52 protein-coding genes (2 of these 52 running past the window's edge) are annotated in these 56,711 nt (G+C 71.6%); 34 read left to right on the top strand and 18 right to left on the bottom strand.

Going from position 1 to position 56,711, the window contains the following annotated elements:
- The 9 genes from ACFZAX_RS02700 to ACFZAX_RS02660 form a co-directional block, all read left to right on the top strand.
- On the top strand, window positions 1-1,359 hold the final stretch of the coding sequence (locus ACFZAX_RS02700; RefSeq protein WP_390958358.1) for a HAMP domain-containing protein. The gene continues 4,068 nt to the left of window position 1, outside the view; 1,359 of the gene's 5,427 nt are visible here — the last part of the coding sequence; its start codon lies off the left edge, out of view; it ends in the stop codon at window positions 1,357-1,359.
- 372 nt (window positions 1,360-1,731) lie between these two features.
- A complete protein-coding gene (locus ACFZAX_RS02695; RefSeq protein WP_327178314.1) occupies window positions 1,732-2,406 on the top strand; it encodes a response regulator in 675 nt (224 codons plus the stop codon).
- A 246-nt stretch (window positions 2,407-2,652) separates the two neighbouring features.
- On the top strand, window positions 2,653-5,454 hold the full coding sequence (locus tag ACFZAX_RS02690; RefSeq protein WP_390958355.1) for a DNA translocase FtsK: 2,802 nt from the start codon (window positions 2,653-2,655) through the stop codon (window positions 5,452-5,454).
- Window positions 5,455-5,705: 251 nt separating this feature from the next.
- Window positions 5,706-6,509 (top strand): RodZ domain-containing protein, encoded by an 804-nt coding sequence (locus ACFZAX_RS02685; RefSeq protein ID WP_390958353.1) that lies wholly within the window; start codon window positions 5,706-5,708, stop codon window positions 6,507-6,509.
- Window positions 6,510-6,750: 241 nt separating this feature from the next.
- Window positions 6,751-8,232, top strand: a complete 1,482-nt coding sequence (gene rimO / locus ACFZAX_RS02680) for a 30S ribosomal protein S12 methylthiotransferase RimO (RefSeq protein ID WP_390958351.1) — start codon at window positions 6,751-6,753, stop codon at window positions 8,230-8,232.
- Window positions 8,229-9,137, top strand: a complete 909-nt coding sequence (gene pgsA, locus ACFZAX_RS02675; protein ID WP_390958349.1) for a CDP-diacylglycerol--glycerol-3-phosphate 3-phosphatidyltransferase — start codon at window positions 8,229-8,231, stop codon at window positions 9,135-9,137. Before rimO ends, pgsA begins: the two co-directional genes overlap by 4 nt.
- Window positions 9,134-9,643 (top strand): nicotinamide-nucleotide amidohydrolase family protein, encoded by a 510-nt coding sequence (locus ACFZAX_RS02670; RefSeq protein ID WP_390958346.1) that lies wholly within the window; start codon window positions 9,134-9,136, stop codon window positions 9,641-9,643. The genes pgsA and ACFZAX_RS02670 overlap by 4 nt, the downstream gene beginning before the upstream one ends.
- Before the next feature lie 109 nt (window positions 9,644-9,752).
- Window positions 9,753-10,136, top strand: coding sequence for a helix-turn-helix domain-containing protein (locus ACFZAX_RS02665; protein WP_390958344.1), 384 nt, complete (start codon window positions 9,753-9,755; stop codon window positions 10,134-10,136).
- 297 nt (window positions 10,137-10,433) lie between these two features.
- The gene (locus ACFZAX_RS02660; protein ID WP_390958343.1) at window positions 10,434-10,904 is read left to right on the top strand and encodes a ferritin-like domain-containing protein; all 471 of its coding nucleotides are present in this window, start codon (window positions 10,434-10,436) and stop codon (window positions 10,902-10,904) included.
- Window positions 10,905-11,162: 258 nt separating this feature from the next.
- Here the strand turns inward: ACFZAX_RS02660 and ACFZAX_RS02655 are convergent, their stop codons facing one another.
- From ACFZAX_RS02655 to ACFZAX_RS02645, 3 genes are all read right to left on the bottom strand, one after another.
- A complete protein-coding gene (locus tag ACFZAX_RS02655; protein ID WP_390958341.1) occupies window positions 11,163-11,924 on the bottom strand; it encodes a GNAT family N-acetyltransferase in 762 nt (253 codons plus the stop codon).
- Window positions 11,925-12,559: 635 nt separating this feature from the next.
- Window positions 12,560-13,363 (bottom strand): DNA-formamidopyrimidine glycosylase family protein, encoded by an 804-nt coding sequence (locus tag ACFZAX_RS02650; RefSeq protein ID WP_390958339.1) that lies wholly within the window; start codon window positions 13,361-13,363, stop codon window positions 12,560-12,562.
- Between the two features lie 120 nt (window positions 13,364-13,483).
- Window positions 13,484-18,160, bottom strand: a complete 4,677-nt coding sequence (locus tag ACFZAX_RS02645; protein WP_390958338.1) for a DEAD/DEAH box helicase — start codon at window positions 18,158-18,160, stop codon at window positions 13,484-13,486.
- Between the two features lie 68 nt (window positions 18,161-18,228).
- On the opposite strand from ACFZAX_RS02645, the gene ACFZAX_RS02640 reads away from it, so the two are divergent.
- From ACFZAX_RS02640 to ACFZAX_RS02630, 3 genes are read left to right on the top strand one after another with little or no spacing between them, the layout of a single operon-like run.
- Window positions 18,229-19,104, top strand: coding sequence for an AraC family ligand binding domain-containing protein (locus ACFZAX_RS02640; protein WP_390958336.1), 876 nt, complete (start codon window positions 18,229-18,231; stop codon window positions 19,102-19,104).
- A gap of 10 nt (window positions 19,105-19,114) precedes the next feature.
- A complete protein-coding gene (locus tag ACFZAX_RS02635) occupies window positions 19,115-20,071 on the top strand; it encodes an AzlC family ABC transporter permease (protein WP_390958334.1) in 957 nt (318 codons plus the stop codon).
- A complete protein-coding gene (locus ACFZAX_RS02630) occupies window positions 20,068-20,376 on the top strand; it encodes an AzlD domain-containing protein (protein ID WP_390958332.1) in 309 nt (102 codons plus the stop codon). Before ACFZAX_RS02635 ends, ACFZAX_RS02630 begins: the two co-directional genes overlap by 4 nt.
- Window positions 20,377-20,389: 13 nt before the next feature.
- On the opposite strand, the gene ACFZAX_RS02625 is transcribed toward ACFZAX_RS02630, so the two are convergent.
- Window positions 20,390-21,304, bottom strand: coding sequence for a hypothetical protein (locus ACFZAX_RS02625; RefSeq protein WP_390958331.1), 915 nt, complete (start codon window positions 21,302-21,304; stop codon window positions 20,390-20,392).
- A 77-nt stretch (window positions 21,305-21,381) separates the two neighbouring features.
- Between ACFZAX_RS02625 and ACFZAX_RS02620 the strand changes: the two genes are divergently transcribed.
- The gene (locus ACFZAX_RS02620; protein WP_390958329.1) at window positions 21,382-21,576 is read left to right on the top strand and encodes a DUF3046 domain-containing protein; all 195 of its coding nucleotides are present in this window, start codon (window positions 21,382-21,384) and stop codon (window positions 21,574-21,576) included.
- Between the two features lie 212 nt (window positions 21,577-21,788).
- On the top strand, window positions 21,789-23,075 hold the full coding sequence (locus ACFZAX_RS02615; protein ID WP_390958411.1) for an AI-2E family transporter: 1,287 nt from the start codon (window positions 21,789-21,791) through the stop codon (window positions 23,073-23,075).
- Between the two features lie 31 nt (window positions 23,076-23,106).
- On the opposite strand, the gene ACFZAX_RS02610 is transcribed toward ACFZAX_RS02615, so the two are convergent.
- Together ACFZAX_RS02610 and ACFZAX_RS02605 are read right to left on the bottom strand one after the other, a co-directional pair.
- On the bottom strand, window positions 23,107-23,781 hold the full coding sequence (locus ACFZAX_RS02610; RefSeq protein WP_390958327.1) for a DUF4232 domain-containing protein: 675 nt from the start codon (window positions 23,779-23,781) through the stop codon (window positions 23,107-23,109).
- A gap of 204 nt (window positions 23,782-23,985) precedes the next feature.
- Window positions 23,986-24,612: an SMI1/KNR4 family protein gene (locus ACFZAX_RS02605; RefSeq protein WP_390958325.1), complete on the bottom strand. Its 627-nt coding sequence runs from the start codon at window positions 24,610-24,612 to the stop codon at window positions 23,986-23,988.
- 264 nt (window positions 24,613-24,876) lie between these two features.
- Between ACFZAX_RS02605 and recA the strand changes: the two genes are divergently transcribed.
- Window positions 24,877-26,016, top strand: a complete 1,140-nt coding sequence (gene recA / locus ACFZAX_RS02600) for a recombinase RecA (protein WP_390958323.1) — start codon at window positions 24,877-24,879, stop codon at window positions 26,014-26,016.
- 13 nt (window positions 26,017-26,029) lie between these two features.
- Complete coding sequence (gene recX, locus ACFZAX_RS02595; protein WP_390958321.1) at window positions 26,030-26,791, top strand: recombination regulator RecX; 762 nt, start codon at window positions 26,030-26,032, stop codon at window positions 26,789-26,791.
- 279 nt (window positions 26,792-27,070) lie between these two features.
- Here recX and ACFZAX_RS02590 read toward each other — a convergent pair whose 3' ends face one another.
- From ACFZAX_RS02590 to ACFZAX_RS02545, 10 genes are all read right to left on the bottom strand, one after another.
- A complete protein-coding gene (locus ACFZAX_RS02590; RefSeq protein WP_390958320.1) occupies window positions 27,071-27,787 on the bottom strand; it encodes a hypothetical protein in 717 nt (238 codons plus the stop codon).
- Between the two features lie 230 nt (window positions 27,788-28,017).
- Window positions 28,018-28,524, bottom strand: coding sequence for a hypothetical protein (locus tag ACFZAX_RS02585; RefSeq protein ID WP_390958410.1), 507 nt, complete (start codon window positions 28,522-28,524; stop codon window positions 28,018-28,020).
- A 131-nt stretch (window positions 28,525-28,655) separates the two neighbouring features.
- Window positions 28,656-29,090 (bottom strand): rhodanese-like domain-containing protein, encoded by a 435-nt coding sequence (locus ACFZAX_RS02580; protein WP_390958318.1) that lies wholly within the window; start codon window positions 29,088-29,090, stop codon window positions 28,656-28,658.
- Complete coding sequence (locus ACFZAX_RS02575; RefSeq protein ID WP_390958317.1) at window positions 29,087-29,725, bottom strand: cysteine dioxygenase; 639 nt, start codon at window positions 29,723-29,725, stop codon at window positions 29,087-29,089. The genes ACFZAX_RS02580 and ACFZAX_RS02575 overlap by 4 nt, the downstream gene beginning before the upstream one ends.
- Window positions 29,726-29,799: 74 nt before the next feature.
- Window positions 29,800-29,889, bottom strand: a complete 90-nt coding sequence (locus tag ACFZAX_RS02570; RefSeq protein ID WP_328719044.1) for a putative leader peptide — start codon at window positions 29,887-29,889, stop codon at window positions 29,800-29,802.
- Window positions 29,890-29,921: 32 nt separating this feature from the next.
- The gene (locus ACFZAX_RS02565) at window positions 29,922-31,583 is read right to left on the bottom strand and encodes an FAD-dependent monooxygenase (RefSeq protein ID WP_390958314.1); all 1,662 of its coding nucleotides are present in this window, start codon (window positions 31,581-31,583) and stop codon (window positions 29,922-29,924) included.
- 170 nt (window positions 31,584-31,753) lie between these two features.
- Window positions 31,754-32,752 carry an ABC transporter permease subunit gene (locus ACFZAX_RS02560; protein ID WP_390958311.1) on the bottom strand — a complete coding sequence of 333 codons (999 nt, stop codon included), beginning with the start codon at window positions 32,750-32,752 and terminating at the stop codon, window positions 31,754-31,756.
- On the bottom strand, window positions 32,749-33,396 hold the full coding sequence (locus ACFZAX_RS02555; RefSeq protein ID WP_390958309.1) for an ABC transporter permease subunit: 648 nt from the start codon (window positions 33,394-33,396) through the stop codon (window positions 32,749-32,751). The genes ACFZAX_RS02560 and ACFZAX_RS02555 overlap by 4 nt, the downstream gene beginning before the upstream one ends.
- A gap of 117 nt (window positions 33,397-33,513) precedes the next feature.
- Window positions 33,514-34,437, bottom strand: a complete 924-nt coding sequence (locus ACFZAX_RS02550) for a transporter substrate-binding domain-containing protein (RefSeq protein ID WP_390958307.1) — start codon at window positions 34,435-34,437, stop codon at window positions 33,514-33,516.
- A gap of 32 nt (window positions 34,438-34,469) precedes the next feature.
- Window positions 34,470-35,255, bottom strand: a complete 786-nt coding sequence (locus ACFZAX_RS02545) for an ATP-binding cassette domain-containing protein (protein WP_390958305.1) — start codon at window positions 35,253-35,255, stop codon at window positions 34,470-34,472.
- A gap of 415 nt (window positions 35,256-35,670) precedes the next feature.
- Here ACFZAX_RS02545 and ACFZAX_RS02540 point away from each other — a divergent pair, with 415 nt between their 5' ends.
- Together ACFZAX_RS02540 and ACFZAX_RS02535 are read left to right on the top strand one after the other, a co-directional pair.
- The gene (locus ACFZAX_RS02540) at window positions 35,671-36,363 is read left to right on the top strand and encodes a response regulator (RefSeq protein ID WP_390958303.1); all 693 of its coding nucleotides are present in this window, start codon (window positions 35,671-35,673) and stop codon (window positions 36,361-36,363) included.
- 15 nt (window positions 36,364-36,378) lie between these two features.
- Window positions 36,379-37,812 (top strand): ATP-binding protein, encoded by a 1,434-nt coding sequence (locus tag ACFZAX_RS02535; RefSeq protein ID WP_390958301.1) that lies wholly within the window; start codon window positions 36,379-36,381, stop codon window positions 37,810-37,812.
- On the opposite strand, the gene ACFZAX_RS02530 is transcribed toward ACFZAX_RS02535, so the two are convergent.
- Window positions 37,802-38,800 carry a TAXI family TRAP transporter solute-binding subunit gene (locus ACFZAX_RS02530; protein ID WP_390958299.1) on the bottom strand — a complete coding sequence of 333 codons (999 nt, stop codon included), beginning with the start codon at window positions 38,798-38,800 and terminating at the stop codon, window positions 37,802-37,804. The two genes, ACFZAX_RS02535 and ACFZAX_RS02530, sit on opposite strands and share 11 nt — an antisense overlap.
- A gap of 94 nt (window positions 38,801-38,894) precedes the next feature.
- Between ACFZAX_RS02530 and miaB the strand changes: the two genes are divergently transcribed.
- Together miaB and ACFZAX_RS02520 are read left to right on the top strand one after the other, a co-directional pair.
- Entirely contained in the window at window positions 38,895-40,424 is a 1,530-nt protein-coding gene (miaB, locus tag ACFZAX_RS02525; RefSeq protein ID WP_390958297.1) for a tRNA (N6-isopentenyl adenosine(37)-C2)-methylthiotransferase MiaB, read from the top strand.
- A 196-nt stretch (window positions 40,425-40,620) separates the two neighbouring features.
- On the top strand, window positions 40,621-41,355 hold the full coding sequence (locus ACFZAX_RS02520; RefSeq protein ID WP_390958295.1) for a class III extradiol dioxygenase subunit B-like domain-containing protein: 735 nt from the start codon (window positions 40,621-40,623) through the stop codon (window positions 41,353-41,355).
- A gap of 278 nt (window positions 41,356-41,633) precedes the next feature.
- On the opposite strand, the gene ACFZAX_RS02515 is transcribed toward ACFZAX_RS02520, so the two are convergent.
- A complete protein-coding gene (locus ACFZAX_RS02515; protein WP_390958293.1) occupies window positions 41,634-41,927 on the bottom strand; it encodes an Rv0909 family putative TA system antitoxin in 294 nt (97 codons plus the stop codon).
- A 160-nt stretch (window positions 41,928-42,087) separates the two neighbouring features.
- Between ACFZAX_RS02515 and miaA the strand changes: the two genes are divergently transcribed.
- The 14 genes from miaA to ACFZAX_RS02445 form a co-directional block, all read left to right on the top strand.
- Complete coding sequence (gene miaA, locus ACFZAX_RS02510) at window positions 42,088-43,026, top strand: tRNA (adenosine(37)-N6)-dimethylallyltransferase MiaA (RefSeq protein ID WP_390958291.1); 939 nt, start codon at window positions 42,088-42,090, stop codon at window positions 43,024-43,026.
- A 584-nt stretch (window positions 43,027-43,610) separates the two neighbouring features.
- Entirely contained in the window at window positions 43,611-44,621 is a 1,011-nt protein-coding gene (locus ACFZAX_RS02505; RefSeq protein ID WP_390958289.1) for a LuxR family transcriptional regulator, read from the top strand.
- Between the two features lie 413 nt (window positions 44,622-45,034).
- Entirely contained in the window at window positions 45,035-46,636 is a 1,602-nt protein-coding gene (locus ACFZAX_RS02500) for an AMP-binding protein (RefSeq protein WP_390958287.1), read from the top strand.
- A complete protein-coding gene (locus ACFZAX_RS02495) occupies window positions 46,633-46,884 on the top strand; it encodes a phosphopantetheine-binding protein (protein WP_390958286.1) in 252 nt (83 codons plus the stop codon). The genes ACFZAX_RS02500 and ACFZAX_RS02495 overlap by 4 nt, the downstream gene beginning before the upstream one ends.
- 12 nt (window positions 46,885-46,896) lie before the next feature.
- The gene (locus ACFZAX_RS02490) at window positions 46,897-47,937 is read left to right on the top strand and encodes an amidohydrolase family protein (protein WP_390958284.1); all 1,041 of its coding nucleotides are present in this window, start codon (window positions 46,897-46,899) and stop codon (window positions 47,935-47,937) included.
- Window positions 47,930-48,856, top strand: coding sequence for a chlorinating enzyme (locus ACFZAX_RS02485; RefSeq protein WP_390958282.1), 927 nt, complete (start codon window positions 47,930-47,932; stop codon window positions 48,854-48,856). Before ACFZAX_RS02490 ends, ACFZAX_RS02485 begins: the two co-directional genes overlap by 8 nt.
- Entirely contained in the window at window positions 48,846-49,124 is a 279-nt protein-coding gene (locus ACFZAX_RS02480) for a hypothetical protein (RefSeq protein ID WP_390958280.1), read from the top strand. Before ACFZAX_RS02485 ends, ACFZAX_RS02480 begins: the two co-directional genes overlap by 11 nt.
- 123 nt (window positions 49,125-49,247) lie before the next feature.
- Window positions 49,248-50,168, top strand: coding sequence for a hypothetical protein (locus ACFZAX_RS02475; protein ID WP_390958277.1), 921 nt, complete (start codon window positions 49,248-49,250; stop codon window positions 50,166-50,168).
- 42 nt (window positions 50,169-50,210) lie between these two features.
- Window positions 50,211-50,666 carry a GNAT family N-acetyltransferase gene (locus ACFZAX_RS02470; protein WP_390958275.1) on the top strand — a complete coding sequence of 152 codons (456 nt, stop codon included), beginning with the start codon at window positions 50,211-50,213 and terminating at the stop codon, window positions 50,664-50,666.
- A gap of 23 nt (window positions 50,667-50,689) precedes the next feature.
- On the top strand, window positions 50,690-51,703 hold the full coding sequence (locus tag ACFZAX_RS02465; protein ID WP_390958273.1) for a hypothetical protein: 1,014 nt from the start codon (window positions 50,690-50,692) through the stop codon (window positions 51,701-51,703).
- A complete protein-coding gene (locus tag ACFZAX_RS02460; RefSeq protein ID WP_390958271.1) occupies window positions 51,700-52,974 on the top strand; it encodes a cation:proton antiporter in 1,275 nt (424 codons plus the stop codon). Before ACFZAX_RS02465 ends, ACFZAX_RS02460 begins: the two co-directional genes overlap by 4 nt.
- 391 nt (window positions 52,975-53,365) lie before the next feature.
- On the top strand, window positions 53,366-55,204 hold the full coding sequence (asnB, locus tag ACFZAX_RS02455; RefSeq protein ID WP_390958269.1) for an asparagine synthase (glutamine-hydrolyzing): 1,839 nt from the start codon (window positions 53,366-53,368) through the stop codon (window positions 55,202-55,204).
- Window positions 55,205-55,282: 78 nt separating this feature from the next.
- On the top strand, window positions 55,283-56,140 hold the full coding sequence (locus ACFZAX_RS02450; protein ID WP_390958267.1) for a TauD/TfdA family dioxygenase: 858 nt from the start codon (window positions 55,283-55,285) through the stop codon (window positions 56,138-56,140).
- A 14-nt stretch (window positions 56,141-56,154) separates the two neighbouring features.
- On the top strand, window positions 56,155-56,711 hold the 5' end (the start) of the coding sequence (locus ACFZAX_RS02445; RefSeq protein ID WP_390958265.1) for a GMC family oxidoreductase N-terminal domain-containing protein. The gene runs 1,051 nt beyond the window's last position; the window shows 557 of its 1,608 coding nt (coding positions 1-557); it begins with the start codon at window positions 56,155-56,157; its stop codon lies beyond the right edge, outside the window.

The following is a 56,711-nucleotide window of genomic DNA, read 5'->3' as shown; positions in this document are numbered from 1 at the left end:
AACTCCCTCCTGATCCTTGCCAAGTTGCTCGCCGACAACGCCGAGGGCAACCTCTCCCCCAAGCAGGTGGAGTTCGCCGAGACGATCCACGGGGCCGGTTCCGACCTGCTCCAGCTGATCAACGACATCCTCGACCTCTCCAAGGTCGAGGCGGGGAAGATGGACGTCAGCCCGACCCGTATCGCGCTGGTCCAGCTGGTCGACTACGTGGAGGCGACCTTCCGGCCGCTCACCGCGGAGAAGGGGCTCGACTTCTCCGTACGCGTCTCGCCCGAACTGCCCGCCACCCTGCACACCGACGAGCAGCGGCTGCTCCAGGTGCTGCGCAACCTGCTCTCCAACGCGGTGAAGTTCACCGACAGCGGGGCGGTGGAGCTGGTGATCCGGCCGGCCGGACCGGACGTGCCGAACGCCATCAGGGAGAACCTGCTGGAGCAGGGCATGCTGCGGGACTCCGACGATCTGATCGCCTTCTCGGTCACCGACACCGGGATCGGCATCGCGTCCAGCAAGATGATGGTGATCTTCGAGGCGTTCAAGCAGGCGGACGGCACCACCAGCCGCAAGTACGGCGGGACGGGCCTCGGCCTCTCCATCAGCCGGGAGATCGCGCGGCTGCTGGGCGGGGAGATCCACGCGGCGAGCGAGCCCGGCCGCGGTTCCACCTTCACCCTCTACCTTCCGCTGCGCCGCGGTGAACTTCCCGCCCAGGGGCACCCGCAGGGGGGTTCCGGCGCCTACGAACCGCCCTCCGGCACCGGGGAGTACACGCCCCCGGCCGACTCCGCGCCGCTGGGCGACCCGGCCAACTCGGCGGGGGTGTTCCGGCGCCGGCGCCAGGCGCTCGGCGATCAGCGCCGCCGTCCGGAGCTGCCCGCACCCAACCGGCCCGGGACCGGGGCGGTTTCGGACGCGGAGAGCGCGGCGCAGGAGGACTGGGTCCAGGCCGCGCAGACGCCGGAAACCCGGAAGTCCTTCAGGTTCCGCGGCGAGAAGGTGCTGATCGTCGACGACGACATCCGTAACGTCTTCGCTCTCACCAGCGCCCTGGAGCAGCACGGCCTCTCGGTGCTCTACGCGGAGAACGGACGCGAGGGCATCGAAGTGCTGGAGCAGCACGACGACGTGGCGGTCGTGCTGATGGACATCATGATGCCCGAGATGGACGGGTACGCGACGACGACGGCGATCCGGCGGATGCCCCAGTTCGCGGCTCTGCCGATCGTCGCGCTGACCGCGAAGGCCATGAAGGGCGACAAGGAGAAGGCACTCGACTGCGGTGCCTCCGACTACGTCACCAAGCCGGTCGATCCCGACTACCTGCTCGGCGTGATGGAGCGCTGGATGCGCGGGGAATGACGCGGCCACGGGGCGGCGGCCGGCTTCGGCCGGTACCGCCCCGTCGGAGGCCCGGGCCCGGCGCGGGTGCCGCCCCTGGGCGGGGCCCGGCCGCGTCCCGGGGTGCCCGCGGCGGGGGAGGCCCGGCAGGACTCCGGTGCCGTCCCGGGCGGAGGGTCCCGCGCCGCCTTCCCGGGAGAGGTGTGGAGGCGCTCCGTGCCGGGAACCTTCTGAACTCCCGCCGCGTTCTTGTTGTGTGCACAGTGACATCGCGGTGACAGGGTGTGGCGGCGGCCGGGGTGCGGCTACGATGACCGGCACAAGACGGACGGCGATACGGAGCCGTCCCCTGGGGCGGCACCCGGTGCGACGCCGGAATGAGGAGGGCGGGCCATGATGCAGAAGGCCAAGATCCTCCTGGTCGATGACCGGCCGGAGAATCTGCTGGCGCTGGAGGCCATCCTCTCTGCGCTGGATCAGACGCTGGTGCGGGCATCGTCAGGGGAGGAAGCGCTCAAGGCGCTGCTCACGGACGACTTCGCGGTCATCCTGCTCGACGTCCAGATGCCGGGCATGGACGGTTTCGAGACGGCGGCGCACATCAAGCGCCGTGAGCGGACGCGGGACATCCCGATCATCTTTCTCACCGCCATCAACCACGGCCCGCACCACACCTTCCGGGGATACGCCGCCGGCGCCGTCGATTACATCTCGAAGCCGTTCGACCCCTGGGTGCTCCGCGCCAAGGTGTCGGTCTTCGTCGAGCTGTACATGAAGAACTGCAAGCTGCGCGAGCAGGCGGCCCTGCTGAGGGCCCAGCTCGACGGTGGGCGGTCGGGTGAGGACCGGGAGCCGGCCGGGTTGCTGGCCGAACTCTCCGCGCGTCTCGCCGCGGTGGAGGAGCAGGCGGAAGCGCTCTCCAAGCAGTTGGACGACGAGTCCGCCGACGCGGCGGCCGTCGCCACGGCGGCGCATCTCGAACGCAAGCTGACGGGTCTGCGGCGGGCGCTCGACGCCCTGGAGCCCGGTACGAACGGCGCCACCGGCATTTTGCCGTCACCGAACTGACAGCCCGGCACCGGCAGACCGGTGCGGGGCGGTCCGGACGGGAACGGACGGACCGGGGCGGGCGGTCACGGGGCTGACGGCGTGCGGAACCAGTGCTGCTGGTCAGCTCCCCACTGCCCCCAGGGCCGCCGTTCAACCCTCCCGCGCGAGTGAGACGGCGTCAGTTTTGCGCCGCTGCAAGGCGACACGGTCGGGTGAACCCGACGGGCACGTGTCCCGACGCGTCGACACCGGTAACCTCGGCGCATGGCCTCACGTACGTCCGGCAAGGGTTCCCAGAGCTCGGCGGGCACCGCCCAGAGTGCCGGCCGTACCCCGGGGCCGGCGAGAAAAGCAGCGCCCGCGAAGAAGGCGCCGGCCGGGAAAGCGGCGCCTCCGCGCCGGGCGCCCGCCAACAGGGTGCCCGTCAAGAAGGGGGCGGCCAGAAGGCCCGCGCCGAAGCCCGCCGCGTCCCCCACCAACGGGGTCGTCCGGCTGGTGCGTGCCGTCTGGCTCGGCACGGCGCACGGTGTGGGTGCCATGCTCCGTTCGATAGGGCGTGGTGCCAAGGGGCTCGACCCGGCCCACCGCAAGGACGGGCTGGCACTGCTGCTGCTGGGGCTCGCGCTGATCGTCGCCGCGGGCACCTGGTCGAATCTGCGCGGACCGGTCGGTGACCTCGTCGAGATGCTGGTGACCGGGGCCTTCGGACGACTCGACCTCCTCGTACCGATACTGCTGGGCGCGGTCGCCGTGCGGCTGATCCTCTATCCGCAGAAGCCCGAGGCCAACGGACGCATCGTCATCGGTCTCTCCGCTCTGGTCGTCGGCATCCTCGGGCAGGTCCACATCGCCTGCGGCAGCCCCGGCCGGGGGGACGGCACGCAGGCCATACAGGACGCCGGCGGCCTGATCGGCTGGGGCGCCTCCACCCCGCTGGTCTTCGCGATGGGTGATGTCCTCGCCGTACCGCTGCTGCTCCTGCTCACGGTGTTCGGCCTCCTCGTCGTGACGGCCACGCCCGTCAACGCGATTCCGCAGCGGCTCCGGCTGCTCGGGACGAAGCTCGGCCTCGTGGACTCGCCGGCGGCGCGCGAGGACGGCTACGAGGACTATGCCGACGACGAGCGGTACGACGACCAGTGGCGCGAGGCGCTGCCCGGCCGGACACCCGGCCGCCGCCCCGGAGGGGTGTACGACCCGGACGGCGCGGAGAACGAGGCGCCGGCCCAGCGCCGCAGGCCCCGTCGGCAGACGGCGCAGCCCGGTGCGAACCGGCCGATGGACGCCGTCGACGTGGCGGCGGCAGCCGCCGCCGCGCTGGACGGAGCGGTGCTCAACGGCATCTCGCCCTCACCCGTCGTCGCGGACCTCACCCAGGGGGTCCACGGCGACCGGGACCACACCGGGGAGCGGACCGGCACCCCCGTTCCCGGGGCGCGCGGGTCCCGGTCCGCCGGGGAGGCGGGCAAGGAGCGGACCGGCCGCAGGCCCGCCGGTGCGCCGCCCGCCGGCGTACCGGACCTGACCAAGCCCGCGCCGGAGCAGACCCGGCCGCTGCCCGCCCGGGCCGAGCAGCTCCAGCTCTCCGGCGACATCACCTACTCGCTGCCCTCCCTCGACCTGCTGGAGCGCGGCGGCCCCGGCAAGACGCGGAGCGCGGCGAACGACGCGGTCGTCGCCTCGCTGACCAACGTCTTCACGGAGTTCAAGGTCGACGCGGCCGTCACCGGCTTCACCCGGGGCCCGACGGTCACCCGGTACGAGGTCGAGCTCGGGCCGGCGGTGAAGGTCGAGCGGATCACCGCGCTCACCAAGAACATCGCCTACGCCGTCGCCAGCCCCGACGTCCGGATCATCTCGCCGATCCCCGGCAAGTCGGCGGTCGGCATCGAGATCCCGAACTCCGACCGGGAGATGGTCAACCTCGGTGACGTCCTGCGGCTCGCGGACGCGGCCGAGGACGACCACCCGATGCTGGTCGCGCTCGGCAAGAACGTCGAGGGCGGCTACGAGATGGCCAACCTGGCGCAGATGCCGCACGTGCTGGTCGCGGGGGCGACCGGCTCCGGCAAGTCGTCCTGCATCAACTGCCTGATCACCTCGATCATGGTCCGGGCCACCCCGGACGACGTGCGCATGGTCCTCGTCGACCCCAAGCGGGTCGAGCTGACCGCGTACGAGGGCATCCCGCACCTGATCACACCGATCATCACCAACCCGAAGAAGGCCGCCGAGGCGCTCCAGTGGGTGGTGCGGGAGATGGACCTGCGCTACGACGACCTCGCGGCGTACGGGTTCCGGCACATCGACGACTTCAACCACGCGGTGCGCGACGGCAAGGTGAAGGCGCCCGAGGGCAGCGAGCGGGAGCTGTCGCCGTACCCGTACCTGCTGGTGATCGTCGACGAGCTGGCGGACCTGATGATGGTCGCGCCGCGCGACGTGGAGGACTCCATCGTCCGCATCACCCAGCTCGCCCGGGCCGCCGGTATCCACCTGGTGCTCGCGACGCAGCGGCCCTCCGTCGACGTCGTCACCGGACTGATCAAGGCCAACGTGCCCTCCCGGCTGGCGTTCGCCACCTCCTCGCTCGCGGACAGCCGGGTCATCCTGGACCAGCCCGGCGCCGAGAAGCTCATCGGAAAGGGTGACGGGCTGTTCCTGCCGATGGGGGCGAACAAGCCGACCCGTATGCAGGGCGCCTTCGTCACCGAGGAGGAGGTCGCCGCCGTCGTCCAGCACTGCAAGGACCAGATGACCCCCGTCTTCCGTGAGGACGTGGTGGCCGGGACCAAGCAGAAGAAGGAGATCGACGAGGACATCGGCGACGACCTCGACCTGCTCTGCCAGGCCGCGGAACTCGTCGTCTCGACGCAGTTCGGCTCGACCTCGATGCTCCAGCGCAAGTTGAGGGTCGGCTTCGCCAAGGCCGGAAGGCTCATGGACCTGATGGAGTCACGGAACATCGTCGGCCCCAGCGAGGGGTCGAAGGCCCGTGACGTGATGGTCAAGCCCGACGAGCTGGACGGGGTGTTGGCTCTCATCCGCGGGGAAACCGCTCCCTGAGGCCGGCCGCTCCCGGAGGTCACGGAAGCATCGCGGAATCCTCTTGGCCCAAGGGCGGGGGCAACCGTTTCCTCCGGTCGTACGTCAAGTTCAAGTGGAGGGTACGGCCGTGGCCGCTCCCGCGGTACGGCCCAAGGGGTTGTCCGTCGGGCCCGATGGCGTACAAAGTCGTCGCGCCCGGTTGCCCCACCCTTTCGTACCCCCCCTAGACTGAACATCCAGCAGGTGGCTCACGCTCGAAAGGCGCCCCCGTGTCCATCGGCAACTCCCCCGAAGACGACCGGCCTTCGATCGGTCGTGTGCTTCAGCAGGCTCGTATCGCCGCAGGTCTGACGGTCGACGAAGTCAGCGTTTCCACCCGGGTGCGCATCCCCATCGTGCACGCGATCGAGGACGACGACTTCTCGCGCTGCGGCGGAGACGTCTACGCGCGCGGTCACATCCGCACTGTCGCCCGCGCCGTCGGCATCGATCCGGAACCGTTGGTCCAGCAGTACGACGCCGAACACGGCGGCCGTCCCGTGCCCACGCCCGCGGCTCCGCTCTTCGAAGCGGAACGCATCAGATCCGAACCCCGGCGTCCCAACTGGACCGCGGCCATGGTCGCGGCCATCGTCGCCGTCGTCGGGTTCGTCGGCTTCACGCTCTTCCACGGTGAGGACGACGGAACCAGCACCGCACACGTGGCCGAGGGCTCCACGCCCGACAAGACGGCCACCGCCAAACCGACCCCCACCAAGCCCGCCGACCCCAAGCCCGTGCCGTCGGAGAGCGCCATCGCGGCGGCTCCGCTGGACAAGGTGACGGTCAAGCTCAGCGCCACCGAGGGCAAGAGCTGGATCTCCGCCAAGGACCACAGCGGGCAGATCCTCTTCGACGGACTGCTCCTCCAGGGCCAGTCGAAGACGTTCCAGGACGAGGAGCGCGTCGACCTCGTCCTCGGCAACGCCGGATCCATCGACCTCTTCGTAAACGGCAAGAAGGTCCAGGACCAGTTCGAACCCGGACAGGTCGAGCGGCTTTCCTACGCGAAGGGCGACCCCGAGGCGGGCTGAGAAGCCCCGTCTCCCGTACGACTCCGCCCTCCTCACGGGCACCCAGCCGCACCACGACGAGCGCCCGGCCAGTCGCCGGGCGCTCGTCGCGTTCCGCCGCCATCCCGGTACCGGGCGCTCGTCGCGTTCCGCGCGCCCCGACACCCGGCGGCCGTCGCGTTTCCGGGTGGCCGGGGTGACGTTGGGTAGCGGGGAACCCTGCGCGGCGGGAGGCCCGCCGCGACAAAGTAGTCTTGATGCCATGCCCGAACGCCGTACCGTCGCCCTCGTCACTCTTGGCTGCGCCCGTAACGAGGTGGACTCGGAGGAGCTTGCAGGCCGCTTGGCAGCGGACGGCTGGGAGCTCGTCGAGGACGCCTCCGACGCGGATGTCGCCGTCGTCAACACCTGCGGCTTCGTCGAAGCCGCCAAGAAGGACTCCGTCGATGCCCTCCTCGAAGCCAACGATCTGAAGGATCACGGCAGGACCCAGGCCGTCGTCGCGGTCGGCTGCATGGCCGAGCGCTACGGCAAGGATCTTGCCGAGGCCCTGCCGGAAGCCGACGGAGTCCTCGGTTTCGACGACTACGCCGACATCTCCGACCGGCTCCAGACCATCCTCAACGGCGGCATCCACGCCTCCCACACCCCGCGCGACCGGCGCAAGCTCCTCCCGATCAGCCCCGCCGAACGGCAGGACGCCGCAGTGGCCCTGCCCGGGCACGCGCAGGAGATCGCCCCGGCCCCCGCCGACCTCCCGGAAGGCGTCGCTCCGGTCTCCGGGCCGCGCGCCCCGCTCCGCCGCCGCCTGGGCACGAGCCCCGTCGCCTCGGTGAAGCTGGCCTCCGGTTGCGACCGCCGCTGCTCCTTCTGCGCCATCCCTTCCTTCCGCGGCTCCTTCATCTCCCGCCGTCCCTCCGACGTGCTGGGCGAGACCCGCTGGCTGGCCGAGCAGGGCGTCAAGGAGGTCATGCTGGTCTCCGAGAACAACACCTCGTACGGCAAGGACCTCGGCGACATCCGCCTGCTGGAGACCCTGCTGCCCGAGCTCGCCGACGTCGACGGCATCGAGCGCATCCGCGTCAGCTACCTCCAGCCCGCCGAGATGCGCCCCGGACTGATCGATGTCCTGACCTCCACGCCGAAGGTCGCCCCGTACTTCGACCTGTCCTTCCAGCACTCCGCCCCCGGCGTGCTGCGCGCCATGCGCCGCTTCGGCGACACGGACCGCTTTCTGGAGCTCCTGGACACCATCCGCTCCAAGGCCCCGCAGGCCGGCGCGCGGTCCAACTTCATCGTCGGCTTCCCCGGCGAGACCGAGGCCGACCTGGCCGAGCTGGAGCGTTTCCTCACCGGCGCCCGGCTCGACGCCATCGGCGTCTTCGGGTACTCCGACGAGGAGGGGACCGAAGCGGTCGGCTACGAGAACAAGCTGGACGCCGACACCATCGCCGAGCGCCTCGCCCACATCTCCCAGCTCGCCGAGGAGCTCACCTCCCAGCGCGCCGAGGAGCGGGTCGGGGAGACGCTGCAGGTGCTCGTCGAGTCCGTGGAATCCGAGGAGGACGGGCCGGTCGCCATCGGCCGCGCCGCACACCAGGCACCCGAAACGGACGGCCAGGTGGTCTTCACCACACGCGAAGGCCTCGTCCCCGGCCTTATGGTCGAGGCGAAGGCAGTGGGCACCGAGGGAGTCGACCTGGTGGCCGAACATCTCGCAACACTCTCGGAGGCGGCCAGATGACGGGAGCCCCGGCATCCGCGACAGGCGGTTCCGGCGCGACGCCGGTCCGCGGCGGCAAGCTGGGCACCGCGGCCGTGAACCAGGCCAGCCTGTGGAACATCGCCAACATCCTCACCATGATCCGGCTGCTGCTCGTGCCCGGCTTCGTGATGCTGCTGCTGGCCGACGGCGGCTACGACCCCGCCTGGCGGTCCTTCGCGTGGGCGGCCTTCGCCGTCGCGATGATCACGGACCTGTTCGACGGGCACCTCGCGCGGACGTACAACCTGGTCACCGACTTCGGGAAGATCGCCGACCCCATCGCCGACAAGGCGATCATGGGGGCCGCGCTGATCTGTCTGTCGTGGCTGGACGACCTGCCGTGGTGGATCACCGGAGTGGTCCTCTTCCGTGAGCTGGGCATCACGCTCATGCGGTTCTGGGTGATCCGGCACGCGGTGATCCCGGCCAGCCGTGGCGGCAAGATGAAGACGCTGGCCCAGGGAACGGCCGTCGGGATGTACGTCCTGGCACTCACCGGGCCCCTGGCCACCTTCCGCTTCTGGGTGATGATGGTCGCCGTCGTGCTGACGGTGGTCACCGGACTCGATTACGTACGCCAGGCGGTCGTGGCGCGCCGCAAGGGGCTCGCCGCCGAGCGGGTCGCGGCGCTGGAGGCGGCCGTCCTGGCGCTGGACCCGGAGCACGCGGAGACCGTCGCGGTCGCTCCGACGACGGCCTCCAAGGTCTCCACGGCCCCCGCGGTCGCCCCGACCGGTGCAGCTCCGGCGGTCGCTTCCGGTGCGTCCCCCGCGATCGCTCCGGCCGCTGCCGCCGGGGGTGCGAGCGTCGACGCGGCCGCAGTGGCCGGCGGCGAGACACATCCCGGAGCAGTGGTGGGCGACCCCGCCGAGGCCGAGAGGTGACCCTCGCGGCCCGGGTGGTGCGGCAGCTCGCCGAGCGGGGGGAGACCCTCGCCGTGGCCGAATCGCTGACCGGTGGCCTGGTCGCTGCCGAAATCACCTCCGTGCCGGGCGCCTCACGCTCCTTCCGCGGCTCCGTGACGGCCTACGCGACGCCCTTGAAGCACGAACTGCTGGGGGTCGATCCGGCGCTCCTCGCGGAGCGCGGGGCCGTGGACGCCGAGGTCGCGCGCGGTATGGCCACCGGCGTGCGCCGGGCGCTCGGTGCCGACTGGGGCATCTCGACGACCGGGGTCGCCGGCCCCGAACCGCAGGACGGTCAACCCGTGGGTACCGTCTTCGTCGCGGTCGCGGGACCCCGCGGGGTCGGTAAAGTCTGCGCACTGCGGTTGAACGGCGAGCGGACGGACATCCGTAGAGAGAGTGTGCTCGGCGTCCTTGAGCTGCTCTCCGGCGAACTCGCAGAAAATGCGGGGGCACAGGATACGGAACAGAACGGGGGGAATTGATGTTTGCAGCCCTGAGAGAACACGACATCGCTCCCCGCACGGCCGCAGCGCTAAGCGGTACGGTGGGGCGTGAAGGATGCGGCTACGCGGTCCGAGGAGGGAGCCACCGATGATTCTGCTCCGTCGCCTGCTGGGTGACGTGCTGCGTCGGCAGCGCCAGCGCCAAGGCCGTACTCTGCGCGAAGTCTCCTCGTCCGCCCGGGTCTCGCTCGGCTATCTCTCCGAGGTGGAGCGGGGGCAGAAGGAGGCATCCTCCGAGCTGCTCTCCGCGATTTGCGACGCGCTTGACGTACGGATGTCCGAGCTCATGCGTGAAGTGAGCGATGAGCTGTCACTCGCCGAACTCGCCGAGTCGGCAGCAGTCAGTGATCCGGTCCATGTGCCGGTGCGCCCCATGCTCAACTCCGTCTCCGTGGCATCGGTGGCGGGTGTACCGGCGGGACGGGTGACGATCAAGGCGCCCGCGGAAGCGGTGGATGTCGTCGCCGCCTGACCCGCACGGTCCGGTGTGACGGAACCCCGGTCGGCCCTTCCGAGGGCAGGCCGGGGTTCCGTCGTGTACGGGAGCGGGCGAGGGCGCGGGCGGCGCGACGGGTTCACGGGCTACGGGGGTGTGCGCGGCGGTTCGCGGGGCAGACGGAGAGCGAGGCTGCGGATGGTCGCTTTGTCAGCTTCTGTGCCATCGTGGATGGCGTGCTGACCGCGGCTGTCGAACCAGCCGACGAAACCGTCGGCGCGACAGGGCAGGGCTTCGGCGCCCGGTCCACCGCCGACAGAACGGAGAGAGTGCATGTCTGTCGTCAAAAGCCCGCTTTCCGACGCCGACCTCAAGACGGTGGGCGAGTCCCTGCAGGGCGCCCTGGTCGATCTGGTCGACCTCTCGCTGGCCGCGAAGCAGGTCCACTGGAACGTCGTCGGCCCGCGCTTCCGCTCCGTGCACCTTCAGCTCGACGAGGTCGTGGACACCGCGCGCCAGCACTCCGACACGGTGGCCGAGCGCGCCTCCGCCATCGGGGTCAACCCGGACGGACGGTCCGCGACCATCGCCCGGACGACCGCCATCAACGTCGTGCCGGACGGCTGGATCAAGGACGTCGACGCGGTGAAGGTCCTGGTGGACGCGTTGGAGATCGTGATCGGCCGGATGCGGGAGCGCATCGAGGTCACCGCCGACCCGGATCCGGTGAGCCAGGACCTCCTGATCGCCGTGGCCGCCGACCTCGAGAAGCATGCCTGGATGTTCCAGGCGGAGAGCGCCTGAGCCGGTCGGGGGCGAGCGGAACCCTTCTTCCGGAACGCCGGACGGCTCCCCGACCCACCGAAGAGCAGTCTTCAAGGCCGCAGAACGAGAACAGCCCCGTTGCCGGGTGATCCGGTGGCGGGGCTGTCCCGTGTGCGGGGCCGGTGCCCACGGTTCCAGGTTCTGCCCACGGTTCCAGGTTCGGAGGGGCGCGGCGTTCGTCCTCGCCGCCACCCCGGGGGAACTCGCCGTCACCCCCGGAGGAACTCGCCCCCGCTGTCACCCCCGGAGGAAGGCGTGGCTGCGGCCGATCCCGGTGAACCCTCGGCGGACGTACCAGGCGCGCGGCCAGTCGGTCTCGTCCGCCACGAGGAAGAGCCGGGGGACACCGGCAGCGGCGGCCAGCGCCAGGCCGGTGGCGAGCACGGTGTCGCCGTGACCCCGGCCGCGATGCGGCTCGACGGTCACCAGGTCCTCCAGTTGGGCCAGCCCGGAGGACCGGTCGAGATAGAGGTCGGCCCAGGCCGCGATCTCACCCTCCGGTGTCCGGGCGGCGAGGAAGAGCACCTCCGCCGCCCCACGCAGCCGGGCGGTGCGACGGTCGGTGAGCTGCCGGGCGAGTTCCCGGTCCTGGAACCAGAGCAGTTGCTGGTCGAGGAGCGCGTCCCGCAACCCGGCCAGTGCGACCGGTCGCGCGGCGGTGTCCGGCAGCACGCAGCCGGCCGTCTCCCGTGTCAGCACCACATGGGTGTCCCGGTGGTAGCCGGCTGCCGCCAGCGCCGGGGTGGCCCGCTCGCCGAGCGCGTCGTCCAGCACGGAGATCCGGTACTGCTCACGTGGCCCGAGGCTCCGCTCGGCCTGTTCGGGCAGCGCCACCGGATCGGCGTCCGGTGTGTCGACGATCAGTTGGTTGTGCTCCTGGGAAAGGGGGAAATCCGGGTCGCGGACGGCGAAGGCGCCGGGAAGCCGGATGGTCTCGGCGGCCTGGCGCCGGGCGAAGGCGGCGCGGAAGGCGGTCACGCGCTCAAGCGGATGCGGCATCCCGCCATGGTCGGTCCGCCCGGGGCGGGGGGCCAGGGCTTTTCTCCCCCCGGCGCCTCTCCGGGCGGGCCCGCGGGAGGTGGAACGGGTCCGGCTCTGGATGCAGCGCGGCCGGTCCCGGGGCAGACTGCCGGACAGAGGCCCGACCGGCGGGCCGGTCCCGGCGTCCGGTTCGTCCCGGGCCATGGCCGGGGTGGTCGGCCGGAGGAGGCCGCAGTGATACGGAGACGGGTGCGGCCGGTCCTGATGTCCGCCGGACTCCTGATATGCGGCGGGCTGTGGTGGTGGGCCGTGTTGCGGCTCGTCCTCGTGCCGGGGCAGACCGGAACGCTGGAGGGCACGGTGGTGGCGGGCGGCTGGGGCCTGAGCCTGCTGCCGGTCCACGTGACGGCGGCCGGAACGAGAAGCCGGGCTCCCCGGTACGACGGGTCCATATCCGGCCGGCCGTTCCTCCGGTACGCGCGCCGATGGTGGACGGGGAGGCGTGGGGTACCCAGTCGGGGACGGCCGGGCAACGGGGTTCGCGGGAGGCGGCCCGACCGGTGAGATCCGGTGGCGGGCCCCGGGGGGCGAAATGCCGGCAAGCGGGGGTTGGCCGGCGGCACGGGGCCGGTGGGCCGACCGGCGGGAGGCGGTCAGTACGGGGTGGGGCCCGACTGGCAATGGGGACACCAGTACGTGGGGCGGTCGTCCTGGTCCGCCTTGCGGACGGGGGTACGGCAGCGGAGACAGGGGCGACCCGCGCGCCCGTAGACGTACACCGGTTCACGGGTGCGGCTGAGGGCCGCGATCCGCCCGGTGGTGGTGCGGGTCGAACTGTCGCGGTTCGCGTCCAGCAGCCGCGCGGCGGCGCCCACCAGCCGGGGGAGGAGGGGGCCGGGCAGCTCGCCCACCGGAAGCCAGGGGGTGACGCGCGCCAGGAAGCAGAGCTCGCACTTGTAGACGTTGCCGATCCCGGCCAGATTGCGCTGGTCGAGCAGCGCCTCGCCGAGTGGGCGGTCCGGGGCGGCGAGCAGGTTCTCCACGGCCCTGTCCGCATCCCAGTCGGGACCCAGCAGGTCCGGGCCCAGATGCCCCACCACACGGTCCTCGTCGGCGGTGCGCAGGAGCTCCAGTACCGGGAGGCGGTAGCCGACGGCGGTGTGCTCGGTGTTGCCGAGGACGGCCCGGATTTCGTACGCCGGACCGCCGCGCCACCGCTCCCCGGGGGCGAAGATCCGCCAGGCGCCGTCCATCCGCAGATGGCTGTGGAGCGTGAGGCCGCCCTCCAGACGGGCGAGGAGGTGCTTCCCCCTCGGGGACACGTCGAGGACGGTGCGGCCGGTCAGGTCGGCGGTGGCGAACCGGGGCACCCGCAGATCGGCATGGGTGAGGACTCTCCCGGCGAGAGCGGCGTCAAGTCGCTTCGCCGCCCGCGCGACCGTGTCTCCTTCGGGCATGCCTCCATCATGCGGCAGTGGCAGTGGCAGTGGCAGTGGCAGTGGCAGTGGCAGTGGCAGTGGCGGCGCGGCGTCGGTGCGGGGGGCTCGGCTGCGCTCGGGCCGCCGCCGGCCGCCCGGTCAGGCGCGCAGCCGCATCCCCTTGGGGGTGGCCAGGAAGCCCGCCGTCTCCAGCACCCGGCCCACCGGCGAGGTCAGCGAGGACACGCCGTTGGTGCGCTCCACCGTGACCGTGCCGAGGGACCCCGCCTTCGCCGCCGCCGCGAGCGCCTCGGCCGCGGCGCGCAGCGCGGGGTCCTCGGGGTCGGAGGGCCAGGCCAGCAGGGATTTGCCGCCGCGCTCCATGTACAGCGTCAGCTCCCCGTCGACCAGCACCACCAGGGCGCCCGCCTTGCGGCCCGGCTTGTGACCGGCGCCGTCCGGGGACTCGGGCCAGGGCAGCGCCGCGCCGTAGGCGTTGGCCGGGTCGGCCGCCGCCAGCACCACGGCGCGCGGCACGCTCCCCGGGTCCCGGCGGTCCCGGGCCGTCGACGCCGCCCGTAGCCGGTCCACGGCACCGTCCATCGCGAACTGCGCGGCCCCGAGCCCCTCCACGACGTAACCGCGCCTCGCCTGCCCGTTGTCCTCGAAGGCGGCGAGGATGCGGTACGTGGCGGAGAAACCACCCTCCACGCCCTCTGCCTGCACTGCGCCCCGGGTGACCACGCCGTGCCGGTCCAGCAGGGTGCGGGCCAGCGCGTGGGCGCGGTGGGTGGGCTCGGGCTCGCTCGCCGGCAGCAGCGCCCACCGGCCGGAAACGGTCGGTGGGCCCGTCCGGGAGGCCGGGCGGGCGGACGCGGTGAGCGAGCCGTACCGGCCGCGCGGCACCGAGCGCCTGGCCCGGTGCGCGGTCGATCCGGCCGTACGCCCCGACCCGAGGAGCGAGCGCAGCGGCGCCAGCGTGTCGTTGGTGAGCCGCCCGGACCAGGCGAGGTCCCAGAGCGCGTCGGCCAGCTGTGCGTCCGAGGCGGCCGGGTGCGTGGTGGCGCGGACCTGATCGGCGATCTGGCGGAAGAAGAGGCCGTAGCCGCCGCGGAGCGCGGTCAGGACCGACTCGTGCAGCGCGGTCAGCTCCAGCGGGTGGGGCGGCGGCAGCAACAGCGGGGCGTTGTCCGCAGGGTAGAGCGCGAGCCAGCCGTCCTTGCCGGGGAGGGCGCCCGCCCCGGCCCAGACGACCTCGCCGGTCGTGGTCAGCTCGTCCAGCAGGGCGGGGGTGTAACCGGCGACCCGGCTCGGCAGGATCAGCCGCTCCAGCGCGGAGGCCGGAACCGGCGCGCCCTGCAACTGCTCGACGGCCCGGGCCAGCCCGTCGATGCCCCGCAGACCGTGGCCGTCCAGGTGCTGCCACTGCGGCAGGAACGTCGCCAGCGCGGCGGGCGGCACCGGCTCCAGCTCATGGCGGAGCGCCGCCAGCGAGCGGCGCCGCAGTCGGCGCAGGACAGTGGCGTCGCACCACTCCTGTCCGATGCCCGCCGGATGGAACTCGCCCAGCACGACCCGCCCCGAAGCGGACAGACGCTGCAGCGCACCCTCCGTCACCGCCGGACCGAGGCCGAAGCGCTCCGCCGCCCGCGCCGAGGTGAACGGGCCGTGCGTACGGGCGAACCGGGCGAGGAGGTCCCCCAGCGGGTCCTTCACCGGCTCGGTGAACGCCTCGGGCACCCCGACCGGGAGGGCGGTGCCCAGCGCGTCCCGCAACCGGCCGGCGTCCTCGACGGCCGCCCAGTGGTCGGCGCCCGCGATACGGACCCGCAGGGCCCGGCGGGCCGTCTCCAGCTCGGGTGCCCAGGACGGCTCCGCGCCGCGCTCGGCCAGCTCCGCCGGAGTGAGCGGGCCGAGGACCCGCAGCAGGTCGGCGACGCCCTCGACGTCCTTGACCCGGCGCTCCTCGGTCAGCCACTGGAGCTCCCGCTCCAGCTCGGTCAGGACGTCGGCGTCGAGCAGCTCGCGCAGCTCCGCCTGGCCGAGCAGCTCCGCCAGCAGGTGCGAGTCGAGCGAGAGGGCGGCGGCGCGCCGTTCGGCGAGCGGCGAGTCGCCCTCGTACAGGAACTGGGCGACGTAACCAAAGAGGAGGGAGCGGGCGAAGGGGGAGGGTTCGGTGGTGGTCACCTCCACGAGGCGGATGCGGCGGGCTTCGAGGTCGCCCATGAGCTCGGTCAGGCCCGGTACGTCGAACACGTCCTGGAGGCACTCGCGCACCGCTTCGAGGACGATCGGGAACGACCCGAACTCGGAGGCCACTTGGAGCAGCTGCGAGGCGCGCTGGCGCTGCTGCCACAGCGGGGTGCGCTTGCCTGGGCTGCGCCGGGGCAGCAGCAGGGCCCGCGCCGCGCACTCCCGGAAACGCGAGGCGAACAGCGCCGACCCGCCCACCTGGTCGGTGACGATCTGCTGGACCTCGCCCTTGTCGAAGACGACGTCGGCGGCGCCCACCGGCGCCTGCCCGCTGTCGTAGGCGGCGTCCGGGAGCATGAGGCCCCGGTCGGTGTCCGTGCCGTCGCCGGAACCGCCGGAACCGCCAGGTGCGTCGAAGTCGAGCAGATCGAGGCTCATCAGGTCCGCGTCCGGCAGCCGGAGCACGATGCCGTCGTCGGCGTGCATGACCTGGGCGTCCATGCCGTACCGCTCGGCCAGGCGGGCGGAGAGGGCGAGCGCCCACGGGGCGTGCACCTGCGCGCCGAACGGGGAGTGCACCACCACCCGCCAGTCGCCCAGCTCGTCCCGGAAGCGTTCGACGAGGACCGTCCGGTCGTCCGGGACGTGGCCGCAGGCCCGCCGCTGCTCGTCGAGGTAGGACAGGATGTTGCCGGCCGCCCAGGCGTCCAGACCGGCGGCGAGGAGCCGGAGCCGGGCGTCCTCCTCGGAGAGCCCCCCGACCTCCCGGAGGAACGCGCCCAGCGCGCGGCCCAGCTCCAGCGGGCGCCCCAGCTGGTCGCCCTTCCAGAACGGCAGGCGTCCCGGCACCCCCGGGGCGGGGGAGACCAGCACCCGGTCGCGGGTGATGTCCTCGATCCGCCAGGACGTGGTGCCGAGCGTGAAGACGTCCCCGACCCGGGACTCGTACACCATCTCCTCGTCGAGCTCGCCGACCCGGCCGCCGCCCTTCTTGGGGTCCGACCCGGCGAGGAAGACGCCGAACAGCCCCCGGTCCGGGATCGTGCCGCCGGAGGTGACGGCGAGCCGCTGCGCCCCGGGCCGCCCGGTCACCGTGCCCGCGACCCGGTCCCAGACCACGCGAGGGCGCAGCTCCGCGAAGGCGTCCGAGGGGTAGCGGCCCGCCAGCATGTCGAGCACGGCTGTGAACGCCGACTCCGGCAGCGACGCGAACGGCGCGGCGCGGCGGACGAGAGCCAGCAGGTCGTCCGCCTGCCGGGTGTCCAGCGCCACGATCGCCACCAGCTGCTGCGCCAGCACGTCCAGCGGGTTCGACGGGACGCGCAGCGCCTCGATGGCGCCCTCGCGCATCCGCTCGGTGACCACGGCAGCCTGCACGAGGTCGCCCCGGTACTTCGGGAAGACCACGCCCGTCGACACGGCCCCCACCTGGTGGCCCGCCCGGCCCACCCGCTGGAGGCCGGAGGCCACCGAGGGCGGGGACTCGACCTGGATCACCAGGTCCACGGCGCCCATGTCGATGCCGAGCTCCAGGCTGGACGTGGCGACCACCGCCGGCAGCCGGCCCGCCTTGAGGTCCTCCTCCACCTGGGCCCGCTGCTCCTTGGAGACCGAGCCGTGGTGCGCCCGGGCCAGCAGGGCCGGAGCGCCCTTCGCGCCGCCCGATTGAGCCATGAGCTCGGCGGGTGAGTGGGCCTCCGGCATGGCCTCGCCGGTCGCGCGTTCGTACGCGATCTCGTTGAGCCGGTTGCAGAGCCGCTCGGCGAGGCGCCGGGAGTTGGCGAAGACGATCGTGGAGCGGTGCGCCTGGACGAGGTCGGCGATCCGCTCCTCCACCTGAGGCCAGATCGACGGTTTGTCGCTCTGGTCGGCACCGCTGTCGGGGGCCGGTGAGCCGCCCAGTTCGCCGAGGTCCTCGACCGGTACGACCACGGAGAGGTCGAACTCCTTGGCCGAGGCGGGCTGCACGATCTCCACCCGGCGCTGCGGCGAGAGGAACCGCGCCACCTCGTCGACCGGCCGGACCGTGGCCGACAGCCCGATCCGGCGGGCGGGGCGAGGGAGCAGCTCGTCGAGCCGTTCCAGGCTGAGCGCGAGATGGGCGCCGCGTTTGGTGCCGGCGACGGCGTGCACCTCGTCCAGGATCACCGTCTCCACCCCGGCGAGGGCGTCCCGTGCCGAGGAGGTCAGCATCAGGAAGAGCGACTCGGGGGTCGTGATCAGGATGTCCGGCGGCTTCGTCACCATGCTCCGGCGCTCCGCCGGAGGCGTGTCACCCGACCGGATGCCGACCCGGACCTCCGGCTCCGGCAGCCCCAGCCGCACCGATTCCTGGCGGATGCCGGTCAGCGGCGAGCGGAGGTTGCGCTCCACGTCGACGGCGAGGGCCTTCAACGGGGAGATGTACAGGACGCGGCAGCGCTTCTTCGCTTCCGCGGGGGGCGGTACGGAGGCCAGCTGGTCGAGGGAGGCGAGGAAGGCCGCCAGGGTCTTGCCGGAGCCGGTCGGTGCCACGACCAGCACGTCCGACCCCTCCGCGATCGCGGACCAGGCGCCCTCCTGCGCTGCCGTGGGCGCGTGGAAGGCACCCGCGAACCAACTGCGGGTCGCGGGCGAGAACGAGTCCAGGGCAGAGCCGACCATGCCCACCATCGTGCACCCCGCCACTGACATCGGCCGGTGCACACGGGCGGACCTGCGAGAATGCCGAAATGGCGGCAGGCCCGGAGGCAGATCCGGCGACGAGGGAGTGGGCGCGGCACTGGCGGTACGCCGCCCTGCCCGGCCTCGACCTGCTCCGGGCCCACTACGTCCGCCACGCCTTCCCCCGCCACAGCCACGAGGGGTACGTCGTCGCGGCCGTCACCCGGGGCGTCGAGGACGTCGGGCTGCCCGGCGGCACCCTGCACGCGGGCCCCGGCACCGTGGTGATGATCAACCCCGAGGTGCCCCACACCGCCCGCGCCGGGGTCCCGGAGGGCTGGGGGTACGCCACGCTCTACCCGTCCGCCCGCGCCGTGCACGCGGTGGCGGCCGAGGTCACCAGCCTGCGCGGCACGGTCGGCTTCGACACCTCCTGCACCGCCGACCCCGAGGCGGGCCGGCTGATCCACGAGGTGCACCGGGCCGCCGAAGAGAGCAACGCCCTCGCGGCCGACACCCTGCTGCGGGTCGTGCTCGCCCGCCTGCTCGGCCGGCACGGCCGTCTGCTGTCAGCCGCCCCCTCCCTCGGCGCCGGTGCCCGCGCGGCGGGCCTCGCCCGGGCCGTACTGGAGGACCGGCTGACCGCGCCGCCCACCCTGGAGGCGCTCGCGGCGGAGGTCGGCGCCACCCCCTTCGCGCTGCTGCGCGCCTTCAAGAAGCGGTACGGAATGCCCCCGCACACCTGGCTCACCAACGCCCGGGTGCGGCGGGCGCGCGAGCTGCTGGCGGCGGGGGTGCCTCCCGCCGCCGCGGCCGCCGCGGTGGGTTTCACCGACCAGCCCCATCTGAACCGGCACTTCACCCGGATCGTGGGTGTGCCCCCCGGCGCCTACCAGCGCGAACGCGCAAGAACGTACAAGACCGGGACCCGCTCCCACCCCTAGGGTCGCGGACGTGGCAGAACAGACGACACCCCTCCCCACACCTCTCCCCGAGCCCCTTCCCACGCTCCTCCCCCTCGTCGGCCCGGGCAGCGGAACCGTTCCCTCCGGCACCTCCGGCACCTCCGGCACCTCCGGCACTTCCGGCACGTCCGGCACGTCCGGCGGCTCCGGCACCTCCGGCACGTCCGGCGGCCCCGGCACGTCCGGCACGTCCGGCACGTCCGGCACGTCCGGCACCTCCGGCGGCTCCGGTGCGACGAAGGCCGACGCGGCCGTCGTCCGGGACGCGCTGGGCGTCGGCGTGGCCGTCGGGCTCTCCGGATTCGCCTTCGGCGTCACCTCCGCCGGGGCCGGCCTCACCCTGCTCCAGACCTGCGCGCTGAGCCTTCTCGTCTTCACCGGCGCCTCGCAGTTCGCCCTGGTCGGAGCCCTCGCGGCCGGCGGCAACCCGTACACCGCGGCTGCCGGGGCCTTCTTCCTCGGCGTACGCAACGCGTTCTACGGGCTCCGCCTCTCCCAGCTGCTCGCCCTGCCCCGCGCCCTGCGCCCGCTCGCCGCGCACTGGGTGATCGACGAGAGCACCGCCGTCACCCTGGCCCAGCCCACTCGCCGGGCCGCCCGTCTCGGCTTCACCGTCACCGGCGCCTCGCTCTACGTGCTCTGGAACCTCACCACGCTCGCGGGGGCACTCGGCGCGAAGAAGCTCGGCGACACCGACGCCTGGGGGCTGGACGCCGCCGGACCGGCCGTGTTCCTGGCGCTGCTCGCGCCCATGCTCACCAGCACCACGGAACGGATCACGGCGGCGCTCGCCGTCGTCCTCGCCCTCGGACTGCTGCCGCTGCTGCCCGCCGGGGTTCCGGTCCTGCTCGCCGGGCTCTCCGCCCCGGCCGTGCTCTTCCTCAAGGGCCGGGCGGGACGCGGCTCCGAGGGCCCGGACACCACCACCCCGGGAGTCGACCGATGACCGTCTGGATCGCCGTCGCGCTCACCGCGGGCGGCTGCTACCTCGCCAAGCTCCTCGGGCTCCTGGTGCCCGCCGGTGTCCTGGAACGGCCACTGGTCCAGCGGCTCGCGGCCCTGCTCCCGGTGGCGCTGCTCGCCGCCCTCACCGCGCAGCAGACGTTCGGCGACGGCGCCCGTCTCGTCCTCGACGCCCGGGGCGCCGGGCTCGCGGCGGCGGCGCTCGCTCTCGTGCTCCGCGCGCCGTTCCTGGTCGTCGTGGCCGTCGCGGTCGCCGTCACCGCCGGGGTGCGTGCCCTTGGGTGGTAGCAGGCGGGGACCGTCACCCCAGGTCACGGCCGTGCGCCCGCAGGATCTGGAGGGCACGCAGGGTGACGAGCGGGCGCCCCTCCAAAGCCGTGCCGGGGGCCCACTGCCGCCAGGTGAGCGGCCAGCCGCCGTCCTCGCGCTGCTCGGACGCGAGATGGTCGAGGGAGGCGGACAGCTCCTCCTCGGTGAACCATCCGCAGGCCAGCGAGGCGGGCGTACGGGCGTAGTCGTGCGGGAAGTGGTACTCACCCGGCGCGTACCCCGGTGCCAGGGGGTAATCCTCGCGCCGTCGCGGGTCCAGCACCGCGAGGCGCTGCTCCCGCACCAGTCGGCCCAGCCGCCGCGCCGCCGCCCGTGCCCGCTCCTGGTCCGGAGCGCCGTCCAGGAAGGCGACCGCCGCCTCGATCTCGTACGGATGCGAGACGGTCAGCGACTCCACGGCCGACCAGCAGAAGTCCGTCGCGCGGAAGAGCCACGCGTGCCAGACCTGGTTGCGGTGGAGCAGGCCGACGACCGGTCCGGTGGCCAGGAGTCCGGCGGGCGGATCGTCGACGATCGGGATGAAGGGCGCGGCGGGGTAGCCGCGCTGGGAGGGTCTGAGCGCGGGCAGCGCCCCCTCCTCGGTGGACACCGCTGTCAGATAGCGGCAGATCCGGTCCACCCGGGGCCCGTGGCAGCGGCCGACGGAGTCCAGGACGCGCAGCGCGTGCGCGGTGTGCAGGGGCTGGCTGACCGGGCCCCGCAGATCGGGTTCGAGCGCGTGGCCGTAACCGCCGTCCCCGTTCAGATAGGCCGCGAGCGCGGTCTCGACCGCGTCCGGGTCGCCGTCGAGAAAGTCGTGGGCGAACCTCCGCTGTTCGAGTACGCGGGCCGTGAGCCAGACGAACTGCTCGGCGCGGGCGAGGGGACGTGCTGCGGTTCCGGGCATGGACCGACCGTAGAGCGGAAAGCAGCCCGAGGTGCCGCCCGCGTGGGACCGCACCCCGGGAGCGGGATACTGGGGTCATGCGGTTGACGATTTTCTGGGAGCGGATGGCCGACCATTTCGGCGGCGGGTACGCGGACTCCTTCGCGCGTGACCACGTCATGGCGGAGCTGGACGGTCTCACCATCCATCAGGCGCTCGACGCGGGGTGGGAGACGAAGGACGTCTGGCGTGCGGTCTGCACCGCCATGGACATCCCCGCCGAGCGGCGCTGAGCCACCGCGCACCCCCGGCCGCGCCCTCCGTCCGGTGAACCCCCGGCAGCCCCGGGGGTTCAGGCCGGGGGACCGGCGGCCCCCGCCCGTAGGCGAGACTGGTGGGCGTGGCCCCGACAGACGAGACCGTGCAGAACCCGCAGCACTCCGCCGCGCCTCCCGTCCCGCCCGCCGTGCCACCGGAGCCCCCGGTGGACGGCGGACCCGACCGCATGCCCCGGTGGCTCCCGCGTGCCGTGGTCATGGCATTGGCGCTCTACGCCTGCTTCCGCCTCGGAAGCTGGGCGTTCGACCAGCTCATCGGTCTGCTGGTCAACATCCTCATCGCCTTCTTCCTCGCCCTGGCCATAGAGCCGGCGGTCGGCCGCATGGCCGGGCGGGGCATGCGACGCGGTCTGGCGACCTTCCTCGTGTTCATCGTCGTGTTCATCCTGGGCATCGGGTTCGTCTTCCTGCTGGGCTCGATGCTCGCCGGACAGATCGTGGACATGTTCGACGAGTTCCCGAAGTACCTCGACTCGGTGATCAAGTGGGTCAACCAGACGTTCCACACGGAACTCTCCCGGGTCGAGGTCCAGGACAGCCTGCTGCACTCGGACTGGCTCCAGAGGTACGTGCAGAACAGCGCGACCGGAGTGCTGGACGTCTCCACCACCGTGCTCGGAGGACTGTTCCGGCTGCTGACGATCTTCCTGTTCTCCTTCTACTTCGCGGCCGACGGGCCCCGGCTGCGCCGCGCGCTCTGCTCCGTACTGCCGCCGTCCCGCCAGGCAGAGGTGCTGCGGGCCTGGGAGATCGCGGTCGACAAGACCGGCGGCTACCTCTACTCGCGCGGTCTCATGGCGCTCATCTCCGGCATCGCGCACTACATCCTGCTCATCGTCCTCGGCGTGCCCTACGCCCCGGCGCTCGCGGTGTGGGTCGGTCTGGTCTCGCAGTTCATCCCGACCATCGGCACGTATCTCGCGGGCGCCCTGCCGATGCTGATCGCGTTCACCGTCGATCCCTGGTACGCGCTCTGGGTGCTCGGCTTCGTCGTGATCTACCAGCAGTTCGAGAACTACGTGCTGCAGCCCAAGCTGACCTCGAAGACCGTCGACATCCACCCGGCGGTGGCCTTCGGATCGGTGATCGCCGGTACGGCCCTGCTCGGCGCGGTCGGCGCGCTGATCGCGATCCCCGCGGTGGCCACGCTCCAGGCCTTCCTCGGCGCGTACGTCAAGCGGTACGCGGTGACCGACGACCCCCGGGTGGGCGGCAGCAGCAGGCAGCGCGGCGAACCCGTCTGGACACGGGCACGGCGGCTGGTGCAGAGGGCGGGACGAGGACCCGGCCCGCGCTCCGGCGGCGACCGCCGCGCGAGCGGGGCGCGCCAGGTGACGGGTCCGGGCGGTGGCGGCGGGGCCGGAGGTACGGACGGCGAGAGCGGCGGCACGGGGCACGGGGGGCCGGACGACGAGAGCGGCGGTACGGGGCACGGGGGGCCGGACCGGCGGTAGCGGGTCGGGCCGGCGGGTGAGGGGTCCGGGATCAATGGGCGAAGAGGGGCGCCACGGCGCTCCGTGCGTCGCTCTGCCAGAACGTCACGCGTGCCATTTCGTCCACGTAGACGCCTTCCTCGCGGGGCGGCTCGATGAGCGCGCCCTCGTCCGTACCGCCGACGGCGGTCTTCCTGCCCGGAGGGCCGAGCACGATGGTCGTCTCGGGGGAGCTGTTCTCCTTGTTGCTCTGGCGGGCCAGCAGGCCCGCGTACGCCTTCTGGCCGGGAGCAAGCTCCACCGGGGTCCGCGGTTCGGAGTTCTTGAGGACCGGCAGCACGTACCCGGCATCTCCGAACGTGATCACCGGATAGTCGTACAGGGTGCAGGGCTGGTCGCCGGTGTTGGTGGCGACGAGCAGGTACTTCGCGTCGTCCTCCTCGGGCGACAGGGCGAAGTCCATGGTCACCTCGGTGTTGGCGTTCGCGTCGCCGCAGGTGCCGTCGTACGGCACGGGCTCACCGTCTCCGGGGGCGCCGGGGGCGGTGCGTGGGCCGCTCGCCCCGCCCGGGCGGGGCGACGCGGAAGCGGAGGGCCCGGGCGACGGTGTGCCGCCCGCCCGGCCGTCTCCCGTCCCGCAGGCCGTGGCCGCCAGAAGTGCGGCGGCGGTGAGGCCCAGGGCGACGAGTCCCCCGGTGGTGCGTGCGGTCGTGCGGAAGGCGCCCATCGCGTTCCCCCGTGGTTGTGGATCGGCGTACGTCCGGCGTTCAGCATGCGGTGTCCGGGCGCCGGGTTCACCTCCTGCGCGTGATCGTTACGGGACGCGGACGCGGAAGGCGTGCTTCCGCCTGACGCGGCGGGACCGGGGGCCGGAGCCCGAACGTCCGGGGCCTCGTCGCGAGCGTGACACCGCCCACCTCGTCGACCGGCGTCACCGTTCCTCCAGCCAGTCGGCGTACCAGGTGCGGAAGCCCGGGTTCACCGGCACGAAGCCACCCCAGTCCGCATCGATCTGCCAGACCTCGCCGGCCCGCGGGCCGTTCAGGACGAGCCGGTGGTGGATGCCGCAGCCCAGTTCTGCCAGCGTGAGCGTGCCCCGCGTCAGGGCGTCGGCCGATGCGCCGATCGGGCCCGGAAGGGGACCGGAGAGCGGGAACGGCTCGGTGAGCCGGCCCGGAAGCCGGTCGTCCTCCCACTCGTCGTCGACGGCCCACTGGTCGTCGTCCGTGTCGTCCACGGCGTCCACGGCGTCCGTGTCGTCCATGCCGTCCATGCCGTCCATGGCTCGCGGGCCGCGCGCCTCCGGGCGGGGAGTGGTCAAGGGCATCAGCCCGTGGAAGGGCCCGGCGGGGCCGTCGCCCACCTCCGCGACGAACGACCGGTACGCCTGCGGCAGACGGATGCCGTGGGTTACCTCGAAGGCCAGGATCTCCCCCTCCGGCAGCCGGGGGCCCAGTTCGTACCGGTGCGTGGCCGCCCCGAACCGCTGCCGCTCCGGGTCCCGTGCCGACTTCTCCGATATCCGTGCGCGGACGTGATTCTCGTCCCAGCTCTTCATCAGGAGACCGTAGCAACGGCGTCCGCGCTGGTAACGGCGTCCGCGCGGGGAGGGGCACGGCACCGCCCGGGCCGTGCGTCCAGGACGGCGTGGTGCGCTTGACACCAAAATCGAACATCTATTCTCATGGCATGCGGGCCCGGGTTTCCCGGGCACGGCCGTGGAGTTTTCCACAGGCCGGGAGGACGTCGAGGCCCATTGTCAGTGGCAGGGGTTAGCGTCTTTGACGTGAAGCGATCGACTCAAGCAAATCGGGTGGAACCCATGGCAGGCAACGACCGCGAGAAGGCGCTGGACGCCGCTCTCGCACAGATTGAGCGCCAATTCGGCAAGGGCGCGGTGATGCGCCTCGGCGAGCGGCCGAACGAACCCATCGAGGTGATCCCCACGGGATCCACCGCGCTCGACGTCGCCCTCGGCGTCGGCGGTCTGCCGCGTGGCCGCGTGGTCGAGGTGTACGGCCCGGAGTCCTCCGGCAAGACGACCCTGACCCTGCACGCCGTGGCCAACGCGCAGCGGCTCGGCGGCCAGGTGGCGTTCATCGACGCCGAGCACGCGCTCGACCCGGAGTACGCCAAGAAGCTCGGCGTCGACATCGACAACCTGATCCTCTCCCAGCCGGACAACGGCGAGCAGGCTCTGGAAATCGTGGACATGCTGGTCCGCTCCGGCGCACTCGACCTGATCGTCATCGACTCCGTGGCGGCTCTGGTGCCCCGTGCGGAGATCGAGGGCGAGATGGGTGACTCCCACGTGGGTCTCCAGGCGCGCCTGATGAGCCAGGCGCTCCGCAAGATCACCAGCGCGCTCAACCAGTCCAAGACGACCGCGATCTTCATCAACCAGCTCCGCGAGAAGATCGGCGTCATGTTCGGCTCCCCGGAGACCACGACCGGTGGCCGCGCGCTGAAGTTCTACGCCTCGGTCCGTCTCGACATCCGCCGCATCGAGACGCTGAAGGACGGCACCGACGCGGTCGGCAACCGTACCCGCGTCAAGGTCGTCAAGAACAAGGTCGCGCCGCCGTTCAAGCAGGCCGAGTTCGACATCCTGTACGGCCAGGGCATCAGCCGCGAGGGCGGTCTGATCGACATGGGCGTGGAGCACGGCTTCGTCCGCAAGGCCGGCGCCTGGTACACGTACGAGGGCGACCAGCTCGGCCAGGGCAAGGAGAACGCCCGGAACTTCCTCAAGGACAATCCCGACCTCGCCAACGAGATCGAGAAGAAGATCCTGGAGAAGCTCGGCGTCGGTGTCCGCCCGGAGAGCGACGCTCCGACGGCCGGTACGGACGCGGCGGACGCCGCGACCGCAGGGGCGGCCGACAGCACCGCGAAGCCGGCGACCACGGCTGCGGCGGTCAAGGCCAAGGCCACCAAGACCGCCGCGGCGGCCAAGAGCTAGGGTTCTCGTTCCCGTGACACGGCGTACGGAGTGGTCGGAGCCGGCCACCGGATCCGGTGTGGAGCCGCGCCCGCGGCATGCGGGCGGTCTCGCGGGCGGACCGGGGGCGGGTCCGGAGTCGGACACCGAAGCGGAGTCGCGTCCCGGAGCCCGTCGGGGGGCGGGCCCGGGGACGGGATTCGGCGGCGGTGCGGGGTTCGGCGAGGGAGAGGGCCGTCGGTCCCGTTCCAGAAGCAGCGGCTCCCCTTCCTCGTCGAGGGCCGGGGCGGGGGAGCCGCGAGACCCGGTCGAACAGGCGCGCAACATCTGTCTGCGCCTGCTCACCGGAACGCCGCGCACCCGCAAGCAGCTCGCGGACGCGCTGCGCAAGCGGGAGATTCCCGACGAGGCGGCGGAGGAAGTGCTGTCGCGCTTCGAGGACGTGGGGCTGATCGACGACGCGGCGTTCGCGGACTCCTGGGTCGAGTCCCGGCACCACGGCCGAGGCCTTGCACGCCGGGCGCTCGCTCGTGAGCTCCGCACGAAGGGCGTCGACTCCGCGGTGATCGACGAGGCGGTCGGCCAGCTCGACTCCGAGCAGGAGGAGGAGACGGCCCGCGAACTGGTCGCGCGCAAGCTCCGGTCCACGCGGGGGCTCGACCGGGACAAGCGGCTGCGCCGCCTCGCGGGCATGCTCGCCCGCAAGGGATACGGAGAAGGCATGGCACTCCGCGTGGTGCGCCAGGCGCTGGAGGCCGAGGGGGAGGACACGGAGGGACTGGACGAGCCGTTCTGAGGTGCGCCGAGGAGGCATGGCCCTTCCGGATGCGCTCGGTGACGCGTCGAGGCGAAGCGGTCCCGTGGTGGGTGGTGGTAGGGAGGGCGGCTGCCGGACTCCGGTTGCCGAACTCCGTCCGACGGTCAAACCCAGCACATGGTCAGTCCCGGGTCGATGGTCAATCCCAGCCGACGGTCAACTCCGGCCGACGGTCAACTCCGGCCGACGGTCAACTCCGGCCGACGGTCAACTCCGGCCGACGGTCAACTCCGGCCGTCGGTCAACTCCGGCCGAGGGTCAGTGACCGGCCAGGGAGGCGCGTCGGATGGTGGCGTCGATCAGGGTGAGGGCGTCGGAGGCGGTGCGGCCGGGCGCCCGGTTCCAGGGGCCGATCAGATCGGTCCAGCCCTGCGAGCGAAGCTCGGTGATCATCCATGCCCCGGCCCGGTCCACGGTCTCGGCGGAGCCGTAGCCGAGCCGGTGCGCCGTGAGCATCGACCCGCACACGCACCGTGCGCCGCGGGCGTTGCGCAGCCGGTACGGAGTGTTCTGCCACCCCCACTCCGTCAGGATCAGCCGCGCGTACGCCAGGTGGACCGAAGGGCGTACGTCGCTCCGGCCGATGCGCCGCCAGGAGTGGAGCCGGTCCGGCAGCATCGCGCCGAGCCGCCCCGGAAGGCGCCGCTCGGCGGGGGACGCGGCGGGCAGCGTACGCAGGGAGTCCGCGACGAGCTGATCGACGGGTACGGAAAGCAGCGCGCGCCAGTGCTCCGGGGACCGCGTGGGGAGTACGTCGGCAGGGCCGGGGGCGGCCGTGAGCGCACCGGCGGACTCGGTGGCCCGGCGGAGCCGCACGGGTTCGGGGGCCGAGTGGTCCCAGCCGGCGAGGATCCGTCGCCAGGTCTCCGATTCCTGGAGGCGGGACGCCTGGAGGTCGAGCTCGTCCGGGGTGAGGACGGGGGAGTTCGTGTCCATCAGCGCGCGGTCTCCGTACACATTCGCCTCGTGGTGCATGAGGCGAATGTGTGGCCTGCGCGGGGACCGCTCCACCGGGGAGCGGCCGTTCGGGTAGGCCCGGGAACGGTGTGCCTGCGAACGGGGCCCGCGCCCACGCACAGGAGAGGCGGTACGGGCCGGAGAGGACGGTACGAACAGGAGAGGACGGTACGAACAGGAGAGAGGCGTGCACGCCGAAGCGGGGCGTTTCCCGCTCACCTCCTGTCCACCGGAACGCGGTGCGGGCCTCAGGCCGAGGGGTCCACGTTCCAGAGCGCGGGCAGTTCCCCGTCGCAGAACACGCAGACGAAGTGGCCCTCGCGGACGATGTTGTGCGCCTGGCAGCCGGGGCAGCGCCGGAACACCACCTCATGGGTGAAGCGGTCCGGCCGGGCGAGTCCCGCTCGGTCCAGCGCCCTCGCGACGGCGGGCCAGGAACTGATGTCCGGGCAGTAGCCGGTCGACTGGTTGCTGATCCCGTCGACCGCCCACGTGGCCCTATCACGGATGAAGCCGACTTCTCCCGCGCCCCGTACGGACTCCCCGTCGGCGCAGGCCACATGTTCGCTGCGGCGCGGGGCGAGCCGCAGGGTGCCGTCCCCGTCGACGACGTAGGTGAACGGCTCGCGCAACTCCGGTGCGGGGCGCAGGGACACCCACCCGTCGAAGTCCGCCGCCGAGGCGATCCGGAAACCGCCGCCGGCGGATCGGCCGTCACCGGATCGGCCGGAGCGGTGCCCTGTGCCGGCAAGCAGGGCGTCGTGGGGCCGGAGGTCGTGGGGCAGGGCGTCGTGGGGCCGGACGTCGTGGGGCCGGAGGTCGTGGGGCCGAGCCATGGGCCACAGGCCGGCCGGCCCCACGTAGCGGTACCTCCGCACGCGTACGTTCACCCGGAGGCGGTGACCGGGAGTCCGGCCGCACGCCATGCCTGGAAGCCGCCGACGAGGTCGGTGGCGCGGGTCAGGCCGAGCTGGTGCAGGGAGGCCACGGCGAGGCTGGAGGCGTACCCCTCGTTGCAGACGACCACGATCCTCAGGTCGTGGCCGACCGCCTGTTCCGCGCGGTGGCTGCCCCACGGATCGAGCCGCCACTCCAGCTCGTTCCGTTCGACGACCAGCGCACCCGGGATCAGACCGTCGCGTTCGCGCAGGGCGGCGTAGCGGATGTCGACCAGCAGTGCGCCCTCGGCGGCTTCCGCCGCGGCCTCCTCCGGGCCGACCCGTTCGAAGCCTTTCCGAACCCGTTCGAGGAACTCGTCGATGCCGACCGGCGCGGGCGCCGAGTCGCCGCCTGCCGCGCGGATCTTCTCGTGCTCGCTCACTGCCAGTCCTCCGGAATCTCGGTCTGCTCCAGCCGGAGCACCGCGCCCGTACGGCTGTAGCGGCGGATGCGGGGCAGCGGCGGGTAGTAGGCGTGCACGGATACGGCGTGCTCGGTGGGGGACTCGTTGAGCACCTCGTGCACATGGTGGCGGCCGAACGCACGCCCCTGACCTGCCGTCAGTTCACGGCTGCGGTCGATCCCCTCGGTCAGCTCCAGCGTCCGCCACCCGTCGGTGGGCAGCCGGGCGGCCAGTGAGTGTTCCTTCAGGGTGCCGGACGCGGTGAGGAAGGCGCCGACCGAGTCCGCGTGGTCGTGCCAGCCGGTACCCGTGCCCGGCGGCCAGCCGATCAGCCAGGCCTCGCTGCCGGCCGGCCCGTCCAGCCGCACCCAGGTGCGGCCCTCGGGGTCGAGCGGCAGGGAGGCGATCAACTCGGCGTCGGTCGCGGTCCGGCGGGCGAATTCGAGCAGTTCCGCCACCGTCGGCGCGGTTGCCGGGGGTGGTGCGACCGGAAGCGTACCGGTCCCGGCCGGGAGTTCGAGCGCTTCGAGGGCTTCGAGCGCTTCGGGGGAGACGTCGGGTACGGGGGCAGCCGGGGAGGCCGCGGGCACGGAAGAGGCGGAGAGCGCAGACACGATGACCGTCCTGAGAGTTCGCGTGAAGGCGCGTGCCGGTGCGGAGGCAGCACGGCACGGCGGGGAGAGGCGAGTCAGCAGGAAGGGCGACACACGCAGCCCGCGTAGCGGACGAGGTCCATGTGGACCCTCCGCCACAGGCGCACGCAGGTGTCGTCGGTCATGGTCTGGAGTACACCACGCGTGTTGACGCGGGTCAATTGAGTGTGGCGGCCCTCTCGGAGCGCGCGGAGGTGCGCGGGGTCGAGCCGTCGTCCGCGGGGGCGGCGCCGGGCGTACCGGGTGTTCCGGGCGGACCGCCCCGCGCGGCGTCCGCCGCGGCGAAGAGCTCCGCCGGCCGCACCCCGGCGAACGAGGCCACCAGGTGTCCGTCCGGCCGGATCAGCAGAACCGTGTGGGCCGCCGCGCCCGGATAGCTCTCCGTGACGAGAAGTTCGCTCTCCACCGGAAGGGCGCGCACGGCTTCCGCGAGGCGGGGCATCACGCCCGCCGTCATCCAGTGCCGACGGTCCCAGACGCCGGTGCCCGGGGCGATCAGCACCACCAGGAACCGGCCGCGCCCCAGCCGGGCCCGCAGTCGTACGGATGTTCCGTCCGGAGCGGTCGCCCGGACCTCGGCGACCGGCGCACCGGGGGGCGTACCGACCGGGGCGTGCGCCTGGGCGTGCTGTGGTGCGAGGGGGGAGTGTGTGTACGAAGGGGGCGCGCCGAGCGGGCCGTACCCGAGATGTGCGTCGAAGAAGAGGGTGTCCTGCCCGCGTGCGCCGCCCGCCACCAGGGTCCGCAGACCGCCTCCGCCACGCAGTATCGGCAGCGACTGGTCGGCGGCGCGCAACCGGGCGGCCACGGCGGCCCGGCGCTCGGCCTGGTAGCTGTCGAGCAGCAGTTCGGATGCTCCGTGGTGCCAGGCCTGGGCCAGCTTCCACGCGAGGTTCTCGGCGTCCCGCAGGCCCTCGTCCACGCCCTGGGTTCCCAGCGCGCCCAGCAGGTGGGCGGCGTCCCCCGCGAGGAAGGCCCGCTTCACCCGCCAGCGCAGCGCGAGCCGGTGGTGGACCGTGTAGACACCGGTGTCCAGCAGTTCGTAGGGCGGGGTCTCCCCGCACCAGCCGGCCAACGTCTCCCGGGTGCGGGCGATCAGCGCCTCGGGCGTGACCAGTTCACCGTCGGTCGGGAGCAGCCAGTCGAGCCGCCAGACCCCGCCCGGGAGCGGACGGGCCGTCACCTCGGTGCCGACCGTGCGCCACGGCGGCTGACGGTGCAGCACGGCCTGTCCCGGCCAGGGGAGTTCGACCCTCAGCGCGGCGACGGCGTGGCGTTCCACGGCGGTCCGGCCCGGGAACCTGACGTCCAGGAGCTTGCGCACGGTGGAGCGTGCTCCGTCGCATCCGACCAGGTAACTTCCGCGCCACCAGGTCCCGTCGGGGTCCTTGGTGTGCACGGTCACGCCGGAGGCGTCCTGCTCCAGGGTGTCGACCCGGCTGAGCGGCACGAGCCGGATCAGCTCGTGCGCCGCCACGGCGGCCCGCAGCCCGCGGGTGAGCGCGTGCTGCGGCAGGTGCACCGGCGCCGGCGCCGATCCGCTTCCCGGGCTCGCACCGAGCGGCACCTCGCGTACCAGCTGGTTCCGGCGGAGCGAACGCCAGCCCGACCAGCTCAGCGCCGCGCGGTCCGGAGTGGCGCAGCCGAGCCGCATGACCAGGTCGGTGGTGTCCTCGCGCAGCACCACCGTGCGCGCGGGGCGTGGTTCGTCCTTGCCGAGCCCCTCGTCGAGGAGTACGGAGGGCACGCCGTGCGCCGCCAGGGCGAGGGCGAGCGTCAGACCCACGGGTCCGGTGCCGACGACGATCACCGGGTCCACGGTGCGTACCCTCCGGCCCGAACGGTCATGCGAAACCTGGTAGTCGAAGCGGTCGAAGTCCGGTGCGTGATCACAGAACGTATGCAACCCACTGGGGGTGCCCGCGTCAAGCGAGCGAGGCAGCGGCGCATGCGCCACTGCCTCGAATGCTCCTCGTTCCGGACGGGTCGTCAGGACGTGCCGGTGGTCCCGCGGTCCCCTTCGGTCCCCCCGGTCCCGTCGGTCGCGGCCGTCTTCGTGACGGTTCCCGCGGCCGGCGGAAGGTCCGCGCCCCCTGCGCCCCCCGGCCGGGCGGCCGGGACGGTGGCGGTCGCGACGGGCGCGTCGATGCCGGCGGCCGGAGCGGCCGACGCCACGGCGATGCCCGTCTTGGCGCGCCGGCCGCGCCGCTCGATCCAGGTCGCGAGCGCCGACAGCAGCAGGCACATCGTCACGTAGATGGTGCCGATGACGACGATCGTCGAGACGTACGGGTACTTGCCGTCGACCAGGGTGTTGGAGGCGATCAGACGCGCGGTCTGGAGCAGCTCCGGATACAGAATGATGTAGCCGAGCGAGGTGTCCTTGAGGGTCACCACCAGCTGGCTGATGATCGTCGGCAGCATCGCCCGCACGGCCTGCGGCATCAGCACGCCGAGCATCACCTGCGACTTGCTCATGCCCAGCGCGTACGCGGCCTCGCTCTGGCCCCGGGGGACCGAGTTGATTCCGGCCCGCAGCACCTCGGCCTGGACGCAGCCGTTGTAGACGGAGAGGCCCAGCGCCAGCGCCCACATCGAGTAGTCGGTCAGGAAGCCGACCCAGATCGCGTAGATCGTGATGAGCAGCGGGATCGAGCGGAACAGCTCGATGAACGTGGTCGCGACCCAGCGCACCGGCCGGTGGTCGGAGAGACGGCCGACCGCGAGCACCACGCCGAGGACGACCGATCCGACCGCCGCCAGGCCGAAGACCTTGAGCGTGGCCAGCACCGCGTCGGCGATGTTCTGCCGGATGCCCGCGTAGTTGAAGATGTCCCACATGCCGGAATCGAGGTTGCCCGTGTCCGACAGCCGTTTGATGGCGAAGAGGATCAGCGCCAGGATGGCGACGCCGCCGACCACCGCGTAGACGCGGTTCCTCGCGATGGCCTTCGGGCCCGGCGCGTCGTAGAGAACGCTGGCACTCATCGGGCGACCTCCATACGGCGCTCCAGCAGCCGGAAGAGACCGCTGATGACAAAGGTGACGACCAGGTAGCCGAGGGCGACCCAGATGAAGACGGGGGTGATCGCGTAACCGCGGTCGCTCATCAGCTTCTGCCAGCCGAACAGTTCGGTGACGCTGAAGGCGCCGGCGATGGCCGAGTTCTTCGTGAGGGCGATGAAGATGCTGCTCAGTGGCGGGATCACGGACCGGGTCGCCTGCGGGAGGACGACGAGGCGCAGGGTCTGCGGAAAGGACATGCCGATCGAGCGGGCGGCCTCGGCCTGGCCCAGCGGCACGGTGTTGATGCCGGAGCGGACGGCCTCGCAGACGAACGACGAGGTGTAGAAGCCCAGCGCCAGCGAGCCGAGGACGAACGGGCTCAGGCCCGAGAAGAAGACCTGCGGCACGACGAAGAAGAAGATGAGGAAGAGCAGCGTCAGAGGGGTGTTGCGCAGCAGCGTCACCCAGGCCGTGCCGAAGATCCGCAGGGGCGGCACCGGTGAAACCCGCATGCCGGCGATGACGACGCCGAGCACGAGTGCGATGACCGAGCTGACGGCGGTGATCGACACCGTGCCTATGAAGCCGTCGCGGAACTCCGGGAAATTGTCGAGCAGTACGTTCATGAGGTCTCCGCGTCGGCTGTCAGCGGCATCGGGCGTACGGGGCCGGTCGGGCGTACGGGTCGGGTCGGGCGGGCGGGGCCGCCCGGCGTCGGGGAAGTGACGCCGGGCGGCGCGCCGTCAGTAGCGCTCGATGGCCGGCGGGGCGGTGTACGCCGAGCCGGAGAGACCGAGGGTCGCGTCGTAGATCTTCTTGTACGAGCCGTCCTGGACGTGCTTCTCGAGCGAGTCGTTGATCGCGTCCCGCAGCACCTTGTCGTCCTTGTTCAGGCCGACGCCGTAGGGCTCCTCGGTGAAGGGCTTGCCGATGACCCGCAGCTTCTTGGGGTTCTGGGCCGCGTAACCCTTGAGGATCGAGTCGTCGGTGGTGACCGCGTCGACCTGGTTGGTCAGGAGCTGCTGCACGCAGTCCGAGTACTTGGCCAGCTCGACGACGCTCGCGCCGTACTCCGGCTTCTTGATCTCCTGGAGCGGGGTCGAACCCACGATCGAGCAGACCTTCTTGCCCTTCAGCGTGTCCGTGCCGGTGATGGCCTTTTCGTCGGAGCGGACCAGCAGGTCGGCGCCCGCCTTGTAGTACGGACCGGCGAACCCGACCAACTGCTTGCGCTTGTCGTTGATCGTGTACGTACCGACGAAGTAGTCGACCTGGCCCTTGGAGATCGCCGTCTCGCGGATGCCGGAGTCGACGGTCTTCCACTCGATCTGCTTGTCCGAGAAGCCGAGGTCCGCGGCGATCATCTTGGCGATCTCGATGTCGAAGCCGGACCGCTCCTTCGTGGACTGGTCCTCGAAGCCCAGGTACGGCTGGTCGGCCTTGGCGCCGATGATCAGCTTGCCGCGCTTCTTCGCCTCCTTGAAGGCCGGCGAGTCCAGGTCGACCCCGGTGGCGACGGTGTACGTGGGAAGGGCGGGCGCGTCGGAGGCGCCGGGCTTGGTGCCCGCGGGCTTGTCGCCGGCCGAGCCTTCCTTGCCCCCACAGGCGGTGGCGGTCAGAGCGATGACGGCGATGGCCGCGAGGGCGGCCGACTTGCGGAGCTGCATCTGAACTTTCCTTCTGTCGTAGGTCGTTGTCGTCAGTGGTGAAGGATCTTCGACAGGAAGTCCTTGGCCCGGTCGCTGCGGGGGTTGCTGAAGAACTGGTCGGGCGTGGCCTCTTCGACGATCTTTCCGTCCGCCATGAAGACGACACGGTTGGCGGCGGAGCGGGCGAAGCCCATCTCGTGGGTGACGACGATCATCGTCATGCCGTCCCGTGCCAGCTGCTGCATGACTTCGAGGACCTCGTTGATCATCTCCGGGTCGAGCGCCGACGTGGGCTCGTCGAAGAGCATGACCTTCGGGTCCATCGCCAACGCCCTTGCGATGGCGACGCGTTGCTGCTGACCGCCGGAGAGCTGGGCAGGGTACTTGTCCGCCTGTACGCCCACCCCGACCCGGTCGAGCAGGGTCCGGGCCCTCTCCTCCGCGGTCTTCTTGTCGGTCTTGCGGACCTTGACCTGGCCCAGCATGACGTTCTCCAGCACCGTCTTGTGCGCGAAGAGGTTGAACGACTGGAAGACCATGCCCACATCGGCGCGCAGCCGGGCAAGTTCCTTGCCCTCCTGGGGGAGTGGGCGTCCGTCGATCGTGATCGACCCGGAATCGGTCGTCTCCAGGCGGTTGATCGTGCGGCACAGCGTGGACTTGCCGGACCCGGACGGTCCGATGACGACCACGACCTCGCCACGGGCGATGGTCAGATCGATGTCCTGGAGCACATGCAGCGCGCCGAAGTGCTTGTTGACGTTGCTCAGTACGACGAGGTCGTCGGCCTCGGGTGCGGCATCCTCGGCGGCCTTCGTCACTGAAACTCCGCTCATCGGCTCTTGCTCCGTCCTCCTCGGGTGGCCAGCGCCTCGGTCGGCAGGGGCGAACCCTGCGTGTCGAGGCACTTGGACACTAGTGACGCAGCGCGATGACCGTCAGTAGATCTGAGGGAGAATTGAGGATAACGATCCGGCATTCCCCGGATACTCGGTGTGAAGGAGTCGGGCGCCCCGTGTCCGCCGGCGTACCGGGTGGGTAACGGAAACCCCGTCGTAACGGGCCGGGACTTGACTGGATCCCGCGCGTCGGCGTTGATGCCCAGGAGGGTGACGGAAGCGGACCGGAGACCGGCGGCGCGTCCCGCGGGCATGCCGGGGGGAGCGGACGCCGTCTATCGTCTCCTCCTGGGTAACGCCCTGTAGGCGGTGCCCGGCGATCACGACCGGCCGAACACGGAGAGGAGGGCCAGTGAGACTGCTGCTCGTCGAGGACGACAACCACGTCGCCGCGGCCCTGTCCGCCGTGCTCGCCCGCCACGGCTTCCGGGTCGTGCACGCCCGCGGCGGCGAGGAGGCGCTGCGCGCCCTGCTGCCCGCCGAGCGGGAACCCTTCGGGGTCATCCTGCTGGATCTCGGGCTGCCGGACCAGGACGGTTACGAGGTGTTCGGCAGGATCCGCAAGCGCACCTCCACCCCCGTCATCATGGTGACCGCACGCGCCGACGTCCGCTCCCGCATCCACGGGCTCAACCTCGGCGCCGACGACTACGTCACCAAGCCCTACGACACCGGTGAACTGCTCGCCCGCATCCACGCCGTCGCCCGCCGCACCACCAGCGGCGAGGACACCGCGCAGATGCCGCTCGCCGCGCTCCTCCTCGGAGCCGTACGGGTCGAACTCCCCACCCGTCGGGTCAGCGTCGACGGCACCGAAGTCCAGCTCACCCGCAAGGAGTTCGACCTTCTCGCCCTGCTCGCCCAGCGCCCCGGAGTGGTGTTCCGGCGCGAGCAGATCATCAGCGAGGTGTGGCAGACCAGTTGGGAGGGGACCGGCCGGACGCTGGAGGTGCACGTCGCCTCGCTCCGCGCCAAGCTGCGGCTGCCCGCGCTCATCGAGACGGTGCGAGGGGTCGGCTACCGGCTCGTCCCGCCGGCCGCCTGAGAATCCGCCGCGCCGGTGCGTACCCGTCTGCTGCCCCTGCTCATCGTGCTCATGGCCGCCGTGCTGCTGGCGCTCGGCTTCCCCCTCGCGATCAGCGTGGCCGGCGCCGAGCAGCAGAAGGTCGTCATCGACCGGATCGACGACACCGCGCGCTTCGCCGCGCTCGCCCAGTTCATCAGCGAACCGGTCGCCCCCGACGACGAACGCCGCCGCACCCTCCAGGCGGACCTCGACGCCTACGCCACCGTGTACGGAATCCGGGCCGGGATCTTCTACCGCGACGACCGCTACCTCGCCAGGGCGCCGTCCACCTGGAACCTGCCCCGGGAGGGCGAGGGCCGCGCCGCCTTCCAGGAGGCGCTGCTCGGCCGCCGCTCCCACGACCCGCCCCAGGTCTGGCCCTGGCAGCACGGCCGGATCGTCGTCGCCTCGCCCGTCGTGCGCGACGGGGACGTCGTCGCCGTCGTCGTCATCGACTCGCCCACCGACGAGATGCGGGCCCGCATCCTGCACGGCTGGCTCATCATCGCCCTCGGCGAGGCGGCGGCGATGCTGGTGGCGGTCGGGGCCGCGTTCCGTCTCACCGGCTGGGTGCTGCTCCCGGTGCGCACCCTGGACGCCGCAACCCACGACATCGCTCGCGGCCGGATGCGCTCCCGCGTGGTCGAAGGCGGCGGGCCTCCCGAACTCCGCAGACTGGCCCGCTCCTTCAACGAAATGGCCGACAACGTCGAAGAAGTACTCGAACAGCAGCGGGCGTTCGTCGCGGACGCCTCCCACCAGCTGCGCAACCCGCTTTCGGCGCTGCTGCTGAGGATCGAGCTGCTCGCCCTCGAACTCCCCGAAGGCAACGAGGAGATCGCCTCGGTGCGGCTGGAGGGGAAGCGGCTGGCCCAGGTCCTGGACGACCTGCTGGACCTGGCACTCGCCGAGCACGCCGAGGCCGACCTCGCACTCACCGACGTCGCCGCCCTCGCGGCGGAGCGCGTCGCGGCCTGGCACCCGGTCGCCGACGGGAAGGGCGTCGGCCTCACCCAGGACGGGGCTCCGGCCGTCACCGCCTGGGCCGACCCGATAGCGCTCTCCAGCGCGCTGGACGCGGTGATCGACAACGCGCTGAAGTTCACCCCGCCCGGCCAGGACGTGACGGTGTCGGTCGCCGCGGAGGGCCCCGTCTCCACCGTCGTGGTCACCGACCGGGGCCCCGGGCTCACCGACGAGGAACTGGAGCGGGTGGGCGACCGCTTCTGGCGGAGCAACCGCCACCAGAACGTCCGCGGCTCCGGCCTCGGGCTCTCCATCGCGCGGGTGCTGCTGGCGGCGGGCGGCGGCACGATCGACTACGGCCGCAACGACCCCCACGGCCTGCGGGTCACGGTGTCCGTACCGCGCGACGCCCCGCACGACCGGCGGGACGGTCCCTCTCGACGGACACCGGCTAAGGCTTGACCGACCGGTAGTACTCCTGAGCGCCGTCGTGCAGCCGCAGCGGATCGGTGTAGATGGCCGTCCGCAGGTCCACCAGCTGTGCCGAGTGCACCTCCCGCCCGATCCGGTCCCGGCTGTTGATGACCGTACGGGTGAACGCCTCGGTCATCGCCGTGTCCGTCCGGTCCGTGGTCACCAGCAGGTTGGCGACGGCGATCGTGGGCACGGACTGTCCCCGCTGCACGTCCGGGTAGGCGTCGGCGGGCATGACGGCCGCGCGGTAGTAGCGGGTCGATCCGCCCGCCGCCTGGAGCCGGCGGATCAGCTCGTCCTCCAGCGGCACCAGCCGGACATCGGTCCGGCGCGAGAGCTGCTGGACCGCGCTGGTCGGCAGCCCGCCGGACCAGAAGAAGGCGTCGAGCTTCCCCTCCACCATCAGCGAGGGCATGGTGTCGATCCCGGCCGTCACCGGAGTGACCCCCTTCGTGGGATCGACCCCGGCAGCGGCCATCAGCCGGTCGGCGACCAGCTTCACCCCGGACCCGAGCTGCCCCACGCCCACCCGCTTGCCCCGCAGGTCGGCGACGCTCCGCACGGAGGACGACCGGGGCACGATCAGCTGTACGTAGTCGTCGTAGAGGCGGACGCAGCCGCGGAGCCGCCGGGCCCCGGGCCTGCCGCTCCGCAGATACGTCGCCACGGAGTCGGCGGTGGCGATGGTGAAGTCCGCCTCACCTGCCGCGACCCGCTCGATGTTCTGCTGGGAGCCCTGACTGGTCCGCAGCTGTATGGAGACCCCCGGCATGTCCGTCGCCAGCGCCCTTTCGAGCCGTTCCCCGTAGAGCTGGTAGACCCCGGTCCGTACGCCGGTGGAGAAGACCAGGGAGCCGCTGGGGGAAGGGCTGTCGAGCGGCAGCACCCACCAGAGCAGGAGTCCCAGCGAGACCACCGAGGCACCGCCCGCGCGCAGCAGGCGGCGACGGGCGGGGGAAGGGCCGGTCGGGGACATGGCCGCGATCCTGCCAGCCCGGGGCCCGCGCTGACCAGAGCCGCCCGCGAACGGGCGGGAGAGGGGGCATTCCCGGAGCGCCTACCCTTGTGGGATGACCAGCAGCAGCGACCGGAGCCTCGCAGTGGACGTTCAAGAACTCAAGAGCTACGAAATCCGTACGTACGGGTGTCAGATGAACGTCCACGACTCGGAGCGGCTGTCGGGCCTGCTGGAGGACGCCGGTTACGTCCGCGCCCCCGAGGACGCCGACGGCGACGCCGACGTCGTGGTCTTCAACACCTGCGCGGTGCGTGAGAACGCCGACAACAAGCTCTACGGCAACCTCGGCCGGCTCGCCCCGATGAAGACCAAGCGCCCCGGGATGCAGATCGCGGTCGGCGGCTGCCTCGCGCAGAAGGACCGCGACACCATCGTGAAGCGGGCCCCGTGGGTCGACGTGGTCTTCGGCACCCACAACATCGGCAAGCTGCCGGTGCTGCTGGAGCGCGCCCGCGTCCAGGAAGAGGCGCAGATCGAGATCGCCGAGTCGCTGGAGGCGTTCCCCTCCACACTCCCCACCCGCCGCGAGTCCGCCTACGCCGCGTGGGTCTCCATCTCGGTCGGCTGCAACAACACCTGCACCTTCTGCATCGTGCCCGCCCTGCGCGGCAAGGAGAAGGACCGCCGCACCGGCGACATCCTGGCCGAGATCGAGGCGCTCGTCTCCGAGGGCGTCTCCGAGATCACCCTGCTCGGCCAGAACGTCAACGCCTACGGCTCCGACATCGGCGATCGCGAGGCGTTCTCCAAGCTGCTGCGGGCCTGCGGGAAGATCGAGGGCCTGGAGCGCGTCCGCTTCACCTCGCCGCATCCCCGCGACTTCACCGACGACGTGATCGCCGCGATGGCCGAGACACCGAACGTCATGCCGCAGCTCCACATGCCGATGCAGTCCGGCTCGGACTCGATCCTGAAGGCCATGCGCCGCTCCTACCGGCAGGAACGCTTCCTCGGCATCATCGAGAAGGTGCGCGCCGCGATGCCGGACGCCGCCATCTCCACCGACATCATCGTGGGCTTCCCCGGCGAGACGGAGGAGGACTTCGAGCAGACCATGCACGCCGTGCGCGAGGCCCGCTTCGCCAACGCCTTCACCTTCCAGTACTCCAAGCGCCCCGGAACCCCGGCCGCCGACATGGACGGGCAGATCCCCAAGGAGGTCGTGCAGGAGCGCTACATGCGCCTCTCCGCCCTTCAGGAGGAGATTTCCTGGGAGGAGAACAAGAAGCAGGTCGGACGCGTCCTGGAGGTCATGGTCGCGGAGGGCGAGGGCCGCAAGGACGGCTCCACCCACCGGCTCTCCGGTCGCGCCCCCGACAACCGCCTCGTCCACTTCACCAAGCCGGAGGGCACCGTGCGCCCCGGTGACGTGGTGACCGTCGAGATCACCTACGCCGCCCCGCACCACCTGCTCGCCGAGGGCGCCACCCTCGCCGTGCGCTCCACCCGGTCCGGTGACGCCTGGGAGAAGCGGAACGCGGCCGCGGCCGCCAAGCCCGTCGGCGTGATGCTGGGCCTGCCCACCATCGGCGCCCCCGCCCCGCTGCCGGCCGCCTCCGCGCCGGGCTGCGGCTGCGACTGACCCCTCTCCAGACCCTGCCGTCCGCATCAGGCCCGGCTCGGGCGCCCTCGTCCGGATCGGGCCCGGCTCGGGCGCCGTCGTCCGGATCAGGCCCGGCTCGGGCGCCCTCGTCCGGATCGGGCCCGGCTACCGGACGAAAGCTGCCCGTGGGCAGGGCCCGCTCTCCCGCGGGGGCGCGGCCAGTACGCTGACCGGCATGCTTGTCGCCGCCGCCGTGAGCCCCTGCCCGCCCCTGCTGGTCCCCGAGGTCGCCGCCGGGGCCGCCCCCGAGCTCGAACCGGCCCGGGCCGCCTGCACCGAAGCCCTCGCCGTCCTCGCCCAGGCCCGCCCCGATCTGCTCATCGTGGTGGGGCCCGCGGCGGAGGGCGGGCGGGGCACCTTCCCCGCCGGGAGCAGCGGGGACTTCCGCGGCTTCGGCGTCGATCTCGGCGTCCGGCTGGGCACCGGCGCCTCCGCCGGCTCCGGGCCCGACGACGGCGCGCCCTCCCGGCCGCTGCCCGCCTCGCTCGCCGTCGGCGCCTGGCTGCTCGCGACGGCCGGCTGGACGGCGTCCCCCGTCGAAGGGCTAGGCGTCGGCGAACAGCTCGCCCCGGAGCGCTGCGCCGAGGCCGGCCGGGGGCTGGCGGAGCGCGCGGAGCGGGTGGCCCTGCTGGTGATGGGCGACGGCAGCGCCTGCCGCACGGTCAAGGCACCCGGCTATCTGGACCCCCGCGCCGAGGGGTTCGACGCCTCCACCGCGCGGGCCCTGGGCGCGGCGGACGTGCGGGCCCTCGCGGAACTCGACGCCCCCCTCGCGTACGCCCTGAAGGCGGCGGGCCGGGCCCCCTGGCAGGTGCTCGCCGGCGCCGCGGACGGAGCGGGCCTGCGGGGCCGGGCGCTGTACGAGGACGCGCCGTACGGAGTGGGCTACACCGTCGCCGCCTGGTCCTGAGCCGATCTGGTCCCGCCCCCGAGCCGATGGTGCTCCCGGTCCCCAGCCGGTGGTCGTCCCGGTCCCGAGCCGAGACGGTCGTCGCCGGTCCGGGGCGCTCCGGCCCGTTCTGAGCCGAGCCGGTCGTAGACGGTCCGGGGCGCTCCGGCCGGCTGTCACTCGTTCACCCGTTCACCCGTACGGGCCCCGCGAACGGGTGACGGCCGCGGAGCCGGGCCCCGCGGCCGTCCTTCTGATCCTCCGTACCGGGGCGCCGACCGGACGCGTCGTGTCCGGCCTCAGTGGGCCGGCGGCGGCGGGGGCGTACCGCCCGTGCCGCCGAAGCCCGTCGTCGGGCCCGGGCCGGGCGCGTCCTTGTGGCCGAGGCGGTCCACCGTGTCCTTCGCCTTCTGCGTACCGCTCTGGATCTTGTCGCTGTACTTGCCCTTGGTCCTCTGGTCGACCGTGCGCGCGGCCTTGTCCAGACCCTGCTCGATCCTGCCTCCGTGCTGGTGCGCGAGATCGCCGACCTTGTCGCCGACCTTCTCCTTCGCCGGTCCCAGCCGGGCCTTGAGATTGTCCAGGAACCCCATGGGTCATCCTCCGTGCCGTGGTCGCTCGGGCCGAGTCAGCTCCCGCACCGGCACTCCTGTCCGGTGCCGCCGATTTTACTCGCGCGGAACAAAAAGTGCGTTGTCGTACAAATGGAGGGATCGGGTCGGCGGGGCGCGGGAGGTTTGGGAGACTGGGGCGGTGAGAAACCCAGTTCCGGCCCCGCGCGTCATCACCGTCGTCGGCCCCACGGCAGCAGGCAAGTCCGATCTGGGGGTGTTCCTCGCCCAGCAGCTCGGCGGCGAGGTGGTGAACGCCGACTCCATGCAGCTGTACCGGGGCATGGACATCGGCACCGCGAAGCTCACCCTTCCCGAACGCGACGGCGTCCCGCACCACCTGCTGGACGTCTGGGACGTGACCCGCACGGCCAGCGTGGCGGAGTACCAGCGCCTCGCCCGCGCGGAGATCGACCGGCTGCTCTCCGAAGGCCGCTCCGCGATCCTGGTCGGCGGTTCGGGGCTGTACGTGAAGGGCACCATCGACGCCCTGGAGTTCCCGGGCACCGACCCCGAGGTACGCGCCCGGCTCGAACAGGAGCTGGCCGAACGCGGCCCCGGCGTCCTCCACGAGCGGCTCGCCACCGCCGATCCCGGTGCCGGCCGGGCGATCCTGCCCAGTAACGGCCGCCGCATCGTCCGCGCCCTCGAAGTCATCGAGATCACCGGAAAGCCGTTCACCGCCAACCTCCCCGGCGAGGAACCGGTGTACGACGCCCTGCAGATCGGGGTGGACGTCGAACGCCCGGAGCTCGACGCCCGGATCGCCCTGCGCGTCGACCGGATGTGGGAGGCGGGTCTGGTCGACGAGGTCCGGGCGCTGGAGGCCGTGGGGCTGCGCGAGGGGCTCACCGCCTCCCGTGCGCTGGGCTACCAGCAGGTGCTGGCGGCGCTGGCGGGCGAGTGCACCGAGGACGAGGCCCGCGCCGAGACCGTCCGTGCCACCAAGCGTTTCGCACGCCGCCAGGACTCCTGGTTCCGCCGCGATCCGCGGGTCCACTGGCTCGGTGGCGGGGAACTGGACCGCGAGGAGCTCCCGGGCCGGGCCCTGACGCTGGTCGAACGGGCGGTCACGCTCTGATCGCCGTGACGCGAGCGGGTCGACCCCCCGGCGCGGCTGCCGCGGACGTCGGGCGCGGCGGTGCACTCCTCCGGCTCCGGGCGGGACGGCCCTGAGCTCCTCCCGTTCGGAGCACGCCGGGCTCGCCGGGCCCTGATCCAGCCCGATCCGGGCGAAAAGACCCTGGGAGAAGGCGGTTCCCCCGCCCCGGGTTCCCCCGCCCCGGGGCGCGTGCGTCCGGTTCGGACGTGCGCTGCGCACGACCGGCGAGCTTTCCTCGTCCACCGCTCCCGGATTTCTGTGGACGCGTCCGGACGGAATCGGACAGGAACGAAGTCCGGCCACATGACCCGGGCGTGCCGAGAAAGTGCGTGCCGAAGGCCTCCGACCGGGTTCTTCCCGTCGTTTTCGCCGAACTCCGCCATCTTTTCGCAGGTTCCTCGCGGTATCCCTGGCCGGAAGTCGCACGGTGCCGTCGACCGGCCCGGTCGCTGGTTCTGTCCACCTGTCGGACGACGCCTTAACACGATCTTCCGTCGGGCTTTATCTTCCCCGTGTCCGGTTACTGCACTGCAGCAAGTTGCCATGGGTGCGAGAAGGCGGAAATGAACACACATGAGGATTTTCCGGGGGAGTTGCTGGACAGCGCACTTCTCCGTCGCGTGTACGGATTCATGCTCGACGACAGCCGGTGTGACGGGGAGGCGCTCGATGTGGAGAAGGCGTGTGTGCAGCTGGAGGTTGCCGAGGAGCACTTCCGCGGGGCGCTGGCCGACCTGGTGACACTGGGCCTCCTGGTGGACCGCCCCGACCGGGGCTTCGTCGCGGTCTCGCCCGACGAGGCGACCACCCGCGTCCTGCTCCCGCTGGAGTCCGAACTGCGCAGCAGGCGCGCCCGGGTCGAGGAGGTCAGGCGGCGGCTGGTGTCGTTCTCACCGGTCTTCGACGCCAGCCTGCTGGCGCGCGAGAACAGGAGGCAGATCGAGCTCATCGACAACCTTCCCGACGTGCGCGAGGCGATCGCCGAGTTGTCGGCCAAGGCGCGCCGCGAGATCCTCACGGCCCAGCCGGGCGGCGGACGCCGTGAGGACGTCCTGGTGGAGGCCGCTCCCCGGGACTACGAAACACTCCGGCGGGGCGTGCAGATGCGCATGCTGTACCAGCACACGGCCCGCAACAGCCGGGGCACCCAGTCGTACGTGGAGCAGGTGACCCGGCGTGGTGCCCAGGTGCGTACGCTGGACGACCAGTTCATGCGCTTCCTGGTCTTCGACCGGGAGTGCGCGGTGTTCGCGAACCCGGCGGACCCCGCCGGCGCCGTGGTGGTGCGCAACCCGTTCGTCATCGCCTTCATGGTCGAGACGTACGAGCGCCTGTGGCTGACGGCCGAGCCCTTCGAGGCCGACGGGGACGTCCAGCCGGAGATCATGGACGACCTCAAGGACGCCATCGTGCGGCTGCTGACGGCCGGGATGACGGACGCGGCCGTGGCCCGCCGGCTCGGCATGTCCGTGCGCACCTGCCGACGCCACGTGGCCGAGATCATGACCACCCTCGACGCGGAGAGCCGCTTCCAGGCCGGCTACCTGCTGGCCCTCCAGGAGCAGCCCAAGTGACCCGTGGCGGCGCGCCGGTGCCGTCGCGTCGCCACAGTTCCTTCACGCGGCTGGCCCGATTGATCCCTCCTCGCTGCATGCGCCCCTTTTTATTCTCGTGGACATCAAGTTGCCATGCAGCTTGATGTCCACCGTTTCTCCACTACTGGGCCCGTGGTCCTGGCACTTTGATGTCATAGCGGTGAGCGGCCCGCGGCGAGGTACGGGGAAATTCGCGAGAGCCGACCACCAGGCGCAGCAACGGACTGAGTGAGGGGCTGGACAGTGAATCGCTTCAGCAAGGCGACTGTTGCGGGAATCGCGATCATCATGGCCATCCTGGGCAGTGCAGAGGGAGCTTCGGCACGACAGCAGGAATTGCCCGCGAGTGCGACCACCGCCCAGGCCGGCGACACCGGCTGGGGATAAGCCTCGTGTCGACTTCGCTCAATGATCTGTACCAGGACCTGGCGGAACACCCCGAACGCCGGATGCGCTTTCTGTCGCTCGCCGGAAAATCCGTAACAAAGAATTTTCCGCAGATTTACGAGGACGTGCTGGAACTCATGGACGAGTTCCGCGAACGCGGGATCGGGCCCGGCGACCTGGTGGGTGTCACCGGTCCCAACTCCTACGAGTGGGTCCTGGCCGACCTGGCCCTCCTGGGTCTCGGCTGCGTCCCGGTGGCCCTGCCGCTGGGGCAGCGGGCCGACGCCGCGGCGCTGGGCGGACTCGCCGAGAGGTACGGCCTCGTGGCGGTGCTCACGACCTGGCCGGCGGTGCCGGAGTCCGCCGTGCCGGACGGTGTCGCGGTCCTCGGTGAGCGCCCGCTGAAGTTCGTGCGCAGGAACGTCCCCGACGGCGACCGGCAGGAGCTGCCCGAGGACGTCTTCACCATCGCCTTCTCGTCCGGCACCGCGGGCAGCAAGAAGGGGCTGCTGATGTCCGCGAAGGGCGTGGAGAACACCATGCGCACCTCGGCGGAGGCGTGGCGGCTCACCGCCGACGACGACCTGCTCGTCGTCATGCCGTTCTCCAACTTCCAGCAGCGGTACCTGTTGTATACGGCCGTCCGCTACGGCACGGACGTGACGGTGGTCGCACCGGAGCGGATGTTCCAGAAGCTCAGGGAGCTCCGGCCCACGATCGTCCTGGGGCCCCCCTCGTTCTTCGAGCTCGCCGCCAACCGGGTCGGTTCGGCCGGCCTGCGCGAGAGGTGGCCGTACCTCCTCGCCACGGCCCTGCACGCGCTCGCCCCGGGAGGGGCGAGCCGATGGCTGCGCACCCGCCTCGGGCGCCGCTGGATGGACATGTACGGCTCACGGGTGCGGCTGATGTTCACCGGGTCGGCTCCCGTACCGCCGCGCACGGTACGGGTGTTCCAGCGCCTCGGCGCACCGCTCTTCGAGGTGTACGGGAGCACCGAGATCGGCTGGATCGCCTTCAACCTGCCGGGGCGGCACCGGATCGGCAGCGCCGGCCGCCCGGTCGACGGGATCGACGTGGACGTCGCCGACGACGGCGAGGTCACCGTCCGCACCCGTCATCCCCAATGCCTGGGTTACGTCTTCGAGGGGGTGGAGACGCAGGACGCGGTCTTCCTGGGCGACGACCGGATCGTGACCGGCGACCTCGGGGCGTTCGACCGGGCGGGCTTCCTGCGGCTCAAGGGCCGCAAGAAGAACGTGATCATCACGCGCAGCGGCGTCAAGATCAACCCCGAGGAACTCGAACTGGACCTGGAGAGGGCCTGCCCGGGCGCCCGGGCGATGGTCGCCTCACCCGACGGCAGCGGGCTGCTGACCTGTGTGGTGTGGCTCGACGGCGAGCGGCACGACGACCGGAGGGCGCAGGTCCAGGCCTACCTGGACGAGTCGAACGCCAGGCGGGAGCCGGCGCTGCGCATTTCGGAGACGGTCTTTCGTCCCTCGGACGAACTGAGCGTCGAAAAAGGGCTTTTGACGAGAAATTTCAAGTTGGACCGAAACGCGGTCATGCGAAGGGTCTTCACCGAACGGACCGGAGTGGGACGTTGAACACGAGTCAAGCGAGTGACGAAGAGATCTGCGGGATCATCGCGAGCGTCATACCGAAGAAGGCGGCCAAGGGCGGTGTCCGTCCCGACATGAGCTTGCGGGGCGACCTGGGAATCGACTCCCTCGCCCTGATGAGCATCGTCTTCGTCCTGGAGGAGAAGACCGGCATCGACGCGTTCGCCCGGGTCGACGCCTTCGTCGCCGCCGAATCGGTGTCGGACATCATCGACATCGTCCGCAAGGGCTGAGGGGCGCCGGCCATGAACGACGCCCCGAGCAACGAAGAGCCCCGGAACGGCGACACGCAGAAGATCATCGACTTTCACACCCACATCGCCTCCGGGATGTGCTTCCCCCCGTCGTTCAACGACGGCGTGGTCGACAACATGACCGTCGCCCTGACGAGCAGGGGCCTGCCCGTCACCCGGGACAAGGTCGCCCGCATGCACGCGGGCACCCTGACCGACCCGCTCTGCGACGAGCTGGTCAAGCAGATGGACGAGGCCGCCATCAGCGAGTCCGTCCTGCTGCTGCCCGACTTCACCTACGCGCTCCGGGACAGCACCCACTCCATCGAGGAGCTCATCGACCACCACCGGGCGGTCGTCGAGCGCCACCCCGGACGCTTCCGGGTGCTGGTGGGGGTCGACCCGCGCTGGGGCGCCGACGGGCTCGCCCTGTTCGAGCGGGCCGTCGTGGAGTACGGGTTCGACGGCATGAAGCTGTACCCGCCGTGCGGCTACCAGCTCTCGGACGAGCGTCTCTACCCGTACTACGAGATCTGCGCGCAGTACTCCCTCCCCGTCCTCTCGCACATCGGGGCCACCTCCCCGGTCCTCGACTTCGAGATCGCCCAGCCGATCTACGTCGACAAGGCCGCCAGGGACTTCCCCGGCATCGACTTCGTCCTCGCGCACGGCAGCGTCCACTACCCGGACGAGGTCGCGATGCTGTGCAACAACCGCCCCAACGTGTACGTGGACGTCAGCGGATACGAGGCCTTCGGGGCCACGGCCCTGCGCACGCTCTTCAGCCGGGGCATCAACCACAAGGTCCTCTTCGGCACCGACTGGCCGGTTTTCCGCCTCCAGGGCCGGCAGCTGAGCCTGGTCGAGAAGCTGGAGAAGGAAGGGGCCTTCCCGGAGTCGATGAGCGACGCCGACCGGGACCTCTTCTTCCACGGGAACGCGGCACGGCTGCTCGGCAAGAACAAGCTCAAGCAGGCCGCGTCCGGCCCCACCGCCCCACCTTTCCTTCCCTCCCTCCCCACTCCGGTTAACGAAGGGCTTCGACGTGTCTGAAAGCACGACCGGGAACGAGTTCCTCGGCCTCACCGACGAACAGATCAAGTTCTTCCAGGAGAACGGCTTCGTCGGCCCGTTCGACCTCTACGGCGAGGAAGAGGCCCCACTGCTGTGGAACCAGGCCATGATCGAGATGGTCACCTCGCAGAACAAGCCGCACAACTCGACGGTCATCAACTACGACCGCCACCTGGACTGCGACACGCTGTCCGAGCACGTGGGCCGCCCGGAGATCGTGCACAAGCTGCGCAGCCTCATCGGCGACGACATCCTGTGCTGGAAGACCAACATCTTCAAGAAGGCCCCGGGTGACGCGGGCACCGGCTGGCACCAGGTGGAGACGTTCGTCGTCGGCGACACCACCACGGAGGCCTCGCCCTCCCTGAAGTACACCGAGGAGGGCGAGGCGTACACCCAGGAACTCACGGTCTGGACCGCGTTCTCCCCGGCGGGCAAGGAGAACGGCTGCCTGCGCTACATCCCGGGCAGCCACAAGAAGTGGTACTACGACGAGTCCAAGCCGCTCACCTACGACGTGGAGAGCAAGTCCCACGACTTCTTCGGCTACGACTACTCCGAACTCCAGCTCGACAGCGACTGGAACCCGGACGACGAAGAGATCTTCGAGATGGAGATGAAGCCCGGCCAGTTCGTCATCTTCCTCGCCAAGTGCATCCACGGCTCGCTTCCCAACGTCAGCGACACCACCCGCCTCGGCTACGCCTCCCGCTACGTCTCACCCTCGGTGAAGGTGTACGAGGAGGTGGACAGCCTCAGCGAGTTCGGCGACACGATCAGCCTCGACTACCACGGCAGCGTCCTGGTCTCCGGCGAGGACAAGTACGGCCACAACCGCATCCACGCGCAGAACCTGAACGGCGTGCCCTTCAAGAAGGTCGAGACCGATGAGCGCTGACGACCACCGCGCGAAGTTCGCGGACTTCCTGCGGACCCAGCCCATGACGGCCGGCCTCACCCGCGAGGACGTCGAGCGCGCCACCACCCGTGAGGAGCTGGGCATCAGCTCCCTGAACATGATCCTTCTCCTGGTGAACTACATCAAGGAAGAGGCGAACGACAGCGTCCAGTTGCGCCCCGAGTGGGTGTCCCGGCTGGGTTCGGTCGACGGCATCGTCTCCGTCGTCCGCGAGATCGACGAGAGCGCGCTCGCCGCGGCGAAGTGACACCCACCCCAGCGCGCACGAAGCGGCCCCGCAACGCCGAAAGGCGCGGGGGGTCCACGACGGCGCGTACCCGGATCCGGCGTCCCCCGGCCGCCGGATCCGGGCCCACGGAAACGGGAGACAGTGACTGACGACCAACACATCGCCCTCGGCTCCTTCGCGTGCACCTTCGGCGCCCTGGAACGCAAGGCGGAGGACATCCCCGAGTTCGAGCGGCTGTGGCGCGAGCAGTCGTCGGACACCGAGTTCGCCGCCATGGGCTGCCGGACCTTCCGCAGGTTCTCCGGCCCGGTCGAGGACCATGTGATCGAAACGGTGCGCGCCACCCTGCGGGACGGGTCGGTACGGCCCGCGGACGTGGACCGCATCGTCTTCGCCACCAGCGACGCCCGCCTCGCCTCGCTGCGGCCCGACTTCGCCGGCGAGGTGCTCGCGGCCCTCGGACTGGTGCACTGCGTACCGGTGGTGCTCTCCTTCCAGCAGTGCTGCAGCTCGCTCGCCGCCCTCGGGCACGCCCGGGACCTGCTGGCCGGGGAAGGCGTACGCAACGTCGTCCTCGTCTCGCTCGACTTCACGCCCGACGACGCCGACCGGGTCAGGTCCTTCGCCCTGTTCGGTGACGCCGTCGCCAGCTGCCTGCTGACCCGGGACGAGGGCGTGGTGCGCCTGCTGTCGACCGCCGTCGGCGTCGACCACGCGGGCTTGCGGGGCCAGGACTCCTTCGTGTCCCGCCAGCAGGTGGCGCAGTCCTCGCTCGCCACCGCCCTGGGCGGGCACGGCCTCGCGCCGAGCGCGGTCACGAAGGTGTTCCCGACCAACCTCTACCGGCCGGTGGCACTGTTCAACGCCACCATCGCCGGTCTCGGCCGGGAGCAACTGCACTTCACCGGACCGCTGGAGAAGTACGGTCACTGCGGCAACTCCGACTGGATGATCAATCTGGCCGACTACCACGACCAGGTCGGCATCCGGCCGGACGAGACCTACCTGGCCGTGTCCTCCGCCCCCGGCTTCTTCGCCTGCGCGCTGCTCGCAGGCGCCTGAGGGGCCGGACCACCCTGCAGACGAGACAGCGAAGGCGAGAAGATGAAGATCTCAGTGGACGACCTCTCCGGGCGGGACATCGCCGAGTTCCTCCAGGCCCACGTGGACGAGATGCGGGCGATCACCCCGCTGGAGAGCAAGCACGCCCTCGACCTCGACGGACTGCGCGTGCCCGACGTCACCTTCTGGACCGCCTACGACGGTGACACCCTGATCGGCTGCGGAGCCGTCAAGCGCATCGAGGAAGGCCACGCCGAGATCAAGTCGATGCGCACCGAACCCACCCGCAAGCGCACCGGCGTGGCCTCCCAATTGCTCGCCCACATCATCACCGAGGCACGCGGCATGGGCTACCGGCGCCTCAGCCTGGAGACCGGAGCCACCGACTCCTTCGCCCCGGCCCGCGCGCTGTACGAGAAGTTCGAGTTCACCTACTGCGGCCCCTTTGCGAACTACCGGGAAGACCCCAACAGCGCGTTCATGACGCGCCTCCTGTAGCGCCCACCCCGAAGGCGACGTCGATGAAGGACATTCCCCACCCCTACGACACCGCGCTGTACAGCCGGCTGTTCCTGAACTGCTTCCAGCGCCAGTCCCTGGTGATGCTCGCCGAGCGCGGCCGTCCCGTGCACCAGCTGCTCTTCCGCGGCCTGGTCAGCACGGACGAGATCCTGCGGCAGGCCGTCAGGGAGCAGCGCCCCAAGTACGGCTTCGAGAGCGGCATCGCCGGGCGGGACGACCTCGCCCTCATCGGCGTCGTCAAGGAGGAGGCCGCGTTCGACTCCTACGCCGACGCGCGCGCCCTGCTCCTCGACGTCGTCGCCCAGGAGGGCTTCGCGATCCTGGTCGGCGACGTCTTCTACTGGCCGCACTGCCCCGAGTACCGCACCAAGCACCTGGTGCACACCATCGTGCTCACCGGGTACGACTCCGACACCGGCGTGTGGCACCTCGTGGACGACAACCCCGCGAGCCTGCTGTGCTCGTACAGCTACCCCGAGGACGTCATCGCGGCCTCCTTCGACAACAACGAGCTGCGCCGCGTGCGGTACTTCACCACCAAGGACCTCGACCCGGCAGGGGCCCGACAGGGCACCGGTGAGGCCTTCGCCGCCCTCCTGGCGGAGCACCGGGACAGCCACGCCCTGCTGACGGGGGTGGAGGACCTGATCTCCTGTCGCTGGATCGCGCCCGAGCGGGTCTTCGCCCTCCTGCACGCCGCGTTCTCCCTCCACCAGGGCTCGCGCATCGCCCTGCGGGAGTACCTGCGGCACGCGTCCGGCGACCCGGTCCTGGACGAACTCCTCGACCGGATCGTGCGGGGCGGGGCGGACGGCATGAACCACATGCTCCTCGCCCAGGTGACCGGAGCGCTCGACGTCCGGCGGACGGCGGAGGTGTGCCTCGCGCTCCAGCAGGCCGAGGAGGAGCTGCTGTCCCGGCTGCGGTCCGCCATGGGCGTCACCGCGACGGGCCCCCCGGAAAGAACCACGACCACAACCGGCACCGAGGCGGAGACCGGAGGCGGGAGATGACGGAAACGCAGGCGGCGGTGCTCCTCGCCGACATCGCCCTGATCATCGCGGTGGCCCGGTTCGCGGGCCTGATCGCCCGCCGCCTCGGCCAGCCGGCGGTCATCGGGGAGATCGCGGTGGGCGTGCTGCTCGGCCCGACCCTGCTGAACGGGACCGTGGCCGCCACGCTCTTCCCCGCCGACATCCGGCCCTACCTCGGCGCCGTGGCCAACCTCGGCCTGGTCCTGTTCATGTTCCTCATAGGCCTGGAGTTCGACTTCGCCCGGCTGCGCGGCTCGGGCCGGGTCACCGGGGCCGCCGTCCTCGGCTCCACCCTCGTCCCCTTCGCGCTCGGCATCCTGCTCGGCTGGTACCTGCTGCGTTCGTACGACCCCGGCCACCGCGTCGCCTTCGTCCTCTTCATCGGGGTCGCGGTGTCGGTGACGGCCTTTCCGGTCCTCGCCCGCATCCTCGCCGACCGGGGCATGAACGGCACCTGGCTCGGCGCCGTCGCCCTGTCCGCGGCGGCGTTCTGCGACCTCGCCGCCTGGACGACGCTGGCCGGCCTGCAGGCCCTGGCCGGAGCGGGCGGCACCCGCTGGTGGCTGGTGCTGCTCTCCGTCCCGTACGTCCTCGTGCTCTTCCTCGTCGTACGTCCCCTGCTCGCCCGGTTCCTGGCCCGGCGGGGGAGTGAGGAGACCCTGTCGGCCGGTGACGTCACGGTCGTCGTCGCCGCGGCCCTCGCATCGGCGGCGCTCACCCAACTGCTCGGGCTGCACTTCGTGATCGGCGCCTTCCTGTTCGGGCTCGCCATGCCCCGGATGCACCCGGCCCGGCACGAGGGCCTGCTGCGGCGCACGGAGCACACCACCACGCTGCTGCTCCCGGTCTACTTCATCGTCGCGGGCCTGAAGGTCGACCTCTCCGGCCTCGGCGCCGACGGGCTCGTCCAGCTCGGCTGGATCATGGTCGTGGCGGTCACCGGGAAGTTCGCCGGAACCTGGCTCGGCGCCCGCTCCCAGGGCGTCCCGGCCCGCAGCTCCGCGGTCCTGGCCGGCCTGATGAACACCCGGGGGCTCACCGAACTCATCGCGCTCGGCGTCGGCCTGGAGGCCGGGCTCATCGACGAACGGCTGTACTCGCTCTTCGTCGTCATGGCCGTGGCCACCACGGCGATGACCGGCCCGCTGCTCGGCCGCCTCATGGGGCGCGACGACGGCTCCCCGCCACTCCTGGACCCGGACCTCGCCGTACCGCCCCGCGAGCGTGCGGTGGCCGGCACCGGCCGGTGACCCCGACACGGTGCTGGGCACCGACGCCGGCCCGTACGCGCCGCTGCCCGCCGGGGGCGACGACGCTGCCCGACGAGCGGCGACAGCCGGCCCGGAGCCGCGCCCGCCACCACCCCGGAGGATGTCTGATTTGTCTCCATGGGCATCAAGTTGCCACGCAACTTGATGCCCACGGCGGGGCGATCTGCCACACCGCGCGATCTGGCACAGTCGGTCTCGGCGCCGGACCGGGCCGGAGGACGATCCCCGGTTTCCCCGCCCTTCCGAACGGCCCGCACGGGGCTGCGTTCCCGGCCCTGACCAAGCCGCCTCCCGCGCCGCCGGCATCCTCAACACCCCGCGTTCCCGCATTGCTTGAAGACAGTTCTTCGTACTCCTGGAGGTGAACCGCATGAGTGGCGTGGTGGGCTGGATCGACTTCCGGCGCGACCTGGGCGACCAGCTCGGCGTGGTGCGATCGATGACGCGGACGATGGCGCACAGGGGCCCCGACACCGAGGACGTGTGGATCGGCGGGAACGCCGCCGTCGGCCATCGCGGCCTGGCCACCGGACGCCCCGACGACGTGCGCCCCGCGCGCATCAGCCTCGGCGGTGACACCGTCCACGTCGCACACACCGGCGAGGTCTACAACGGCGACGAACTGCGCCGCGACATCCAGGCGGCCGGCGGTGCCCTGCGCGGCGGCTCGACCGCCGAAGCGCTCCTCCAGGCCTACCTGCTGTGGGGCACCGACTTCGTGGAGCGCGTCAACGGCGCCTTCGCCTTCGCCGTCTGGGACGGCCGCACCCGGCGACTGCACCTCGGCCGCGACCGGGTCGGCGTCAAGCCCCTCTACCACCATCCGTACGACGGCGGGGTCCTCTTCGCGTCGGAGCCCAAGGGCATCCTCGCCAACCCCCTGTTCCGGCCCCGCCTGGAGCTCTCGGCGCTGCCCGTCGTCCTCCAGCCGCGCCTGGCCCGGCCGGGCGAGACGCCGTTGAAGGACCTGTACGAGGTCGAGCCCGCCCACGTCGTGACGTACACCGCGAGCGGGGTCACCCGGCGGCGCTACTGGCAGCTGGTGAGCGAGCCGCACCACGACACCTTCGAGGAGAGCGCCCGCACGGTCCGCGAACTCCTCGACGACACCGTGCGCCGCCAGCTCACCACCGGCGTCCCGCTCGGCGCGATGCTCTCCGGCGGCGTCGACTCCACCTCCGTCGCCGCCCTCGCCGCGAGCGCCCTGCGCAAGGACGACCCGGACCGGCGACTGGCCACCTTCTGCGTGGAGTTCGAGAGCGACCCGGCGCACTTCGTGGCCACCGAACTGCGCCCGGACATCGACGCCCCGTACGCCGCCGAGGCCGCCGCGTTCATCGGCACCGAACACACCACGCTCACCGCCTCGGTGCGGGAGCTGCTGGACGTCGTCCCCGCCACCCGGCGCGCCCGCGACCTGCCCGGCTGGGGCCAGTTCGACGCCTCGATGTACCTGATCTTCCAGCAGATCCGCGCCGACTGCCCCGTCGCGTTCACCGGTGAGGCCGCCGACGAGGTCTTCGGCGGCTACCCCTACTTCTTCAAGCCCGAGGTGCTGGCCGCCGACCGCTTCCCCTGGCTCTTCGACGGCCCGAAACTCTCCCGCTACCTCGTCCCCGACCTGCTCGCCGAACTCGACCCGGAGGAGGACGAGCGCGCCCGCTACGCGGACGTCCTCGCACGCGTCCCCCGGCTCGCGGGCGAGAGCCCCGAGGAAGCCCGGATCCGGGAGGTGTTCTTCCTCGGCCTGGCCGGACCGCTTTCGGTGATCCTGGACCGCAAGGAGCGCATGAGCATGGCCCACGGGCTCGACGTCCGGGTGCCGTTCTGCGACCACCGGCTGCTCCAGTACGTGTGGAACGTGCCCTGGGAGCTCAAGTCGCGGGGCGGGGTGAAGGGGCTGCTGAAGGCCGCCATGGCGGACGTCCTGCCGGCGAGCACCGTGAACCGCAGGAAGAGCGCCTACCCGCACGTGCAGAACCCCGCCTACGACCGGACCCTCGTCCAGGAGTCGACGTGGATCGTCAACGACGACGCCTCGCCGCTGAAGCCGCTGTTCGACACCGGGCGCACCAACGGCCTGATCCAGCAGATCTCCGCGGGCGCCGTCCACGGCGAGCTGCCCGGCGGCTCCAACCAGGCCGCGATCCTGATCCAGCTCGTCGAGATGCGGCGCTGGATGGACGAGTACCAGGTGTCCCTGCCCTGATCCGCCCGGCCCCGTGACCGTCAGACGGAACCCGGGCGCCGCCGACGTACCGACCGACCCCCCAGGGAGTACCCCTTCATGCTCGAACTGGTCCCCATCACCGACGGCATCGGCACCGAGGTCCGCGGCATCGACGTCACCCGGCCGCTGTCCGACCGCGACTTCGACCGGATCTACCAGGCCTGGATCGACACGACCATCCTGCTCGTCCGCGGGCAGGACATGACGCCGGAGCAGCACATCGGGTTCACCCGGCGCTTCGGCGAGGTCTTCGCCTACACCCGCTCGCAGTTCAACGACGCCGAGTACCCCGAGATCCTCATCCTGTCCAACCTCACCAAGGACGGGAAGCCGATCGGTTCGGCCTACAGCGGGCGCGTCTGGCACAGCGACGGTGCCTACCTGACCAGTCCGCCGGTCGGCTCCATGCTGTACGCCCGCGAGATACCCCCGGCCGGCGGAGACACCTGGTACGGGAACATGTTCGCCGCGTACGAGGCGCTGCCGAGGGCAGTCAAGGAGCGCATCGAGGACCTGAAGGTGATCATCAGCCGGGTCCAGTCACGCCCGTACAACTACCCCGACCGGCCGGCGCCCACGGAGCAGGAGCGCGCCGAGTGGACCGAGGTGGCGCACCCGCTGGTCCGCCTCCACGAGGAGAGCGGCCGCAAGGCCCTCTACGCGGGCGGCAACGTGCCCTGGCGCATCGAGGGCCTCTCCGAGAACGAGAGCGCGCCGCTGATCACCTTCCTCCAGGAGTTCGCGATCCAGCCCCGCTTCACCTACCGCCACCAGTGGCAGGTCGGCGACATCGTGCTGTGGGACAACCGCAGCGCGATGCACCGGGCCACCCCGTACGACCACGTCAACCACAGGCGGTTGCTGCACCGCACCACGATCACCGGCGGGCGCGGCGCCACCGCCGCGGCCGCGTGAGGGGGCGGACAACGGTGAAGTACGACTACGTCGTCGTCGGCGCGGGCGCGGCGGGCTGCGTGCTCGCCGGCCGCCTGACGGAGGACCCCGCGATCCGCGTGCTGCTCCTCGAGTCGGGCAGCGAACGGCGCAGCCCGCTGCTCAACGTCCCCGCCGCCGAGACGGTGCTGATGGGAAACCCGAAGTACGACTGGTGCTTCGAGACCGACGCCGACCCGACCATCGAGGGCCGCAGCGTCAGCATTCCCCGGGGCCGCCTGCTCGGCGGTTCCAACCAGATCAACGGCATGATCTTCGTGCGTGGCCAGCGCCAGGACTACGACGACTGGGAGGCCCTGGGGAACCCGGGCTGGTCCTGGGCGGACGTCCTGCCGCACTTCCGCAGCCTGGAACGGGTCAACAACATCGACGGCGACAACCGGGGCCGCGACGGACGGATCGCCGTCGGGCTGCCGCGCGACCGCGACGAGCTGACCGACGCCTTCCTCGCCGCCGCCGTCAAGGCCGGCTACCCCGAGAACCCGGACTACAACTCCGGTGACCAGGAAGGCTTCGGCTACTACCAGGTCAA

Origin of the sequence: Streptomyces sp. NPDC008125 (assembly GCF_042957125.1) — a bacterium.
GTDB lineage: Bacteria > Actinomycetota > Actinomycetes > Streptomycetales > Streptomycetaceae > Streptomyces.
The sequence above is the reverse complement of the archived record's forward strand: the minus strand, read 5'-3'. Positions and strand labels throughout refer to the sequence as shown.

What these genes read in the sequence shown, in the direction of transcription:
- ACFZAX_RS02690 (WP_390958355.1), top strand. Translation starts at nt 2,653, where the DNA reads ATGGCCTCACGTACGTCCGGCAAGGGTTCCCAGAGCTCGGCGGGCACC.
- ACFZAX_RS02665 (WP_390958344.1), top strand. Translation starts at nt 9,753, where the DNA reads ATGATTCTGCTCCGTCGCCTGCTGGGTGACGTGCTGCGTCGGCAGCGC.
- ACFZAX_RS02655 (WP_390958341.1), bottom strand. Translation starts at nt 11,924, where the DNA reads ATGCCGCATCCGCTTGAGCGCGTGACCGCCTTCCGCGCCGCCTTCGCC.
- ACFZAX_RS02460 (WP_390958271.1), top strand. Translation starts at nt 51,700, where the DNA reads ATGACGGAAACGCAGGCGGCGGTGCTCCTCGCCGACATCGCCCTGATC.
- asnB (WP_390958269.1), top strand. Translation starts at nt 53,366, where the DNA reads ATGAGTGGCGTGGTGGGCTGGATCGACTTCCGGCGCGACCTGGGCGAC.
- ACFZAX_RS02610 (WP_390958327.1), bottom strand. Translation starts at nt 23,781, where the DNA reads ATGGGCGCCTTCCGCACGACCGCACGCACCACCGGGGGACTCGTCGCC.
- rimO (WP_390958351.1), top strand. Translation starts at nt 6,751, where the DNA reads ATGCCCGAACGCCGTACCGTCGCCCTCGTCACTCTTGGCTGCGCCCGT.
- ACFZAX_RS02590 (WP_390958320.1), bottom strand. Translation starts at nt 27,787, where the DNA reads ATGCACCACGAGGCGAATGTGTACGGAGACCGCGCGCTGATGGACACG.
- ACFZAX_RS02645 (WP_390958338.1), bottom strand. Translation starts at nt 18,160, where the DNA reads ATGGTCGGCTCTGCCCTGGACTCGTTCTCGCCCGCGACCCGCAGTTGG.
- ACFZAX_RS02530 (WP_390958299.1), bottom strand. Translation starts at nt 38,800, where the DNA reads ATGTCCCCGACCGGCCCTTCCCCCGCCCGTCGCCGCCTGCTGCGCGCG.
- ACFZAX_RS02490 (WP_390958284.1), top strand. Translation starts at nt 46,897, where the DNA reads ATGAACGACGCCCCGAGCAACGAAGAGCCCCGGAACGGCGACACGCAG.
- ACFZAX_RS02450 (WP_390958267.1), top strand. Translation starts at nt 55,283, where the DNA reads ATGCTCGAACTGGTCCCCATCACCGACGGCATCGGCACCGAGGTCCGC.
- ACFZAX_RS02465 (WP_390958273.1), top strand. Translation starts at nt 50,690, where the DNA reads ATGAAGGACATTCCCCACCCCTACGACACCGCGCTGTACAGCCGGCTG.
- ACFZAX_RS02520 (WP_390958295.1), top strand. Translation starts at nt 40,621, where the DNA reads ATGCTTGTCGCCGCCGCCGTGAGCCCCTGCCCGCCCCTGCTGGTCCCC.
- recA (WP_390958323.1), top strand. Translation starts at nt 24,877, where the DNA reads ATGGCAGGCAACGACCGCGAGAAGGCGCTGGACGCCGCTCTCGCACAG.
- ACFZAX_RS02630 (WP_390958332.1), top strand. Translation starts at nt 20,068, where the DNA reads ATGACCGTCTGGATCGCCGTCGCGCTCACCGCGGGCGGCTGCTACCTC.
- ACFZAX_RS02650 (WP_390958339.1), bottom strand. Translation starts at nt 13,363, where the DNA reads ATGCCCGAAGGAGACACGGTCGCGCGGGCGGCGAAGCGACTTGACGCC.
- ACFZAX_RS02545 (WP_390958305.1), bottom strand. Translation starts at nt 35,255, where the DNA reads ATGAGCGGAGTTTCAGTGACGAAGGCCGCCGAGGATGCCGCACCCGAG.
- miaB (WP_390958297.1), top strand. Translation starts at nt 38,895, where the DNA reads ATGACCAGCAGCAGCGACCGGAGCCTCGCAGTGGACGTTCAAGAACTC.
- pgsA (WP_390958349.1), top strand. Translation starts at nt 8,229, where the DNA reads ATGACGGGAGCCCCGGCATCCGCGACAGGCGGTTCCGGCGCGACGCCG.
- ACFZAX_RS02625 (WP_390958331.1), bottom strand. Translation starts at nt 21,304, where the DNA reads ATGCCCGGAACCGCAGCACGTCCCCTCGCCCGCGCCGAGCAGTTCGTC.
- ACFZAX_RS02615 (WP_390958411.1), top strand. Translation starts at nt 21,789, where the DNA reads ATGCCCCGGTGGCTCCCGCGTGCCGTGGTCATGGCATTGGCGCTCTAC.
- ACFZAX_RS02480 (WP_390958280.1), top strand. Translation starts at nt 48,846, where the DNA reads ATGAGCGCTGACGACCACCGCGCGAAGTTCGCGGACTTCCTGCGGACC.
- ACFZAX_RS02470 (WP_390958275.1), top strand. Translation starts at nt 50,211, where the DNA reads ATGAAGATCTCAGTGGACGACCTCTCCGGGCGGGACATCGCCGAGTTC.
- ACFZAX_RS02550 (WP_390958307.1), bottom strand. Translation starts at nt 34,437, where the DNA reads ATGCAGCTCCGCAAGTCGGCCGCCCTCGCGGCCATCGCCGTCATCGCT.
- ACFZAX_RS02620 (WP_390958329.1), top strand. Translation starts at nt 21,382, where the DNA reads ATGCGGTTGACGATTTTCTGGGAGCGGATGGCCGACCATTTCGGCGGC.
- ACFZAX_RS02570 (WP_328719044.1), bottom strand. Translation starts at nt 29,889, where the DNA reads ATGACCGACGACACCTGCGTGCGCCTGTGGCGGAGGGTCCACATGGAC.
- ACFZAX_RS02555 (WP_390958309.1), bottom strand. Translation starts at nt 33,396, where the DNA reads ATGAACGTACTGCTCGACAATTTCCCGGAGTTCCGCGACGGCTTCATA.
- ACFZAX_RS02560 (WP_390958311.1), bottom strand. Translation starts at nt 32,752, where the DNA reads ATGAGTGCCAGCGTTCTCTACGACGCGCCGGGCCCGAAGGCCATCGCG.
- ACFZAX_RS02640 (WP_390958336.1), top strand. Translation starts at nt 18,229, where the DNA reads ATGGCGGCAGGCCCGGAGGCAGATCCGGCGACGAGGGAGTGGGCGCGG.
- ACFZAX_RS02605 (WP_390958325.1), bottom strand. Translation starts at nt 24,612, where the DNA reads ATGAAGAGCTGGGACGAGAATCACGTCCGCGCACGGATATCGGAGAAG.
- ACFZAX_RS02660 (WP_390958343.1), top strand. Translation starts at nt 10,434, where the DNA reads ATGTCTGTCGTCAAAAGCCCGCTTTCCGACGCCGACCTCAAGACGGTG.
- ACFZAX_RS02515 (WP_390958293.1), bottom strand. Translation starts at nt 41,927, where the DNA reads ATGGGGTTCCTGGACAATCTCAAGGCCCGGCTGGGACCGGCGAAGGAG.
- ACFZAX_RS02695 (WP_327178314.1), top strand. Translation starts at nt 1,732, where the DNA reads ATGATGCAGAAGGCCAAGATCCTCCTGGTCGATGACCGGCCGGAGAAT.
- ACFZAX_RS02505 (WP_390958289.1), top strand. Translation starts at nt 43,611, where the DNA reads ATGAACACACATGAGGATTTTCCGGGGGAGTTGCTGGACAGCGCACTT.